Source organism: Levyella massiliensis, from assembly GCF_000308275.2.
Classification (GTDB): domain Bacteria; phylum Bacillota; class Clostridia; order Tissierellales; family Peptoniphilaceae; genus Murdochiella; species Murdochiella massiliensis_A.
In genome coordinates this window covers 61,918-119,588 of sequence record NZ_HG529491.1, presented here as the reverse complement: position 1 = coordinate 119,588, position 57,671 = coordinate 61,918, and the positions used below count along the sequence as shown (strand labels likewise).

The 57,671-nt window shown below is 51.4% G+C and carries 48 protein-coding genes and 1 tRNA gene (1 of these 49 running past the window's edge); 41 read left to right on the top strand and 8 right to left on the bottom strand.

All coding sequences use genetic code 11. The annotated features are described in order from the left end of the window. From rho to mnmA, 5 genes are all read left to right on the top strand, one after another. Positions 1-1,245, top strand: partial view of a transcription termination factor Rho gene (gene rho / locus BN98_RS05570; RefSeq protein WP_019190474.1) — the 3' portion only. Its footprint begins 492 nt before the window's first position; 1,245 of the gene's 1,737 nt are visible here — the last part of the coding sequence; its start codon lies off the left edge, out of view; it ends in the stop codon at positions 1,243-1,245. After that, positions 1,242-1,664, top strand: a complete 423-nt coding sequence (locus BN98_RS05565; RefSeq protein ID WP_019190473.1) for an FMN-binding protein — start codon at positions 1,242-1,244, stop codon at positions 1,662-1,664. Before rho ends, BN98_RS05565 begins: the two co-directional genes overlap by 4 nt. A 94-nt stretch (positions 1,665-1,758) precedes the next feature. Continuing rightward, the gene (locus tag BN98_RS05560) at positions 1,759-2,409 is read left to right on the top strand and encodes a 50S ribosomal protein L25 (protein ID WP_019190472.1); all 651 of its coding nucleotides are present in this window, start codon (positions 1,759-1,761) and stop codon (positions 2,407-2,409) included. A gap of 115 nt (positions 2,410-2,524) precedes the next feature. Beyond that, entirely contained in the window at positions 2,525-3,706 is a 1,182-nt protein-coding gene (locus BN98_RS05555) for a cysteine desulfurase family protein (protein WP_019190471.1), read from the top strand. 2 nt (positions 3,707-3,708) lie between these two features. Beyond that, positions 3,709-4,809, top strand: a complete 1,101-nt coding sequence (gene mnmA, locus BN98_RS05550) for a tRNA 2-thiouridine(34) synthase MnmA (RefSeq protein ID WP_019190470.1) — start codon at positions 3,709-3,711, stop codon at positions 4,807-4,809. 132 nt (positions 4,810-4,941) lie between these two features. Here mnmA and BN98_RS05545 read toward each other — a convergent pair whose 3' ends face one another. The 4 genes from BN98_RS05545 to BN98_RS05530 form a co-directional block, all read right to left on the bottom strand. Next, complete coding sequence (locus BN98_RS05545; RefSeq protein WP_019190469.1) at positions 4,942-6,150, bottom strand: FprA family A-type flavoprotein; 1,209 nt, start codon at positions 6,148-6,150, stop codon at positions 4,942-4,944. A 71-nt stretch (positions 6,151-6,221) separates the two neighbouring features. After that, on the bottom strand, positions 6,222-8,141 hold the full coding sequence (locus BN98_RS08200; RefSeq protein ID WP_019190468.1) for an acyl-CoA dehydrogenase family protein: 1,920 nt from the start codon (positions 8,139-8,141) through the stop codon (positions 6,222-6,224). A gap of 381 nt (positions 8,142-8,522) precedes the next feature. Next, positions 8,523-8,610, bottom strand: a tRNA-Ser gene (locus BN98_RS05535). Between the two features lie 136 nt (positions 8,611-8,746). Next, positions 8,747-9,520, bottom strand: a complete 774-nt coding sequence (locus BN98_RS05530) for a DUF1287 domain-containing protein (RefSeq protein ID WP_019190467.1) — start codon at positions 9,518-9,520, stop codon at positions 8,747-8,749. A gap of 269 nt (positions 9,521-9,789) precedes the next feature. Between BN98_RS05530 and BN98_RS05525 the strand changes: the two genes are divergently transcribed. The 4 genes from BN98_RS05525 (at position 9,790) to BN98_RS05510 (ending at position 13,352) form a co-directional block, all read left to right on the top strand. Then, positions 9,790-10,743, top strand: coding sequence for a hydroxyacid dehydrogenase (locus BN98_RS05525; RefSeq protein ID WP_019190466.1), 954 nt, complete (start codon positions 9,790-9,792; stop codon positions 10,741-10,743). 167 nt (positions 10,744-10,910) lie between these two features. Then, positions 10,911-11,597, top strand: coding sequence for an HAD family hydrolase (locus BN98_RS05520; RefSeq protein ID WP_019190465.1), 687 nt, complete (start codon positions 10,911-10,913; stop codon positions 11,595-11,597). Further along, a complete protein-coding gene (locus BN98_RS05515; protein WP_019190464.1) occupies positions 11,594-11,911 on the top strand; it encodes an Asp23/Gls24 family envelope stress response protein in 318 nt (105 codons plus the stop codon). Before BN98_RS05520 ends, BN98_RS05515 begins: the two co-directional genes overlap by 4 nt. A 13-nt stretch (positions 11,912-11,924) precedes the next feature. Then, a complete protein-coding gene (locus BN98_RS05510; RefSeq protein WP_084765317.1) occupies positions 11,925-13,352 on the top strand; it encodes an MATE family efflux transporter in 1,428 nt (475 codons plus the stop codon). Here BN98_RS05510 and BN98_RS05505 read toward each other — a convergent pair. Further along, on the bottom strand, positions 13,313-14,596 hold the full coding sequence (locus BN98_RS05505) for a DUF3825 domain-containing protein (protein WP_019190462.1): 1,284 nt from the start codon (positions 14,594-14,596) through the stop codon (positions 13,313-13,315). The genes BN98_RS05510 and BN98_RS05505 overlap by 40 nt on opposite strands. Before the next feature lie 162 nt (positions 14,597-14,758). Between BN98_RS05505 and BN98_RS05500 the strand changes: the two genes are divergently transcribed. After that, positions 14,759-15,985, top strand: a complete 1,227-nt coding sequence (locus BN98_RS05500) for a glycerate kinase type-2 family protein (RefSeq protein ID WP_019190461.1) — start codon at positions 14,759-14,761, stop codon at positions 15,983-15,985. A 13-nt stretch (positions 15,986-15,998) separates the two neighbouring features. Then, positions 15,999-17,390 (top strand): GntP family permease, encoded by a 1,392-nt coding sequence (locus tag BN98_RS05495; RefSeq protein WP_019190460.1) that lies wholly within the window; start codon positions 15,999-16,001, stop codon positions 17,388-17,390. A gap of 141 nt (positions 17,391-17,531) precedes the next feature. Here BN98_RS05495 and BN98_RS05490 read toward each other — a convergent pair whose 3' ends face one another. Then, complete coding sequence (locus BN98_RS05490) at positions 17,532-19,724, bottom strand: alpha-amylase family glycosyl hydrolase (RefSeq protein ID WP_019190459.1); 2,193 nt, start codon at positions 19,722-19,724, stop codon at positions 17,532-17,534. A gap of 131 nt (positions 19,725-19,855) precedes the next feature. On the opposite strand from BN98_RS05490, the gene BN98_RS05485 reads away from it, so the two are divergent. The 21 genes from BN98_RS05485 (at position 19,856) to BN98_RS05385 (ending at position 43,548) form a co-directional block, all read left to right on the top strand. Further along, a complete protein-coding gene (locus tag BN98_RS05485) occupies positions 19,856-20,944 on the top strand; it encodes a 6-phosphofructokinase (RefSeq protein WP_019190458.1) in 1,089 nt (362 codons plus the stop codon). Between the two features lie 26 nt (positions 20,945-20,970). Beyond that, on the top strand, positions 20,971-21,705 hold the full coding sequence (locus BN98_RS05480) for an SH3 domain-containing protein (RefSeq protein ID WP_019190457.1): 735 nt from the start codon (positions 20,971-20,973) through the stop codon (positions 21,703-21,705). A 16-nt stretch (positions 21,706-21,721) separates the two neighbouring features. Further along, on the top strand, positions 21,722-23,566 hold the full coding sequence (gene nadE / locus BN98_RS05475; RefSeq protein WP_195891110.1) for an NAD(+) synthase: 1,845 nt from the start codon (positions 21,722-21,724) through the stop codon (positions 23,564-23,566). Further along, positions 23,566-24,207, top strand: a complete 642-nt coding sequence (gene tmk, locus BN98_RS05470; RefSeq protein ID WP_019190455.1) for a dTMP kinase — start codon at positions 23,566-23,568, stop codon at positions 24,205-24,207. Before nadE ends, tmk begins: the two co-directional genes overlap by 1 nt. Continuing rightward, complete coding sequence (locus tag BN98_RS05465; RefSeq protein WP_019190454.1) at positions 24,204-24,530, top strand: cyclic-di-AMP receptor; 327 nt, start codon at positions 24,204-24,206, stop codon at positions 24,528-24,530. Before tmk ends, BN98_RS05465 begins: the two co-directional genes overlap by 4 nt. Next, complete coding sequence (locus BN98_RS07980) at positions 24,527-25,324, top strand: DNA polymerase III subunit delta' (protein ID WP_019190453.1); 798 nt, start codon at positions 24,527-24,529, stop codon at positions 25,322-25,324. Before BN98_RS05465 ends, BN98_RS07980 begins: the two co-directional genes overlap by 4 nt. A 23-nt stretch (positions 25,325-25,347) precedes the next feature. After that, positions 25,348-26,493, top strand: a complete 1,146-nt coding sequence (locus BN98_RS05455) for a PSP1 domain-containing protein (protein WP_019190452.1) — start codon at positions 25,348-25,350, stop codon at positions 26,491-26,493. Between the two features lie 94 nt (positions 26,494-26,587). Then, complete coding sequence (locus BN98_RS05450; protein ID WP_019190451.1) at positions 26,588-26,758, top strand: DUF362 domain-containing protein; 171 nt, start codon at positions 26,588-26,590, stop codon at positions 26,756-26,758. A 57-nt stretch (positions 26,759-26,815) separates the two neighbouring features. Beyond that, complete coding sequence (gene rsmI, locus BN98_RS05445) at positions 26,816-27,667, top strand: 16S rRNA (cytidine(1402)-2'-O)-methyltransferase (protein ID WP_019190450.1); 852 nt, start codon at positions 26,816-26,818, stop codon at positions 27,665-27,667. A gap of 287 nt (positions 27,668-27,954) precedes the next feature. After that, a complete protein-coding gene (locus tag BN98_RS05440) occupies positions 27,955-28,920 on the top strand; it encodes a G5 domain-containing protein (RefSeq protein WP_019190449.1) in 966 nt (321 codons plus the stop codon). 1,536 nt (positions 28,921-30,456) lie between these two features. Beyond that, positions 30,457-31,131, top strand: coding sequence for a TIGR00266 family protein (locus BN98_RS05435; protein WP_019190448.1), 675 nt, complete (start codon positions 30,457-30,459; stop codon positions 31,129-31,131). A gap of 82 nt (positions 31,132-31,213) precedes the next feature. Continuing rightward, positions 31,214-32,614, top strand: coding sequence for a phosphoglucosamine mutase (glmM, locus tag BN98_RS05430; RefSeq protein ID WP_019190447.1), 1,401 nt, complete (start codon positions 31,214-31,216; stop codon positions 32,612-32,614). Next, the gene (locus BN98_RS05425) at positions 32,611-33,918 is read left to right on the top strand and encodes a CCA tRNA nucleotidyltransferase (protein WP_019190446.1); all 1,308 of its coding nucleotides are present in this window, start codon (positions 32,611-32,613) and stop codon (positions 33,916-33,918) included. Before glmM ends, BN98_RS05425 begins: the two co-directional genes overlap by 4 nt. Next, a complete protein-coding gene (locus BN98_RS05420; protein ID WP_019190445.1) occupies positions 33,915-34,742 on the top strand; it encodes a DegV family protein in 828 nt (275 codons plus the stop codon). Before BN98_RS05425 ends, BN98_RS05420 begins: the two co-directional genes overlap by 4 nt. A gap of 84 nt (positions 34,743-34,826) precedes the next feature. Further along, the gene (gene tig, locus BN98_RS05415) at positions 34,827-36,245 is read left to right on the top strand and encodes a trigger factor (protein ID WP_019190444.1); all 1,419 of its coding nucleotides are present in this window, start codon (positions 34,827-34,829) and stop codon (positions 36,243-36,245) included. A 39-nt stretch (positions 36,246-36,284) separates the two neighbouring features. Next, positions 36,285-36,869 (top strand): ATP-dependent Clp endopeptidase proteolytic subunit ClpP, encoded by a 585-nt coding sequence (gene clpP, locus BN98_RS05410; protein WP_019190443.1) that lies wholly within the window; start codon positions 36,285-36,287, stop codon positions 36,867-36,869. An 18-nt stretch (positions 36,870-36,887) separates the two neighbouring features. Then, positions 36,888-38,156, top strand: coding sequence for an ATP-dependent Clp protease ATP-binding subunit ClpX (gene clpX, locus BN98_RS05405; RefSeq protein WP_019190442.1), 1,269 nt, complete (start codon positions 36,888-36,890; stop codon positions 38,154-38,156). A 70-nt stretch (positions 38,157-38,226) separates the two neighbouring features. Next, a complete protein-coding gene (lon, locus tag BN98_RS05400) occupies positions 38,227-40,701 on the top strand; it encodes an endopeptidase La (RefSeq protein ID WP_019190441.1) in 2,475 nt (824 codons plus the stop codon). Further along, complete coding sequence (gene yihA, locus BN98_RS05395; RefSeq protein WP_019190440.1) at positions 40,698-41,309, top strand: ribosome biogenesis GTP-binding protein YihA/YsxC; 612 nt, start codon at positions 40,698-40,700, stop codon at positions 41,307-41,309. The genes lon and yihA overlap by 4 nt, the downstream gene beginning before the upstream one ends. 156 nt (positions 41,310-41,465) lie before the next feature. Then, on the top strand, positions 41,466-42,833 hold the full coding sequence (locus BN98_RS05390; RefSeq protein ID WP_019190439.1) for a glycosyltransferase: 1,368 nt from the start codon (positions 41,466-41,468) through the stop codon (positions 42,831-42,833). Beyond that, positions 42,820-43,548: a TVP38/TMEM64 family protein gene (locus BN98_RS05385; protein WP_019190438.1), complete on the top strand. Its 729-nt coding sequence runs from the start codon at positions 42,820-42,822 to the stop codon at positions 43,546-43,548. Before BN98_RS05390 ends, BN98_RS05385 begins: the two co-directional genes overlap by 14 nt. Before the next feature lie 76 nt (positions 43,549-43,624). Here BN98_RS05385 and rd read toward each other — a convergent pair whose 3' ends face one another. After that, positions 43,625-43,789 (bottom strand): rubredoxin, encoded by a 165-nt coding sequence (rd, locus tag BN98_RS08190; RefSeq protein ID WP_019190437.1) that lies wholly within the window; start codon positions 43,787-43,789, stop codon positions 43,625-43,627. A 187-nt stretch (positions 43,790-43,976) separates the two neighbouring features. Between rd and BN98_RS05380 the strand changes: the two genes are divergently transcribed. The 7 genes from BN98_RS05380 to BN98_RS07975 all read left to right on the top strand — a co-directional run bounded on the left by BN98_RS05380 (position 43,977) and on the right by BN98_RS07975 (position 52,028). Then, positions 43,977-44,375 (top strand): ATP-binding protein, encoded by a 399-nt coding sequence (locus tag BN98_RS05380; RefSeq protein ID WP_019190436.1) that lies wholly within the window; start codon positions 43,977-43,979, stop codon positions 44,373-44,375. A gap of 130 nt (positions 44,376-44,505) precedes the next feature. Then, positions 44,506-46,365: a translational GTPase TypA gene (typA, locus tag BN98_RS05375; protein WP_019190435.1), complete on the top strand. Its 1,860-nt coding sequence runs from the start codon at positions 44,506-44,508 to the stop codon at positions 46,363-46,365. 29 nt (positions 46,366-46,394) lie between these two features. Beyond that, positions 46,395-47,852: a cardiolipin synthase gene (gene cls / locus BN98_RS05370; RefSeq protein ID WP_019190434.1), complete on the top strand. Its 1,458-nt coding sequence runs from the start codon at positions 46,395-46,397 to the stop codon at positions 47,850-47,852. A 10-nt stretch (positions 47,853-47,862) separates the two neighbouring features. Continuing rightward, complete coding sequence (locus BN98_RS05365) at positions 47,863-48,387, top strand: hypothetical protein (protein WP_019190433.1); 525 nt, start codon at positions 47,863-47,865, stop codon at positions 48,385-48,387. 26 nt (positions 48,388-48,413) lie between these two features. Beyond that, complete coding sequence (locus BN98_RS05360; protein WP_019190432.1) at positions 48,414-49,082, top strand: redox-sensing transcriptional repressor Rex; 669 nt, start codon at positions 48,414-48,416, stop codon at positions 49,080-49,082. Positions 49,083-49,131: 49 nt separating this feature from the next. Continuing rightward, positions 49,132-51,078 (top strand): ribosomal protection-like ABC-F family protein, encoded by a 1,947-nt coding sequence (abc-f, locus tag BN98_RS05355; RefSeq protein WP_019190431.1) that lies wholly within the window; start codon positions 49,132-49,134, stop codon positions 51,076-51,078. After that, positions 51,075-52,028 carry a glycerophosphodiester phosphodiesterase gene (locus BN98_RS07975; protein WP_019190430.1) on the top strand — a complete coding sequence of 318 codons (954 nt, stop codon included), beginning with the start codon at positions 51,075-51,077 and terminating at the stop codon, positions 52,026-52,028. The genes abc-f and BN98_RS07975 overlap by 4 nt, the downstream gene beginning before the upstream one ends. Positions 52,029-52,122: 94 nt before the next feature. On the opposite strand, the gene BN98_RS05345 is transcribed toward BN98_RS07975, so the two are convergent. Next, positions 52,123-53,352: a dicarboxylate/amino acid:cation symporter gene (locus BN98_RS05345; protein ID WP_019190429.1), complete on the bottom strand. Its 1,230-nt coding sequence runs from the start codon at positions 53,350-53,352 to the stop codon at positions 52,123-52,125. A gap of 263 nt (positions 53,353-53,615) precedes the next feature. On the opposite strand from BN98_RS05345, the gene BN98_RS08660 reads away from it, so the two are divergent. After that, positions 53,616-54,605: a DnaJ domain-containing protein gene (locus BN98_RS08660; protein WP_019190428.1), complete on the top strand. Its 990-nt coding sequence runs from the start codon at positions 53,616-53,618 to the stop codon at positions 54,603-54,605. A 29-nt stretch (positions 54,606-54,634) separates the two neighbouring features. Further along, complete coding sequence (gene clpB / locus BN98_RS05335; protein WP_019190427.1) at positions 54,635-57,283, top strand: ATP-dependent chaperone ClpB; 2,649 nt, start codon at positions 54,635-54,637, stop codon at positions 57,281-57,283. The last annotated feature ends 388 nt before the right edge of the window (positions 57,284-57,671 follow it).

Here is a 57,671-nt window from a genome sequence, read left to right as displayed (position 1 = left end):
CCTTCGGACAGCGGTGTTTTGGAAGTCATGTCCGACGGCTATGGCTTTTTGCGCGGTGAAAAAGAAGATGGCACGCGTACGGACTATTATGTGCCGGCCATTCAGATCAAACGCTTTAATCTGAAGAGCGGCGATATCGTGGAAGGCATCGTTGGGGATGCACATGATAAAGACAAGTATGCGCCGATCATTTATATCAATGCCATTAACGGCACAAGTCCTACCAGCTATGTGCGACGTATGGAATTTGATGATCTTACCCCGATTTATCCCAATGAACGCTTGCGCTTGGAGACGGTGCCGGAAGGTATTTCCAATCGCATCGTGGATCTCGTAGCGCCGGTGGGACGCGGACAACGCGGCCTTATTGTTTCTCCTCCGAAAGCCGGTAAGACCACCTTGCTGAAATCCATCGCACAGGCCATAGAGCTGACGTATCCGGAAGTGTATTTATTTATTCTGCTCATCGATGAACGGCCGGAGGAAGTGACGGATTTCGAAAACAGCGTCAATCGCATGCGTAAGAACGATGACTCCATTCGTACGGAAGTCGTTGCCTCTACCTTTGATAAGCAGGCGCAGAATCACACGCGCACGGCGGAAGAATTGCTGGAACGTGCTAAGCGATTGGTGGAAAGCGGGCAGGATGTTATGATTTTGCTGGATTCACTCACCCGCTTATCGCGTGCGTATAACATTACCACGTCGCCATCGGGACGTACGCTTTCCGGCGGTCTGGATCCGGTGGCGCTGTACCCGCCAAAGAGATTTTTCGGCGCGGCACGTAACATCCGCGATGCCGGCAGCCTGACCATCCTGGCCACCTGCTTGAAAGATACCGGATCACGCATGGATGATATGATCTATGAGGAATTCAAGGGGACGGGAAATATGGAAGTGCATTTATCCCGCAATCTGTCCGAAATGCGAATTTTCCCCGCCATCGATATTTTCTCGTCGGGTACGCGTCGCGATGATTTGCTCTTGACGAAAGAAGAACAAAACGCGATGCTGGAAGTGCGCAAACAGGGACGCAATGCTGACGAAACGGCAGTGATGGAACAGTTTGTGCGGCTGATGAAAAACACGGAAAACAATCAGGAATTTTGTCGCGTCATTTTAGGCAACTCTGCTGCTGCCGGCGAGGCAAGGCGCCGAGTCTCTCCTGCAACCCGTCGCTTCGCACAACGAGAAGCCATTTCTTTATCACGAGCGAAGACACCCACAGAAAGGAGCGAAGAATGAAAAGAGTCGGGCAATTCTTCTGCTTAGCCGCAGCGCTGATCGTGCTGATGGCGGGATGCGGACAGGGGAAAAAGCTGAAAGCCGGCACGTATGAAGGTAGCGGCCAGGGAAATGCAAAGGGGACGCCCATTCGCCTTTCTGTTACCATCGATGAAAGCGGAAAAATTTATGAGATGAAAATCCTAGAACACCAGGAAACACCGCAGATTGGCGGAAAAGCATTGGACAAATTGGTGGAGCAGGCGACCACTAAAAATACCGCAGAAGTAGATACTATTTCCGGTGCCACGCGTACCAGTGAAGGCTTCCGCGACGCTTTGCGCGCTGCTTTGGCAAAGGCTGCCGGAGAAGAAAGCTCTGCCACAAATGAGAAAGCAACGTCTTCCGCATCGGCAGAAGCCGCATCAAAGGTACAATAGAGAGCCAAAGGAGGGCTTCTTGCGGCAGAAATGTTGAAAAATCCCTCTTTTCGCATTATAATGACGCTATATGTGTTTTATTTAAGGAGGAAGTATGGCGGAGTATACATTAAACGCGCAAGTGCGTGAAGTGTCGGGTAAAAACCGAGTGGATAAATTACGTGCAGAGGGCCTGATTCCGGCCGTGATCTACCAAAAAGGGGCAGAGAACGACATGGTACAGGTCAAAGATTTGGAGTTCGCTCATGTTTATAACAAGGCCGGTACCTCGAGTCTGGTCGAGTTGAATATGGGCAATGAAAAAAAGACCGTATTGATTAAGGAAGTGCAGAGACATCCGTTCCGCGATGAAGTGCTGCACATTGACTTCCAGGGCGTTCGCATGGACGAAGCGATTCGTCTGCTGGTTCCGGTCGTATTGGTGAACCGTGATGAGATTCGTGTACAGCCGTCTGTATTACTGCAGATGCTCGACGAAGTCGAAATCGAGTGCTTGCCGGGCGATATTCCGGCACAGGCCGAAGTTGACGTACAGAATATGCAAATCGGTGATGTGATCACCGTTGCCGACCTGGATGTGGCTAAAAACGACAAAGTTACCGTTCTCATCAATGAAGAAGAACCGGTGGCTTCTTTGAGCGAACCGCAGGAAGAAGTGATCTCGGAAGAGACGGAAGAAGAGACGAGTGCAGCCGATGTACCTGTTGTTGGCGAAAAAGAGAAAGAAGAAGCCGAAGAAGAGTAATCGCAACAGAGATATTGGTATCGATATCGGACGGGGGTAGGCAACTACCTCCGTTTTTTGGTTTCGAGTGTATCATTTTACTGCGGAGGCTTTGATCGCGTAGAAGGGAGGGAAAATGGACGGTTTTAAGGAGCCTAGGCCATCGATCTACATGGACTATGCCGCTACATCTCCCATGCCGCAGGAGGTATGGGAAGCCATGCAACCGTATTGGGAAGAGCGCTTTGCCAATCCCGCGAGCGTCCACCCGATGGGTAGTGCTGTCAATTGGGAAGTGATGCAGGCGCGTGAAAGCTTGGCGTTCCTGCTCAATTGCCAGCCCCGAGAGCTCATTATTACCTCAGGCGCCAGCGAAGCCGATAATCAAGCGGTTTGGACAGGGTGGCATTACGGGTATGCACGAAAAGAAACGAACGGCATGCCGCATATCATTGCTACGGAAATGGAGCATGAGGCGGTGCGTGAACCCCTGCTTTTCTTGCAACGCGAACACCTGGCGGAGGTCACCTTCCTGCATCCGGGGCCATCGGGGCTGATTCAGCCGAACGCTTTGCGCGAAGCCATTCGACCGCAGACCTGTTTTGTATCCATCATGGCGGTGAACAATGAAGTAGGCACCATCCAGCCCATTGCCGAACTCGTCGCGTGCGTGCGTAGCTGTGAAGGGAAAGACCGTATCCTATTTCATACCGATGCCGTACAAGCGGCACCCCATTTGCCCATGGATTGCCAAGAGTGGGGCGTGGACATGCTTTCGTTATCTGCCCACAAATTTGGCGGTCCGAAGGGCATCGGTCTTCTTTTCGCAAAACAAGGTGTTCCGGTGGAACCCCTGATTCGCGGCGGTGCACAGGAACGCGGCTTGCGTGCCGGCACCACGCCTGTGCCGGGGATTATCGGTATGACAAAGGCGTTGGAATGGACGCGCATTCACCTAAAAGAGGAAGAAAAAGCCTTGCATGCGTTGGGCCATGCGCTGACAGAAGGCTTGCGTAGGATAAAAGGCGTGCATCTGACCGTAGAAGAAGCGGACCGCTTGCCGGGGATCGTCCACATTACCGTGGAGGGGCAGTCGCATGAAGTATTGCTGGCCCAATTGGGGCGGCGCGGCCTGTCGCTCTCTGCCGGTTCCGCTTGTCAGGCGGGTGCCGTTACGGATAGCTATGTGCTTGCGGCACTAGATGTGCCGGAAGCGCGGCGTCGCGGTGCACTGCGCTTCTCCCTCGGATGGAAAAACACGAAAGAAGACATTGCGTTTGCGGTGCAGGCGCTTCAAGATGTGATCGAGAAAGGATAGGCATGAAAAAGCGCGTATTGGTAGCAATGAGCGGTGGCGTGGATTCCAGCGTTGCTGCGGTATTGCTGCAGGAACAAGGCTATGAGTGTGTCGGCGTCACCATGCGTCTTTACGAAAATGCTATGGTGGCCAATCCCCGTCACACCTGTTGCAGTTTGGACGACGTGGAAGATGCACGCCATGTGGCGTATTCGTTGGGCATGGAATACTATGTCTTCGATTTTTCACCGGAGTTTGACGAAAAAGTCATCCAGAAATTTGTGCAGTATTACGAGAAAGGCTGGACGCCGAACCCCTGTATCGATTGCAATCACTATCTTAAATTCGATCATTTATTAAAACGTGCCGACGAGCTGGATTGCGATTACATTGCAACAGGACATTATGCGCGTGTCGCCCAGGAAGGAGAACGATTCGTTCTGAAACGCGGCTTGGACGCTCATAAGGATCAAACCTACGCGCTCTATTCCTTCGGACAGGATGTGTTGTCCCGTACTTTGCTTCCTGTGGGCGAGTATGAAAAAACAAAGGTACGGGAGATTGCCGAAGCGCATCATCTCATCAATGCCCGAAAACACGATTCCCAGGATATTTGTTTTGTGCCGGATGGCGATTATGTGGCGTTTCTGGAACGCTATACGGGGAAACACTATGCCCCCGGCGATTTAGTGGATGCCGAAGGTAACGTACGCGGCAGACATCGCGGGGCGGTGGGCTACACTATCGGACAACGACGCGGCTTGGGCATTGCGGCAAAAGAGCCCCTCTATGTCTATGATAAAGATATGACGAAAAACCTGGTCAAAGTGGGCGGTCAAGAACAACTCATGGCAGATGGCCTTTTGGCGGCGGATTGGAATTGGATTTCTTCCGTGTCCGAAACACCCGTTCGCGCAACGGTAAAGATTCGCTATAATGCGAAAGATCAGCCAGCCACGCTCTTTCCCCTTCCCGCTGCGGATGGCGAGGGGGAGAACACCTTGCGCGTTGTTTTTGATGTTCCTCAACGCGCGATAGCACCCGGACAGGCTGCCGTGGCGTATCAGGGGGAGAACGTATTGGGTGGCGGGACCATTGTTCAAGTCTTACGGCACACGAAATAAGCAATGCGCCAAGTCAGATATGTAATGAGATAGCGGCGGCACCTGTTTAGAGAGCATAAAAAGAGACCGTACCGAACAATGTTCGGTACGGTCTTTTTGTTTTTATAGTTCTGTTTAACGGATGACGTTCGCTTATTCCGCTTGCTTCTCAATGGAGGCAACCACAGCGTCAGCCAAAGCAGCCACTTCTTTGTCCGTAGTGTCATCCGGTGAGGACATGAACGAAACTTCGGCATCCAGATAGAAGATGTTGAACATCTGATCCAAGATCTTCTTCATTTCGGCACCGGAGGTCGGAGCCCATGTACCGTTTTCGATGATGCCGACGGTACGATTCTGCATGTTCAACGCGACCATGTCGTTCAGGAAGTTCTTCATCGGCGGATAGACGCCCAGGTTGTAGGTCGGGGATGCCAGGATGATGTGGCCGACACGGAATGCTTCCGAAATCAGGTAGGACATATGCGTATTGGATACATCCCAAACGGTTACGTCCGTGACACCGCGCTGGACGATTTCCGAGGCCAATTTCAGAGCCACCTGTTCGGTGTTGCCATACATCGATCCGTAGACGATCATGACACCGTTATCTTCCGGCGTGTAGCTGGACCATTTGTCGTATTTGTCCAGGATGTAGCCGAGGTTCTTTCTCCAAATCACACCGTGCAACGGGCAGAGAATCTTGATCGGCAGCGTAGCGGCAACCTTCAAAACAGCTTGTACGTAGGCACCGTATTTACCAACGATGTTGGTCAGATAGCGGCGTCCGGGTTCGAGCCAATCGCGATCCCAGTCGACTTCGTCATCAAACAGATGTCCGTCAAGAGCCTTGAAGGAACCAAAAGCGTCAGCACTGAAGAGGACGCCGTTTGTAGTATCCAAGGTTGCCATCGGTTCCGGCCAGTGCACCATCGGCATCTGGACAAACGCAAAGTTGTGTTTGCCGGAGCTGAAGGTATCGCCAGTGCCTACCGTGATACGTTTTTCGCAATGATAGTTGAACTGTGTCATGAAGTAGAAGCCTTTTTCCGTCGAAATAACGGTGGCTTCCGGGTGACGCAGAATGACTTCCTGGAATGTCGACGCATGGTCCGGCTCCCAGTGATTGATGATGATGTAGTCCAACGGACGTCCATTCAGGACATGGTCCAGGTTGTCCAAGAAATACGGTGCAAATTCGAAATCAACCGTATCAAACAACACTGTTTTTTCATCCAACAGGACATAGGAGTTGTAACTTACGCCTTCCGGAATCGGATGAATTCTCTCAAAAATATCGGTACGGTGATCGTTCACACCGATCCAATACAAATCTTTTACGACTTCACGAACATTTGCCATGCAAATCCTCCTTCACCTTTCTCTATGTGCTTTTCTCTTCTGTGCGGGTTTAACACGCGGTTTTTCTCTTGTTACTGTTCAATCGAAATGAAGCCGCTCTTCGGGTCACCGCACTTCGGGCACAGATAGGTGTCCGGAAGCTGATCAAACGGCGTTCCCGGTGCGATGCCACTTTCCAGATCGCCCTTTGCCGGATCATATTCATTGCCGCAGCCGTTGCAGACGTGGATACCGGATTTTGTACGCGGTTCCTGCGGGACGTTGCGTTTTTTCTTCTCAAAGTCTTGTGCCGGATGACGTTCCTGACCCTGATCCAGAGCCTTTGTCAAGAGCGGCATGATTTCCATTACATCGCCGACGATGCCATAGTCCGCATTCGCAAAGATCGGAGCAGCTTCATCTGTATTCACCGCAACGATGGTGGCAGCTTCTTTGATGCCGCGCAGATGCTGGCCAGCACCGGAAATACCCATGGCAAAGTAGAGGTTGCCCTTGAATTTCTGACCGGACATACCAACATAGCGTTCGATCGGCAGATAGCCCAGCGTTTCTGCTACCGGACGGGAGCTGGAAATAGCTGCGCCGACGGCCTTGGCCAATTCTTCGGCTACCTTCATATTCTCCTTCGGTCCGATACCTTGGCCGACAGAGACCAGACGTTCCACTTCGTCCACCGGAGCGAAAGTGTCCACCGTCGTATCAAATGCGTAGCCATCTTTCTTCAAGGCTTCGACCAACTGTTTCACCTGTTCTTCCGGCGTTCCCTCGAACATAATGTTCTTACGCGGTCCGGTGATAGCGCCCGGCTTGCCCGTATCGGCAATGGCCGCTGCTTTTCTCTTGCGTCCGACACGACCGATGATCTGACCGGCAATAACGACGCGCATGATTTCATTCGTGCCTTCGTAGATCTGTGTGATCTTCGCATCACGGAACATACGTTCTACATCAATGCCCTTAATGAAGCCGTTGCCGCCATGCAGCTGCAACGCTTCCGTAGTTACCCACATGGCTGTATCCGAAGCGAACATCTTGGCCATGGCCGCTTCCTTTGTATACTTGCCATGATTCGTCTTGAGTTCCGCTGCCTGATAGATCAGGTGACGAGAAGCCTCAATACGTGTAGCCATATCCGCAATCTTAAAGCTTACGCCCTGGTTTGCCGCAATCGGCTGTCCGAACTGGATACGTTCACGTGTGTAATTGACGGTTGCTTCAAAAGCGCCCTGCGCAATACCCAGCGCCTGGGAAGCAATACCAATACGGCCACCATCCAACGTTGCCATAGCAATCTTAAAGCCTTCGCCTTCTTTGCCCAGCAAGTTTTCCTTCGGAACGATGACGTTCTTGAATTTCAATTCCGACGTCAGCGATGAACGAATGCCCAATTTATCGTACTGTGTCGGGAAAGAGAATCCTTCATAGTCTTTTTCAACGATGAAAGCACTGATGCCGTGCGTTCCTTTTTCCGGGCTGGTGACTGCGAAAATAACATACGTATCGGCACGCTGACCGTTGGTAATAAAGATCTTTCCGCCGTTTAATACGTAATGATCGCCTTCCAGTACGGCGGTTGTTTCCGTGCCGCTGGCATCCGAACCGGCGTGCTCTTCCGTTAAACCGAAAGCACCGATTTTTTCACCCTTTGCTAGGGGAACTAAGTATTTTTGTTTCTGTTCTTCCGTACCGAAAGCCCAGATTGGCCAGGATCCCAAGGAAGTATGTGCCGAGCAAATAACGCCGACGCCGCCGTCCACACGCGACAGCTCTTCCACGGTTATGGCATAGCTTGTAGCATCTAAGCCTTGGCCACCATATTTCTTCTCATACGGAATGCCTAACAATCCCATCTCACCCATGTGCTTTACAATCTCTTCAGGAAATTCCTCACCCTGATCCAGACGGAAAGCAATCGGCTTAACTTCTTTTTCCGCAAAATCACGAACGATCTTACGGAGCGCTTCGTGTTCCTGTGTCAGCTGATATCCCATACTTCCTCCTTTATAACCTTTCCTCCATCAATGCAAAACGTTTTCACGTTCGACACACGCCCTTTTCTTTACGTGCATCGGTTGCACTTCTCCCACATTTTAATGCAACGGCGAGCACCTTGCAACTAATTACTATGAAAATCCTCGGAATTAAAACGTCTGAAAATGAACGCTCACAGCACTCCATTTGGACACAAAGCCGCAATGAACGGCTGTTTTCTGCCCATTTCATTCTTCGTTCCGACAAGGCTTACTCGACCAATGTCCCTATACCCATTCCTAGCAGGAAATCGTATCAGTTTTCACGGACTTTGAGAGATGAAAGCTAAGGCCCAAAAAGGCAATAAAAAAAGAAGGCTTGAAAGCCTTCTTTGATTTAGACGGAGAAGGTGGGATTCGAACCCACGTGTCCCGAAAGAGACAAACTGATTTCGAGTCAGCCCCGTTATGACCACTTCGATACTTCTCCATGCGTTGTACCCGACTATTCTACATGAAAGCATGAAAAGACGCAAGGGCACTTGAAAAGGCGGCCTTACCGTTTTGTCAGTCGAGAAAGCACATTTCTCTTTAAATATGAGAAAGGTTAAATAGCAGTGCTTTTTTTACTCCGTCATCCGATAATGCCCGATGATGTCGTTGCGCTTTTCGAGTAGGTCTTCTTCATAGTTGGCCTGATCGGAGGAAGCGTGGTGCAGGAGATAAGGGATGCCGCGGGCGTTGCGGCGATCGGACACGATGCCGATATGGCCTTCAAAGATGACGATATCGCCGCCCTGCCAATCGTCAAGCTGATGAAGATCCAGTGTTTTAGAGATGGCGTGACGCGCCAAAAAAGCATGCTGATTTTGAACGCGGCGAAAGTCGATGGACGACCCAGGCGTTGCAAAGGGGTAGGACGATGGCGATGAACGAATATCTTCGCGCATCAGGGAAAGAAGATCATAACCGGCGTCGCGGAGGGCGAAAGCGATCACATCGGTACAGATGCCGCACGCATCATCGGGATATCCGGTCGGATAGTTGCGGCTTTGATAGCGGGGATTTGTGGAGAGATAGCGCAGGGCACCCTGCAGAATGTCCGTTTGATCATCGATACCATCGCGGTCGCGATCGCAGGAACTGTGAAAGGGCTGAATGGATTTTGCATAGCGATCGGGCAGGCGATGAAAAGTGCGCTGTGCGGGACGGAAGGAGGGGCTTTCGGCATGTGCCAGCAGCTGTATGGCAAACGTCCCCGCAAGAAGAACGATAAAGAGGAGAGGAAAGAGAAGTTTTCTGGGGGCAGGCCCGGGATCTTCCGAACTGTGATGCGCTCGTTCGGCATGACGCTGCGGCGTGGAACGGATAATGGGGGAGGGTTTTGCGATGCGTTTCATAGGCGCCTTCTTTCGCTTCTTTCGCTGGAACGATCCTACTTCATTATAACGCATAATTCACTAAAATAATTGTTTATTTATTAATATTGAGTTGAGATATTTGGGAGAACGGAAGGGGGGACTTTTCAATGGGATAACGTTTGACAATACAAGGGGTACATGGTACCTTTAAAGTGCTGTGAAGCGTCCAATCGAAGGGGCGTTTTTTTACGCAAAATTCATTTTTGCTGGAAGGGCAAGAGCAGGAAGCTTTCAGAAAGGGGAGCAAAATGACGAAAGTTTTGGTAACGGAAAAAGTCCATCCGGACGGAATAAAGAAGTTGGAAGATGCCGGCTATGAGGTAGTATGGAGCAAAATTAAGAGCTTGACGGATTCGGAAACCCTGGTCGAAGAATTCAAAGACATTGATGCTGCGCTGATTCGCATTGCCGAGATTCCGGAAGAAGCTATCAAAGCTGCCAAAAATTTGAAGATTATCTCCAATCATGGTGTCGGTTATGACAACTATCCGCTGGCTTTACTGAAGGAAAAGGGAATCACCCTGACCACTACGCCGGGCGCTAACGGCCAAGCAGTTGCCGAATTTACCGTCGGTCTGATGATGACCATTTCGCTGCAGATTGCGCAATCCTCGCGTCGCTATAAAGCAGAGAGCTGGGCGGCTCGTTCCAATACGCCGATGGGCTACTCCATTCAGGGAAAGACCTTGGGTATTTTGGGCTATGGACGCATCGGTCGCGCCATTGCTGATATCTGCATAAACGGATTTGGCATGAAAGTGGTTGTCTATGATCCGTATGTCAAACGCGATGATGCACGCGTCACCTATGTGGACGATGTCGATGATGTTTTGAAGGTTGCGGATTATGTCACCCTGCACTTGATGCTGACAGATGAAACGCGTCATATGATCAGTGATCATCAGTTTGATGTGATGAAGAAATCGGCTATTTTGCTTAACTGCGCACGTGGTCCGATCGTTGATGAAGAAGCATTGATTCGTGCTTTGGACGAAGACAAGATCTTTGGTGCCGGCTTGGATGTGACGGAAACGGAACCCTGCGATCCGAACAGCCCGCTGTTCAAACATGAGCGCGTTGTGTTGACCCCGCACTTTGCGGTGAAGACGAATGAATGTGAATCGGCGGTCTGCACGATGGCAGCCGAGAACATCATCAACTTCTTCAACGGCAAAGAGCTGAAGGGACAGATTAAGCTGTAAAAATCCGTTTGCTATTGCGGTTGTCGGGAAAAAGACGGCTATCGCGTGTGGCGACAATAAGAAGTAAAAGGACTTGGCTTCGGTCAAGTCCTTTTTTTGTGTGGAAATGCTATGATATACTGAGAGAAAGTTTCGATGGCATTGCCATCGAAAAGGCAGGAGGGCGCATGAAGGCAATCTTATTTGATATGGACGGTACGCTGCTGGATTCACAACGGGCGTGGTATGACGCAGAGGTCAGTTATCTGGAAGACCAGGGCGTGGATGCACGCGATGTGGATTACGAATTGCTGCTGACGTCCGGTTCACAAGGCGTCGTGGAATATTTGAACGATCACCTGCAGCTGGAGTTGGATGCGGCACAGATGCGTAGCAATGCCCTGGAACGCATGGAGCAATTTTATGCAACTACGGTAGAGCCGAAAGAAGGCGTGCGGGAAATGCTCCAAGTATTGCAACAGCTGGGTATTCCGATGGCGGTGGGTTCTGCCACGCCGGGGGAATTGTGTGAGTTGGCATTGGATACGACGCGTTTACGACCGTATTTTGACTTTGTGCTCAGCTCTTCCGACAACAATATCGATAAAAGCAATGCGAAGTTTTTTGCGATCGCAGCGGAACGTTTTGGCGTGTCACCCGACGAAATGGTGCTCTTTGATGATGCGCTACTGGCATTACGTGCCGCCGGCGAATTGGGGTGCCATACGGTCGGCATTGCCGATGACGGCTATCCGCAGGATGAAGATGCCCTGCGCATGACGGCCGATGAATTTTATTATTCCTTTGCGGATTTACGCACAAAAGAATGGGCTGATGAACTTGGCCTGAACCATGCTTTGGAGGACGAACAATGAAACAATTTGAAGGCGGACGTTGCCTCGTAGCCAACCGCGTAATTGATCAGATGATAGCCATTCGTGCCGCTGAAGTGGACGGCGTGCTGGAAGTACGCGGCTTTGATGCATCCACCGGTGCTTTGCGCCACGGGTATGACAAGTCCATCATCACGGAAACGGAAAATGGCGACTTGTCTACTGAATTGTCCATTATTGTGGACAAAAACAGCATCATTATCGACGTGGTCAAAGAGGTGCAGGAAGCGATACGGCTGGAAGTGGAAGCCATTTTAGGTCTTAACTGCAAACGCGTGGATGTTCATGTCATCTGACGAGTAACAAACGATGCAAACGAAGAGAAAACCACTAAATTTATTGAAGGGGCCGATTTTGCCGCTGCTCTTGCGGTTTGCGGCTCCTTTTGTGATGACATCGCTGTTTACGACGCTCTATACGCTGACCGATCTGTTTTGGGTCGGGCAGGTGGCTACCGAGGACGCCGTAGCCGGCATTGGCATGATTAGCTTTGTCACCTGGATGGGTGATGCCATTGCTACGGGCGTTCGTACCGGCTTGGGCGTCGTGACGGCGCAAGGATACGGTGCCGGTAAAAAAGAAGAGGAATTAGCGCATATTTTATCCACGGGCTTTCAGGTAGCACTTTGCGCGGCAGCGGCGTTTTCGTTTATTGCCCAGCTTTTTTTGCCGCTTTTTGTGCGCTTTTATGCCTTGGGACCGACCATTTCGTCCATTGCGATGCGTTACGGACGCATTGTGTTTATCGGTATGGCCTTTAAAATGATGCACTTTTCCTATTCACAGGCGTTTCAGAGCTTTGGCGATTCAGTCAGTGCCTTTCGCATTAATTTTTTGGGCCTGTTGTTAAACGTCGTGCTGGATCCGTTACTCATTGCCGGCGTTGGGCCGTTTCCTGCGTGGGGAGTGGATGGCGCGGCATGGGCCACAACGCTTTCTCAAGTGGCGGTGTTTTTCCTGTTCCGTCGTGCGGCGCATCGCTTAGGGCAGAAAAACACCTTCGCCCAGAATCCGACGTCTCTCTTGGATCGCATGCGCTGGCTTGCGCCCATGAAAAAGGATGTGGCGCAGCGTGTGGTGCATATCGGGGTGCCGGTGACGCTTTTGATCGGCACGTTTTGTATCATCAATTTATTGTTAAGTCGTATGTTGGCCGGCATTGGTGCGGCCGCTGTGGCGGTTACCACGCTGGGCTCCCAAATGGAAAGCCTGAACTGGATGACGGCCGACGGCTTCGGGGCAGCCTTAACGTCTATGGCGGCGCAAAACATCGGTGCGATAGAGAAGGGCGGAGAGGCACAAAAAAAGCGCGTTAGCGATATTATGCGCACGGGCATTCTATTTATGACGGCGATCGGAACCGTCATCATGCTCCTTTTCATCGGCTTCGGCCGTCCGCTCTTTTCCTTATTTGTGCCGGGCCAGGAAGAGGCCATCGCCATGGGCGGCGCGTATCTCTTCATCTTTGCCTGGTCCGAGCCGTTTATTGCCTTTGAAACGTCATCCACGGCTTGCTTTAATGCATTTGGAAAAAGCCTTCCACCGGCGGTCAACTCAGTCGTTTTCAATCTCCTGCGCATCCCGTTGGGCTTTTTGTTCATGCAGCGTTGGGGCGCATATGGGATTTGGTTTGTCATGAGTATGACCAGCCTGGCAAAAGGCCTTGTCATCGGTTATTTGTTATTCCGCTTGCACCGTCAATACTCTTCTTCGTCATCGCTGTCACTGTCGTCATAAGAGAGCGTAGCGATGCTGTCGGTATTGAGCCAGTCGCTGTCGGGGCGGGACACTAAGCGGGAATTGCTGTAGGCAAGATAGAGAGGCAGAATGGTTTCACCCTGGTACGAGCCTGAAAGATGGCGTACCACCACGAGCGCCAGATCCACGAGTTTTTCATCCACGAGTGCGAGGGGCAATAACAAAGAGCCTCTATTCGTCCGCGGGTTATACATGGGAATGGCGGTTTTATAATTCCATTGCACGCGCTTCAAGGCCAGATTCACCGCGTCTTCGAAGCGATTTTTTAAGCGATTGAATACGCGTTGGTTGGATTCGATGCGATGCCCGAGTTTCTCAAAGAACGCCTTCTGCTTAAACGGAGGTGCTTTATAGGCTTCCTGCAGTGTCATACCGTCTATTTCCATCATGTCGCGCGACAGATTATCCTCCAAGAAGGCCAAGGGTAAGCGACGCGTGCGTTCCACAATGATGTGCGTGTAGTCACAGGAGAGATCTCCGGTGGCACTGTCGTAGAGCATATTTTCGACTTTATTTTCGAAATAATCGGCACGCATCGGCAGAGGATTGAAGACGCGTACCAGCGTTTTACCGATGTCTTCACCGGCAATCACAAAACCTAAAAGATACCAATATTGGGATTCGTAGCGCGTATTTTGTTTGAACAACGCATAGATATCGTCATATTTACGATCCACCAGACCTGTATTAAAGGCAGCGTAGGTATCTTGTGGCGATGTAGACGGCGGAGAGATCAATACTTTATTTTCCCATACCAATCGCTGGAAAGTGTAATTCAAATAATTTTTTAACAGCGGTACCGGATCGCCTTTCGGAGCCGTATTGCCGTAATACCATTTTTCAGGCAAGGCCAGGTTTGCCAGTTCTTCAAATTTTTTATAGTGGATAAAAGCCCAATCCGTCAGGCGCATTTTGGGCATGGGATAACGCTTATCATCGGTGGCCTGTACTTCATGAGCCACATAACTTTTTAACCGGACGAAACGCAGCGTCAGGCCATCTTCGTCGCGCTCTTTACACTCAAAGAAGTCGGGATAGTTTTCAAACAATTCGAATAATTCTGTCGGCGACTTTCCCTGTAGTTCGCCCTCCTCCGGCAGAAATGGCATTAAGCGTTCCGGTAGAATCCAGCGTCCTGCCTCCGGTTGCGCTTTTTTCAGGAGTTGTGCCAGGGAATCCGCCGCACCATAATCCGGTGCATCGTTGAAATATGAGTAATCCAAGCCAATTCGTCCTTTCTTTTCATCATGTTTAATTTTTATAAATATTATAACGTTTTATAGAAATTTCCAAATCTATTCTAACATTTACGCATTATCTAGGGGAGCTTTTTGGCGGATTTTGGTATAATAAAAACGGTAGATATCGTTTTCAAAGGGGGCTTTATGTTATGGGATAACGCACTGAAAATTATGCAGCAAACGATTCACGCCGTGCTGCCGGATAAGGCGGTGGCGCGTGCCCTGCAAACAAAATCTTTCGGGAAAGGAAGGTTGCGCTTACTGGCTGTCGGAAAAGCAGCTTCCTGTATGGCGGAAGAAGCTGTGGAACAGTTGGGCGATCGTCTGGAGCGCGGATTGGTCATCACTAAGTACGGGCATGCGGGAAAGCCCCTGCCGCGTATCAGCTATCGTGAAGCCGGCCATCCGGTACCCGACGAAAATTCGTTTCGCGCTACTCGCGAGGCTATGGCATTGGTGCAGGATCTGGAGGAAGGGGACACGTTGCTTTTGCTTCTTTCCGGCGGCGGATCAGCTCTCTTCGAACAACCGATGGTGACTGGGGAAGAACTGCAGAACATCACGCGTCAAATGCTGGCTTCGGGGGCGGATATACGGGAGATGAATACCGTGCGTAAACACCTGTCGCTCGTGAAAGGCGGCCGATTCGCAGCGCTCTGTGCCCCGGCCAATGTGTTTAGTATTGTTCTCAGCGATATCATTGGCGATCCGTTGGACATGATTGCCTCCGGGCCAACCGTTCCCGATTCTTCCACAAGTGCTGAAGCGCTGGCGCTGGTGGAAAAATACGGATGGTCTTTTTCCGCAGAAGCGTTGGAGGCTTTGGGTCATGAAACGCCGAAGCATCTGAGCAATGTGGAGACGGTGATCACAGGTAGCGTCAGTGAACTTTGTCGCGCTGCGGCAAAGGCATGTGAGGATTTGGGCTATTCGGCTGAGATTCTTACGGACGTGATGGATTGCCAGGCGGCAGAAGCCGGTTCTTTTTTGGGCTCCATTGCTATAACACGTCACAAACAAGGGCAGCGTCAGGCCATTATCGCCGGCGGGGAAACCGTGGTGCAGCTCAAGGGGAAGGGCCTCGGCGGTCGAAATCAAGAACTGGCCTTGGCGGCGGCGGAAAAAATAGCAGGTCTTCCCGGTGTTGCTTTGTTCAGCTTTGGCAGCGATGGTACCGACGGTCCTACTGATGCCGCTGGCGGCTTTGTGGACGGCAGCACAAAAGCGCGTTTGCAGGAACAGGGAATTAAGATTTATGACGTCCTACAAAATAACGATGCCTACCATGCGTTGGAAAAAGTGGGCGGTTTGTTGAAAACCGGTCCTACAGGGACGAACGTCAATGACGTTTCGGTCATTTTAATGGAATAAGAAGGAGACAATTATGTCAGGAGTATCTTTATTAATCGCTTTTGTCATTGCGATCGCCGTCATGATCTTCATGATCAGCAAACTTAAAATTCATCCTTTCCTGGCTATTTTGGCGGTTTCATTTGTCTTAGGTATTATCGGAGGGATCCCTCTTAATGATGTCAAGGCGGATGGCGAGGTTGTTAAGAAAGGCATAGCAACCGTCATAGGTGCAGGCTTTGCCGGAACGTTTACCAGCATCGGTATTGTTATCATTTTTGGTACCATCGTAGGCTCTTTACTGGAGCGTACTGGTGCAGCCATTAAATTGGCCGATATGGTGGTCAAAGTAGTCGGCCCCAAACATCCGGTATTAGCAATTCAGCTCATGGGCTGGGTTGTATCCATTCCGGTCTTTTGTGATTCCGGCTTTGTCATTTTGAACCCGATTCGAAAAGCGATGGTCAAGCTCACCGGTGCCTCTTCGGTGGCCATGACGGTCGGCTTGTCCTCTGGCCTTTATGCATCACACGTTTTTATTCCGCCGACACCCGGTCCGATTGCCGCTGCGAACACACTTGGCGTAGGCAATGAATTGCTTTTAGTGATGGGGCTTGGTGTTTTAGCCTCCATTCCCGCTCTCATAGGCGCCTATTTTTACGCAAACTATATCGGTAAAAAAGTGACCGCCGAAGATGACGTCAATTCGGATGAAATTGTTAAAACCTACGAAGAAATTGTTGCTTCCTATGGCACAATGCCCGGCGGCTTCGCCTCTTTAGCGCCCATTATTGTACCGGTACTCCTGATGGCAATGTCGAACATTGCTGCTATCTTAAAATGGACCGGTGCTCCGAACATGATCTTCCGCTTCCTGGGTACCCCGATTATTGCCCTTGCCGTTGGTATGCTTTTCGGTATTGGACTTCTGGTACAGCGTAAAAAAGGCAGCGAACTCTACAGCATTATCGATGATTGCTTAAAAACCTCCGGTCCAATTCTGTTTGTAACGGCCGCCGGTGGTGTCTTAGGCACCGTCATTGCGAACACCAATCTCGTGACCTTCATTGCAGACAATGCCACGGTATTTGAGAAAATCGGTATTTTCTTCCCGTTCCTGCTGGCGGCAATTCTTAAGACGGCCCAGGGCTCGTCCACCGTTGCTATTACCACCTCTGCAGGCATTGTCGCACCGCTCCTGTCGGTCCTTGGCTTCTCCGGCTCCGTCGGTTCCGCCCTGGTCGTTATGGCAATCGGTGCAGGTGCTATGACCGTTTCACACGCCAACGACTCTTACTTCTGGGTGGTGACCAACTTTGGTGCACTGACCCCGCAAGACGGTTATAAGACACAGACCACCGTTACCCTGATAGAAGGTCTCTGCGGTATCTTAGGCGTCTGGCTGATGAGTTTGGTATTGCTGTAATGGATAGTCGCAAAAGACTAGATGCCGTCCGTCAGGGCTGAACGAAAAGGCCATCCCTGCTAAACGAAAACAAAAATAGCGAAGTTTCGACGCAAGCGTGTTGAAACTTCGCTATTTTTCTTTAAGGAAGGGGGCGTTAACTCAGCCCTTTTTCTTTTCTTTCAGGGCTTCCCGGGCCATTTGTTCCGCACGCACCATTTGGTCCACGGCGGCCTGCTCTTCTTCGGCAGTGGGAACGTCGGTATCTTCGACGTTAAGGTCGAGGGCGCGCGTTTCCTTGTCAGAGAGTTTCTTCAGAACAAGACAGGTACGACTCGGCACGTAGAGCGTCAGCCCTTCATCCCAGTCGATATCGTCCATCGGCTCGGTGCGGTAGACGATGTCTTCGACAATCCGATCGAAACCACCATATTCCGGGCGATCGCTGTTGAAAATGACACGGTAAGCGCCTTTTTCATTGGTCGGGAAGCGCAGGCTCTCGTACGAGTTTTCCGGATGGAAGTTGTAGACGAAGAGCAGATTATTTTTGCGATAGACGATGATCTTGCGATCCTCATAGATGCGAATGTACTGCATCCCTTGCGCGCCTGCCAGCTTCTCCTGTTTGGCAATATCCAGCATGTCGCGGTCAAAGCGTGCGAGATAGCTGTATTTCAAGTCTTCGTCGAGCATCAGATGCCATTGGCGACGGGCGTAGTGGAAACTCCAGTCATTTTCTTGGCGCGGGAAATCAATCCATTCCGGATGGCCGAATTCATTGCCCATGAAGTTGAGATAGCCGTCCTGGCCTGTAGTAAGGGTGATGAAACGGATCATCTTATGCAGCGCGATGGCGCGATCGATGATGTAATTGTCATCGGATTTGCGCATATGCCAGTAGGCCTGCTCGTCCGCCAACCAGAAAAAGAGGGTCTTATCACCGACCAGCGCCTGGTCGTGCCCTTCGGCATAAGCAATTTTTTTCTCTTTCGGACGGCGCGTGGTCAGTTCGAAATAAATTTTATGCATGGACCAATCGTGATCGTCGGTTTGCATGAGCTTGATCCAAAGATCCGGAATGCCCAACGCCAAACGATAATCAAAGCCGATGCCACATTCCTCCGGCGGCAGGCAGAGACCGGGCATGCCGCTCATATCCTCGGCAATGAGTACCGCCTCGGGTTTTAATTCGTGAACGAGAGAGGTGGCCAGCGTCAGATAGGAGACCGCGTCGATATTGGTATTCATGGAGAAATACTTTGCATAGCTGTCAAAATTGGTGCCAAGGCCATGGTCGTTGAAAAGCATGGAAGTGATGCCGTCAAAGCGGAAACCGTCCAGATGGAATTCCTCCAGCCAATACTTCAGATTGGAGAGCAGGAAATGCATGACGGCAGGTTTACCGTAATCAAAGCACATAGAATCCCAAGCCGTGTGATAGCCGGCATCGCCGGGGAGGAAAAATTGCTCCTGCGTTCCGTCAAATTGATTGATGCCTTCTTCGGTGTTCTTTACGGCGTGTGAATGCACCAGATCCATATAGACCGAAAGGCCCATCTGATGCGCGGAGTCCACAAGGTATTTGAAGTCATCGGGTGTACCAAACCAGCTGGAGACCGCAAAGAAATTGGAGACATGGTAGCCGAAGCTGGCGTAATAGGGGTGTTGCATGATGGCCATCAGCTGCACCGCATTATAACCGGCTTCCTTGATTTTCGGCAGGGTATATTCCACGAATTGACGGAACGAACTGATCACGCCCTCTTCTTGTGCGATGCCCACATGAGCCTCGTAGATCAGCGGGGCGGCCTTGACCGGGCGAAAATCGGCGTCATGCCATTCATACGGCGTTTCCGGATCCCAAATGACACCCATCCAATCGATGGAACCATCTGCATGGACCTCTTGGACCACACGATGGCAGTACAGAGGGATTTTGAAATGATCGCCGTAATCGTATTGCACCATGACTTTGATGCGTTGGCCATGTTTTAAAGCATCATGTCCTTCGAGATAAATTTCCCAATCGCCGTGTTCATTGCGATGGAGGGGGTGGGTGTAGCGTTGCCAATTGTTGAAATCGCCCACTAAAAAAAGCAGATGTGCGGAGGGCGCCCATTCGCGGTACACCCAGCCGGTTTCCGTCCGATGGAAACCATAGTAGTGATGTCCGTTGGCAAAATCGGACAACGTTCCCTCTTTACCTAACAGTAAACGACGCTTCGTTTCCAGATTATCCATACGAAGCTTCAGGTCGTTTCGATAGTTGCTCAGCCAAGGATCAATGTCTAGAATCGCTTCAATGGCGGCTTCTCGTCGCTCTTCAAAGCGCTTGTGACTCAAATCGTTTGCCATAACGTCTCCTTCCGCACCATCCGACAGATATCTGCCTTCAGTATAACACGACCGCTACGCGGTTACGGTCGAATTTCAATAGGGGCTATGATAAAATAGCAACGAATCAGGACTGACAGACGGAGGGAACAATGAGAAAAAGAATCGGTATTTTAACCAGCGGCGGAGATTGTCAAAGTCTCAATGCCACGATGCGAGGATTTGCCAAGGCAATGTATCGCCAAGAGCCGGATACGTGCATTTACGGCTTCGTGAATGGCTATTGGGGCTTAATGTATAACGAATATATTGAAATGACACCGGATCAGTTTTCCGGTTTATTGACGCGCGGTGGCACCATTTTGGGGACAAGCCGTCAAAGCTTTAAGTATATGTCCGAGCCGGATGAAAACGGAATGGATAAAGTCGAACTGATGAAAGGCACCTACAACCGTTTGAAACTGGATGCCCTCGTTGTGTTGGGCGGCAACGGTTCGATTAAATCCGCACAGTTGCTGGCGGAAAATGGCTTGAATGTAGTGGCTCTGCCCAAGACCATCGATAACGATCTCTATGGCACGGACCTCACCTTCGGTTTCCATTCCGCGCTGGACGTGGCTACTTACGCCATTGATTGCGTACATACCACGGCAGCATCACACAGCCGCGTTTTTATTGTAGAAATCATGGGACACAAAGTGGGCTGGCTCACCCTTTACGCCGGTATTGCCGGCGGAGCGGATATAATTTTATTACCGGAGATTCCCTATTCTGTCGATGCCATTTGCCGTGGAATTGCCCGTCGCCGCAGTCAGGATCATAAATTTACCATTATTGCTGTGGCAGAAGGCGCCAAGTCGGTAGAAGAAGCGGCCATGAGTAAGAAAGATTATAAAAAGGCCTTGTCGGAACGTGACACCAACTCCGCGGCTTATCATCTGGCACAAGAAATTGAAAAATCCATCCAAGCCGAGGTGCGCGTCACCGTGCCGGGGCATATGCAACGCGGCGGATCGCCGACGCCGTATGACCGTCTCATTGCGACACGTTGCGGCGCCGCTGGCGCAAAGGCCGTAAAAGATGGGAAGTTTGGCGTGTTGGTGGTGTTCAAAAATGGAGCAACCACAACCATTCCTTTGGAGGAAACGGCTGGTCGCCTGAAGACCGTGCCGGCAGATCATCCTCTGATTCAGGAAGCTCGTGCTGTGGGCATCAGCTTCGGCTCGGAAGATGATGATTAAACGTGATAGAGAAAAGGAGGGATCGTATGCCGGATAAGAAGCATACGTCCTCGGTTGGCAAAGACGAAACAAGACGAATGGCTGTGCGTCGTGCCACCCCGGAGAATGCAAGTCAAACAAAGAATAACCATGTTGCCGTGGATGCGTGGATTCGCAAAACAGAAGCGGAAGACCAGCGGCGGCATCGCAAGGTTCAGGTGCAGCATCGTAACGGAGGAAGTGCCGGTGCGCCATCGCCCAAAAGAGGAAGCGGTCAGCAGGGTGTCATACCGAGTGGCGGTTTTTCCCGTGTGATGGTCACAGCGGCCACCGTCGTGTTTTTATTGGTATTGATTTGGTTCATGGCGACGATTTTCATCGGCGCCATGGGAAAGCCGAAAGAAAAAAGCACAGCGGAATCTTCCGCTTCGGAAGTGGCGCGAGCATCGGAGTCCGCTGCCGATTCGGGGCCCGCTAAAAAAGCACAGGAGAGCTCCTCGGACAGTGTGCCGAAACCTTTAGTGGAAGGGGATGCGGATTACCGGGATCCGGATTCTTGGGTTGGTAAGACATTTTTAGTCGAGGACGATGCCAATGTACGCAGCGACGGCGGGACGCAAAATTCCGTGATCTTTAACGTGGATCCCGGCGAAAAAATCGTGGTAAAAAAGGCCAAGATGGTAGATGACGCCGTTTGGGTACAGGGTCCCATCACGAAAAAAGACGGCACCACGAAAGAGGGCTGGATTTACGCCTATGCCCTCAGCAATAAGCAGAACTGAGAATGGGAAAGGGGCAATGATGCGAGGATGGGTGCGCACTGCCACAGCGGTTCCGCCGCTTCACGCCGGCGATCCGCAGGCGAATGCGAAGGAAATTATACAAGTATTAGAGGAAGCGGAGACGAAAGAAGCGGATGTGGTGGTGTTCCCGGCGTTTGCTTTGACGGGAGCCACGCTTGGGGATTTATATGATGCGCCGACGTTGCTGTTGGCAGCGGAGGAGGCCCTGGAAGAAATTGGGGAAGCCACCAAGAAAAAACACCCTGCCCTCGTTTTAAGCTTGCCGCGTCGCGCCAATGGGGCGGTTTATGAAGCGATCGTAATCGTGCAGAACGGGATGGTGTTCGAGACCTCTGATTTTACCCTCGTGAATCGCTATGACGGATCGCTGTTGTGCCGCTGTACGGTGGCGGAGGCAGAAGACCTGGAATCGGGTACGCCCTGGGATATCTGGCAGGAAAACGGCGTGGATCTGGTATTGATCCCGGCGGCTTTACCGGCCGGCATGGGAAAAGCTTCGGCGCTGACAAAACAGGTGAAGGCGCTCTCGGCACGCGGCTTTGGTATTGCGTTAGCCTCGGCGGGAGAAAATGAAACAGGCTTGGATGCCCTCTACGGCGGAGATCGGCTACTTACGGAAAGCGGAATGCTGCTTGCTAAAGGTGGCACGCTGGGTAGCCATACGCTTCTTGCGGATGGCATACCGGCAGAGGCAGAAGGTCTCTTTACCCTCTATGCCGATATGGATTTGGACCGCCTGGAAGGCACGCGTCACCAAGCGTTGGAAGCACGAGGCGTGGAAGTCGAGGAAGAAGAGGACGTTGAGACGTTACCCATGACACCGCGGCGTGAAGCGGCGTGGTGCGCCGTGGATGCGGCACCCATGGTGGCCAAAACGGACGAAGCGTGTGAAGAGGTGTTGCAGATACAGGCGCGCGCCTTAGCGCGTCGTATGCGGCATGTGCATACGAATCAGGTATGGATCGGCCTTTCCGGCGGGTTGGACTCTACCTTGGCAATGTTGGTATCGCTACGGACCTTCGCCTTGGAAAATTGGGACATAAAGGGCATTCATTTGGTCAGCATGCCGGCATTCGGCACGGGCAAGCGTACGCGCAGCAATGCTTCTGCCCTGGGGGAAAGCAGCGGCTGTGATTTTCGGGAGATTTCACTGACGGAAGTGCTGACACAGCATTTTCAAGATATCGGTTTGCCGAAGGGAGACCATTCGGTGGCGTTTGAAAATGCGCAGGCACGCGAACGCACTCAGATTTTGATGGATTTGGCTAATCTGCACGGCGGGCTGCATGTGGGGACCGGTGATTTCTCGGAAAGTGCGCTGGGCTGGTCCACCTATAACGGGGATCACATGTCCATGTTTAATGTGAACGGCGCCATAGCTAAAACTATGGCACAGGCGCTTGTCCGTTATGAAGCAAAGCGTTTGCCGACCCTGCGGCCGATTCTGGAAGATATCTTGCGCACACCGATATCGCCGGAACTTTTACCTGGCCGGGAAGGGGAAATTGCGCAGAAAACGGAAGATCTGATCGGCCCATACGAGATCCACGATTTCTATCTATATTATTTCCTGCGGTATCGCTATGAACCGGAAAAGCTGTTGACGCTGGGAGAAAAAGCGTTCGCGGGACGATACGATCGAAAAACCTTGCTATGGGTTATGCATCGTCTCTTTGAGCGCTTCTTTGCCAGCCAATTCAAGCGATCGGTGATGACGGACGGTGTGGATATTGGCATTCTTTCCCTTTCGCCGCGCGGAGGCTGGGAGATGCCATCGGATGTACGTGCCAACGCATGGCTTAGGGAAGTCGAGCAGTTAGCGGAAGAGGGAGAAGCGTAATGCGGGGACTCTTTATTGCCTTAGAAGGATCGGATGGCTCCGGCAAAACGACGGTATTAAACGGCATTCGCAACCATTTTGACAAAGCGGGCATAGAGGTGCTCTATACGCGCGAACCGGGCGGTCCGCCCATTGCGGAGAAGATTCGCACCTTGCTGCTGGACCCTATGAACGGTGAAATGACCGCCATGACGGAGGCCTTGCTCTATGCGGCTTCTCGTGCCCAACATGTCGAAGAGGTAGTGCTTCCGGCACTGGAAAAGGGCGCCATCGTTCTGACCGATCGCTTTGTATTAAGTTCATTGGCCTATCAGGGCGCAGCACGTGGCCTCGGTCTACCCGCCGTGGCAGAAATCAATCGCTATGCAACGGGCGGACTAATGCCGGATTTGACGCTTTTCTTGGATGTAGATCCGGTGACCGTGTTACGGCGTAAGGCCGAAACGGCAAAAAAAGATCGATTGGAAGAAGCAGGTGACGCTTTTTTTCAAAAAGTTTATAATGGATATCAACAAGCCATCCCTATGATGCCGCATGTTGTACGAATTGACGCCTCGAAGCCTGCGGAAGCCGTCATCGAAGCGACTTGGCAGGCGATTGAAAAAAGCCACGCACGGTGGCAAAAAGGAGCCACGCGATGAAACTATTAGTATGTATCGTTCAAGACAGCGACGCAGCGCCCTTAACGGAGGACCTCGTTGAGAATCAGTTCCGCGTTACTCGTCTGCCGTCCACCGGCGGATTTTTGAAAAGCGGCAATACCACGCTGCTCTTGGGCGTAGAAGAAGTTCAGGTGCATGATGCGTTGGATATCATTCGCCGCAATTGCTCTCGCCGCAAGACCATTGCGCCCATGATGAGCCCGCAGATTGATCCGAGCTCGTATTCCTCAATTCCCATTGAGATTGAAGTTGGCGGTGCTACGGTATTCCAGCTGGACATCGATCAGATGTATCGTTTATGAGTAGCACGGCAAAACTATCGGAACTGTCGCACGCCTATCTCATCGAAGGCGAGCGAGACATAGCGCTTCGAGAAGCGCGCCGCTTGGCGCGCGGGATTCTGATGCCTCAAGACGAGGCCACTCCCCTCGAAGCGTTGCGTGATTTTAGGGAAGTTCCGGATGAGAAGGTTCCCATCGCTATGGTACGGGAGCTGACGGCCGGTATGTACCAGAGACCGCTTGAGAGCGCGTATCGTGTACTTCTTTTGAATTATGCGGATCTTCTGCGTGAAGAGGCACAAAATGCCCTGTTAAAATCGTTGGAAGAGCCGCCTTCTTACATTGTTTGGATTTTAGTCGCGGAAAATTACCATAAACTGTTGCCCACGATTCGTTCGCGCTGCCGTTTGATACATTTGTCGCGTGCCCGACAGGACAAGATTTCTCTTTCCCCGGAGGAAGAGGAGGCGTTGTTTCAACTGTTGCGCAAGAGCTTTGCGGGCGAAGGGGCGGTTGTTTTTGATCGTCGGGAGACGTTGAGTCCCTGGGTGGATAAAAAAACAGAGACGCTATCCGCTATCACAGAGATTCTGCAAAATATGCTACAATATAAAAGTATACAAAGTTTTGTATCCGCAGACCCACGACGACGGGCGCATTGCAAAGCGCTGTGTCAGGAAGTCTCGTTTTCACAGATTTGTCTGGCCATCGAGCAGACAGAACAATTGCGGGGGCTGTTGGATGTGAATATCAACATGCCCATGGCATGGGAGCACTTTTTTTTGCATCTCGGAAGCAATTCCGTGAATTCATAGATGTTGCATAGAAGGGAAAACGAATGACGGAAGTAATTGGCGTTCGTTTTCAACGCACCGGTACCATCACCTATGTGGATCCGAATGGTGAAAAAGTCGCGAAAGATGAGGGAGTCATCGTTGCTACCGATCGTGGTGTTGAATACGGAACGATTCGTATAGAGAATATTGAGTTACCCGGAGAGTTATTGCCGCCGATTTCGGCAACGCTTTTGCGCCGAGCGGATGCGGCTGATCGGGAGACTGTTGAGGAAAATAAGCGTTTAGCCAAGGACGCATTGGCGCTTTGCGCGATAAAAATCGAAGAGCATCAACTGGACATGAAGCTGGTGGATGCAGAATATACGTTTGATCGTGATAAGTTAATTTTTTATTTTACGGCGGAGGATCGTGTGGATTTCCGCTCTTTGGTGCGCGATTTGGCGCAAAGTTTTCATACGCGCATTGAGCTCAGACAAATCGGTGTGCGTGACCAAGCCAAGATGATTGGCGGTTTGGGACAGTGTGGTCAGCCCGTTTGTTGTCGTCGTTATTTGAGCGATTTTATTCCGGTTTCCATTAAAATGGCAAAAACGCAGGGGCTTTCCTTGAATCCGACAAAGATTTCGGGAGTTTGCGGTCGTCTGATGTGCTGTCTGAATTATGAGCAGGACCATTACCTGAGCAATACGAAACGCGTACCGGCCAAAGGGACGCTGGTGTTGACGCAGGAAGGGCAAGGCTATGTCGTGGATCGCGATGTGTTGCAAACGCGCGTACGGGTGCATGTGTACAAATCGGACGGTTCGGAAGATGAAAAATACTATTATGTCAGCGATATCGAAGTGCTGGTACGTCGCAAAAAAGGTCAGCCGCGTCCCGAACTGCGCGATGAAGAGGAGCTGCAGGAGCATGAGTTTGTGACGGAAGGCGAGAAGGCCGAGCATCGCAAGGAGATGGCAGCATGTCCTGCTTGTCACTGCAAACCGTCCAAAGAAAATGCGGCGGTGGTCATGACTTCGGAGGAAGTTTCCATCACCGAAGTAATGGTTTCTGACGACCATCATGTGGAAACGATGACGGTGCAGGAGATGAAAATTCTGCGCGGAGAGACGAACGAGACGAAGGAGCCTTATGCGCAAAAGGGGCGCGTAAAAGCGCGGTCGCGTCGGCGCGGACGACATCGTTGATTTCTTGACATACTTTTCAGGAACGATTATGCTGTTCCTAACAGCATCGCTGTTAATGTGGAGTGAGAATTTAATACTTATAGGAGGTAGTATCATGGCACATGTAATTCATGATAACTGTATCGCGTGTGGGACGTGCATCAGTGAGTGCCCGGTAAATGCTATCAGCGAGGGAGACATCTACGTCATCGATCCTGATGCTTGCATCGATTGCGGTGCTTGCGCAGGTGTTTGCCCGACCGGCGCCATTGAACCGGAAGCCTAAGGAAGGAAGGGAGTGCACTGCACTCCTTTTTTTTGTTGCTCCAATGAAGGAGGGATTATGCAGGAGACACAAAATGAAAAACAGGGACAGCTGATTCTGGTGCCTACGCCCATCGGGAATCGTAGCGATATTACGCTTCGCGCTCTTGAGGTGTTACGCGCGGCAGACGTGATTGCCTGCGAAGACACACGTCACTCCGCTCCTCTCTTGGACGGCTACGATATCCATCGCCCTCTGATTTCTTATCATATGCATAACGAACAGGAACGCTCCGAAGAACTGCTGGATCGCGTGGAACAAGGCGAACGTGTTGCTGTCATTTCGGATGCCGGTATGCCTGGCGTTTCGGACCCGGGCGGCGTTCTTGTGCAAAAGGCCATTGCGCGGGGCCTTTCTTATACCGTATTGCCGGGCGCCTCAGCGGTAACCGTTGCCGCGGTCGCCGCAGGCCTTGGCGATGGGAGCTTTGCTTTTCTGGGCTTTTTGCCGCGTTCCGGCAAAGAACGCGAACAGGCGTTGACGTTCCTGGATACCTTGCCCATCACCGCTCTTTGTTATGAGTCGCCATTTCGCATCCGAAAAACAATACTCGAGATGGGGGCACGTTGGCCGGATCGACATTTTGCCCTTCTGCGGGAATGGAGCAAGCAATACGAAGAAGCTCTGCACTTTACCGGACACGAAGCGGAATCTCTCTCGTTTGTAGAAAAAGGCGAATTCGTCCTGGCCATCGGCCCCGCCATCGCCACGGATACGACTTGGAGCGATGCTGCCGTTTGTGAAGCGTTGGAGCGTCTGGAAAGCAACGGCCTTTCGCCCAAGGCAGCCATGAAACAGGTCATGGCGGAATCCGGCCGCAGTCGCAATGCTATTTATCGCCTGCGCGAGGAGAGCCGCCGCAGCAACTGATTCTGCTAGTGTAGCCAAGGGAGCCGGCCTGCGAGAGAGCTCCCTTTTCAAGCACCAACCCCCTAAAAATATTACATATCTGTAATAATTTGTTTCAGTTTTTCCTAAAACCTAGGCTCGAATTTGCAAAATTACCATCGCCTCCATATAATAGTTGAGCAAATCGTAACAAAAGTATTACAATAGTGACAGTTTCGTTACAGGCACATCGGACTTCGACTCCCGATAAGGACTGACCATCCTGCCTGACGGATTGCACACCTTGCTAAGCAAGGAGGGGAGGCTATATGAAGAAACATTCGAGCAGGAGGGGACGTGCGCTTATTTTAGCGGGCGTTCTGATGATGAGCGCTGTAGCGGGCGGTTTTGTTTACGCGCAGCGTCCGAAAGTAGTTCATGTTACATATAATAATGAACAGAGAGAATTAGTAACCAGCAAGGAAACACTCGGTGATGCGTTAAAAGATGCGCGTTATGCGGATCTGGCAGATGCCAAGATCAGTATGGATCTGAATCATGCCGTCAAAGATGGGATGAACCTAGAGATCCTGACAAAAAAGAAAATTACCTTTTATAACGGTGGCAAAGCCGTGACGCGTGAAACGTATGCGTCCACCGTGGGCAGTTTTCTCACGGAAAACAACATCGATCCGGATCAGGATGACGTGATTCAGCCGGCGCGTACCGAAGACTTGCATAAGGGCGATACCGTTCGCGTGGATTATTACGAAACCCAAATGGTAACGGAGAACACGCCGTTAGATTTTAAAACGCTTACGAAAAACACAGACGATCTCAACATCGGCAAATCCAAAGTCCAACAAAAGGGCGAAAAAGGCAATCGCCAAACGGTGACCAAAACCATCCTGAAAAACGGACAAGTGGCTGAGAAACAAGTGGTATCGGATCAGGTGACGAAACAGCCGGTGGAAGAAATCATCCTAAAAGGCACACATGATTCGTCTCCACGAAGCCCCCAACTATACACCTTAAGCCAGTTCCGCTTCCAAGGCGTGGTGTACTACGGCGGATACAAATATACCTTCTATTCCCAGAGCGTCTTGCCCGGTGGCGGTCTCTATATTCCGGGACGTCATATTAACGCCGGTGGCTATGTTGTGGATGGCGATGGCTATATCGTGTTAGCCGGCAGTGCTGCGAAGGGAACAGTATTCCCGACACCATTTGGCCATTACGGCAAAATTTATGACCGCGGCACCTCAGGTAATCACCTGGACGTTTACGTTCGCTAAACTAGTAAAAAGATTATGAAGGCGACGTTTCAACAGTTATGTTGAAACGTCGCCTTTTTCTTTTGGCCGTCGGGGAAAAACTCTTATTGCACAGGCTTGTTTTGAACGGCGTGATGCGGCGGTGAGAGGTGGTTGGGGGAGGTGGCGGGACAACTGGGTCGGGCGATGCGGCAGGTTGAAGTGGTGGCGCGACTGGGCCAGGCGACGCGACGGGCCGAGCTATGTGGTGGGGCGAGCTATGTGGCGGGGCGACGGAAGATGGAACGGCTAGCAGAATGCCTGCAAAACGGTCATCCGTACCGTGGGTTTTGGCAAAAACGCGATTACCAACGGTAGAAAAAGGGGCGGCACAGTGCTTGGCATACCGTGGGTTTTGACGAAATCGCAATTACCAACGGTAGGAAATAGGGCGGTACAGCGCTACGCATACCGTGGATTTTGGCAAAAACGCGATTACCAACGGTAGAAAATGGGGCGGAACGGCGCTACGCATACCGTGGGTTTTGGCAAAAACGCAATTACCAACGGTAGGAAATAGGGTGATGTTGTGCTTTGCGTACCGTGGGTTTTTGGCAAAATCGCAATTACCCACGGTAGAAAATGGGGCGGAACGGCGCTACGCATACCGTGGGTTTTGGCAAAAACGCGATTACCAACGGTAGGAAATAGGGCGATGTTGTGCTTTGCGTACCGTGGGTTTTGGCAAAAACGCGATTACCAACGGTAGGAAATGGGGCGGTACAGCGCTACGCATACCGTGGGTTTTGGCAAAAACGCGACTACCAACGGTAGAAAAAGGGGCGGTACGGCGCTACGCATACCGTGGGTTTTGGTAAAAACGCGATTACCAACGGTAGGAAATGGAGTGATGTTGCGCTGAGCGTACCGTGGGTTTTGACGAAATCGCAATTACCCACGGTAGAAAAAGGGGCGGCACAGTGCTTGGCATACCGTGGGTTTTGGCAAAATCGCGATTACCAACGGTAGAAAAAGGGTGATGTTGTGCTTGGCATACCGTGGGTTTTGGCAAAATCGCAATTACCAACGGTAGAAAAAGGGGCGGCACGGTACCTATCCGAATGGAGCTCGTCTGCACCCGCCGTTCCCCCTGCACCCGCCGTTCCCCTGCACGCGCCGTTTCTCCTGCACCCGCTGTACCCCTGCGCCCGCCGTTCACCCTCGCCATACACTTGGCTTCCATAACTTTTGCCACCTGAATCTGGTATTATTAGGCCGAGGATTGTAATACTGTTGCGGTTACGAAATAACGCGTAATATCAGGCCTTTCAGAGTTTAGGCAATCACGCAATCGCGGACGACGTGCTGGCAGGATAATGGCAGGTTCTCAGAAATCCGGCAACCCGGGCCATCATAAACCCTCAGAAATCCGGCAACCCGGGCCATCATAAACCCTCAGAAATCCGGCAACCCCGGAAATTACAGATCCTCGGAAATCTGGCAGCATAGGACATCGCAAATACATAACAACCCCAACACAAGCACACAGAAAACCGGAGAAAATACAAAGGAGGCATTATGCAGTACGAACTCAAGGGCGGGAGCTTTCCCGTGGTGATCTGTCAATTACAAAACGGCGAAGCCATGAAAACCGAAGCGGGCTCTATGGTCTGGATGAGCGATACGATGGAAATGTCGACCAATGCGGGCGGCGGCTTAGGCGGCATGTTTTCACGTGCGTTTTCGGGTGAGAATATGTTTCAAAACATCTATCGCGCCCATGGCGATGGTATGATTGCTTTCGGCTCCAGCTTCCCAGGGAAAATTTTAGCCTTGCAAGTTACACCGGCTCAAAACTTTATTTTGCAGAAGAAGGCATTCTTGGCCTCGGAGATGGGCGTGGAACTGGCAATGTATGTGAATCGCAAACTGGGCGCAGGCTTTTTTGGCGGCGAAGGTTTTATCATGCAGAAGGTCAGCGGAAACGGCATTGTCTTCGTGGAGGTTGATGGCGAATTCATGGAATATGAATTACTAGCCGGACAGCGGATGATCGTCGACACTGGGTATTTGCTTGGTATGGAGGCATCGGTAAATATGGATATCCAAGAAGTGCCGGGACTGAAAAATAAACTGTTGGGTGGCGAAGGCCTCTTTAACACCGTACTGACCGGTCCGGGCAAAATTTGGTTGCAGACGATGCCGATTAGCGGCTTAGCAAAGGCCCTGTTGCCGTTTTTCCCGAGAAACTAAAGCAAAACGGGGCCCGAAAGGGTCGGTTTCTTGACACGCTCCGTTAGGAATCGGTATCATGAGGCGATAAGGGGGATTTGCCATGAAATACTTTGGTACGGATGGATTTCGCGGAGAAGCGAATCGATCCTTGACGGCCGCACATGCTTTTAAGATCGGCCGTTATTTAGGCGCGCATTTTGTGCAATTGCAGAAGGACTTGCGTGCTTCTTGCGGCGGCGGTCGCAATCTGCCCGAATGGGCCGAGGAAAAACGTCCGCGCATTGTCATCGGTAAGGATACGCGCCGTTCAGGCTATATGCTGGAAAATGCATTGGCAGCGGGCATTACGACAAGCGGTGCGGATGTCAGCCTGATGCACGTGACCACTACACCCTCTGTTTCGTATGCGGTACGGGTGGATAATTTTTGCTGCGGCATTATGATCTCCGCCAGCCATAACCCGTTCTACGATAATGGCATTAAGGTCATTAACAGCGCAGGCGGTAAGATGGAAGAAGCCCTACTTCAGGAAGTGGAAGACTACATGGATGCGGAAGAGGAGACGCTACCGCTTGCCGAACGCGGCGATATCGGCATGGTCGAAGACTATTCGCGTGGTCGAAATCGCTATATCGGCTATTTGATTCAGACGGTGCGTCGGTCGTTTAAGCGTATGCGCGTCGGCTTGGACTGTGCCAACGGCGCTTCCTTCACGATTGCGAAAAACGTCTTTGATGCGTTGGGAGCGGAGACGCATCTTATTCACGACAATCCGAACGGCCTGAACATTAACTTGGACTGTGGTTCCACCCATATCGAAAGCCTGATCGAGCTGGTCAAGAAACAGAAACTGGATTGCGGCTTTGCTTTTGATGGCGATGCAGATCGCTGCATTGCTGTGGACAATCGCGGCCACGTGGTCAATGGCGACGCAATTCTTTACATTTGCGGCAACGATATGAAGGCACATAATGCGCTGCCTAACGATATGGTTGTGACCACCATTATGAGTAATTTTGGCCTGTATAAGGCATTTGAACGGGCCGGCATTGCCTATGTTAAGACACCGGTTGGCGACAAGAATGTCGCGGCGGAAATGTTTGAGCATGGTTACGCCTTAGGCGGCGAACAGTCCGGCCATATCATCTTTTCCAAATACGCTACAACCGGCGATGGCGTGCTGACAGCGTTACGGCTGGCAGAAATCATCGTCGAAAACAAAACCGATCTGGCATCGTTGCATCAAGACCTTTTCGATTATCCGCAGGTGTTGCGCAACATCCTTGTTGATGATAAAGAAGGCGCTTTGGCCAATCCGCGTGTGCAGCGCGCTATTGAAGAAGCCAATCGCGTTCTTGGCAATGAAGGCCGCACGGTGGTGCGTGCTTCCGGCACGGAACCGCTGATTCGCGTGATGGTCGAGCACTTAAAGGATGATCTGTGTCAGCAAATGGCGGATCATATTGTGCAAGCCTTCCGCGAAGAGGGCTATACCGAATGATTTTTCCAGACGAAGCACTGGAAGTGCTGCGTCGTTTGGAGGAAGCAGGCTATGAAGCCTGGTTTGTCGGCGGCGCCGTAAGGGACCGCGTTCTGGGACGCGAAGCGGCAGATGTGGACATCACGACCAGCGCCACACCATCGGAGATTGAGGCGGTTTTTGCCGGAGAGCGGACGCTCGATGTGGGCAAATCCTTCGGCACCATTCGCGTCGTGATGCCGCAGGCGGTATATGAAGTGACGACCTATCGGGCAGAAAGAAACTATATCGATGGTCGACACCCTGAGACGGTGGAATATTCCCGTCATATCGAAGACGACCTCAAACGCAGGGACTTTACGATGAACGCAATGGCTTGGCATCCCGAACGGGGTCTCTTGGACCTTTATGGCGGACGCCAGGATCTTGCGGCAGGTCTCTTGCGCGCCGTGGGCGTGGCAGCGGAGCGCATGGAAGAGGACGGTTTGCGCATGCTTCGTGCGGTGCGCTTTGCCTCCCGCTTTGCTATGAAACTTGAGCCATCGCTACGAAAAGCCATTATTGATCAACATACGCAAATCGAGCGCATATCGGTTGAGCGATGCTATGAAGAATTAGAGCGCATGCTTACGGAAGGCCATCCCGATCGCGCCGTGGATTTATTGGCGGAAACGGGGTTGTGGGAGGCGTTGTTCCCGGAACTTCCCGCAGCAAATGTTTCTCGCCCACTTTTGTGTGCGGTAACAGCTGATGCCGCCTCGCGTTGGGCGGCTGTCGGCAGTGGAAATCAAACCTTGCGCACCCGGGAAGTCGAGGAGAATACCTCGGCAGAACGGGAAGACGGGGCTAAGGAACGAGCCAAGCGAATGACGGAGATTTTGCATCGCTTCAAAGCGTCCACGAAGCGCTCTTCGGATGTGCGGTTATTACTCGAAGCACGTGCGGAAGCGCTGCCGCAGACCCTACCGGAAGCACGAAAATGGCAGGGCGAGCATCCCAAGGACACACGGCGTATTCTGCAATTTTTGGCGGAAATAAGTCCCGTGCTGTATCCGGAAGGCGCGTGGCGAACGAAAACCCTGGAGCGCATTACCCACACCAGCGCATTAATCGATATAATAGAAGAATCGCATCTGCCTGTAAGCGTCAAGGATCTGGTCATACGCGGCGAGGATTTATTAGCGCTCGGTATGAAACCAGGAAAACGCGTCGGGACGATGCTTCTGTATTTACTGGATCAGGTCATCGAGGAAAAACTGGAGAATACGACATCGCGTCTTTGCGAAGCGGCGCGTCGTAAGTTGGAAGAGGGAGAGAACGGATGAAGCCGATCATAGTTGCTGATTCAAGTTGCGATTTAAACGACGTGCTGGCCAAGGAAATAGCCATTCAGCGTGTGCCTTTCGCATTAACCAGTAATGGGCATCACTACGTGGATGACGAAACCATGGACATCAAAGCCTTCTTGGCAGACATTGATGCTTCCGAGGAAGTCACGCAGAGTGCGGCAATGTCTCCGCAGCATTTTATCAACGCCGTGGGGGATGCCGAAGAAGCCTTCCTGATCACGATTACGGGACGACTGAGCAGCACCTATAACAATGCCTGCATGGCAGCACGAGAGATGCGGGAAGCCGGCAAAAAGGTTCACGTCTTTGATTCACAAGCGGCTTCTGCCGGAGAAACGTCGTACATGTTCCGCATTCATCAAGCCATTGAAGCGGGCATGACGTTTGAAGAGATTGCTGCCAAAGAAGCAGAAATTGCACAAACCAACTACACATACTTCATTTTAAATAATTACAGTACGTTGACGAAATCCGGGCGTCTTCCGCGCATTGCCGGCAATATTCTGACGAGTCTCTCTATTTGCCCGGTTTGCCGCGGCGTGAATGGAGAAATCGGCTTAAAGTCTATTGCACGCGGCATGGATAAGGGCGTGAAGCGATTGGCGCAGCACATTGCTGCCGAAGCGGTCGACTTTTCCCAACGCACCCTCTTTATTACGCATATTGATGATCCGGAAAGAGCGGAGCAGGTGAAGGAAGAAATCTTGAAGCTCTCACCGTTTCCTCGTGTTGAAATTATGGCAGGCACCGGACTTAATGCCTGCTATGCCAACCGAGGTGGGATTATCATCGGATTTTAACCAATTGCGCTTGGCACATATGGTATAATCATAAAATCGTGTTAAAAATGAAACAATAAGTTTTTCTAAAAGGAGTTTTAAAGCATGGCAAAACTGCAATCACATGAAGACAATCGCGCGGTCTATACGTTTGAGATCGCATGGGATCTTTTCGACAAAGAAGTGAACAAGGTCTACAACAAGAACAAGAATCGCTTCCAGATTCACGGCTTCCGTAAAGGCAAAGCCACCCGTAAAATCATTGAAATGAGCTACGGTGAAGGCGTCTTCTACGAAGATGCTCTCAACAATCTTCTGCCCGAATACATCGAAAACGCCTCCAAAGAATTGGAATTGGAGCCCATCGGTCGCCCGGACGTGGATGTGAAGAAGCTGGAAAAGAAAGAAACGATTGAGATCGAAGTTTCTACAGATACCAAACCGCATCCGACCTTGGCAGACTACCAGGGCATGGAAGTTGAACGTCATCCGGTGACCGTTGAGGAAGCGGAAGTCGATCAGGTGATTTCCTCAGAACAGCAGAAAAACGCCGTCATTCGTCCGGTAGAACGTGCTGCAAAAGAGGGTGATACGGTACAGATTGATTATGCCGGCAGCGTGGATGGTGTTGCTTTTGAAGGCGGCACCGCAGAAAAGCAGCAGTTGGAATTGGGCTCCGGCTCGTTTATTCCCGGCTTTGAAGAACAGATTGTCGGTCATAAAGCGGGCGAGAGCTTTGACGTGAACGTCACGTTCCCGGAGAAATATCATGCCGAAGATTTGGCCGGCAAAGATGCCGTGTTTGCGGTTGTGCTGCATGAAGTGCAGGAGAAGGATATTCCGGAAGCCGACGATGATTTTGCGCAGGATGTCTCCGAATATGACACCATGAAAGAATATCGTGACGCCATCCGCAAGGATCTGCAGGAAAAAGCAGAAGAGCGCGACCTCAATCGTCGTCAGAACGATACCTTGGCAAAATTGGCCGAGATCTCCGATGTCAAAGTACCGCAGTCCATGATTGACGATCAGGTTGAGGTGGAAATCCGCAACATGGCCAACCAGCTGCAGCAGATGGGTCTTTCCTTTGATCAGTACCTGCAATACAGTGGCCAGAGCATTGATATGATGCGCGCCAACTATACGCCGATGGCACGCGCCCGTGTTGCCGGCGATCTGGTACTTGGCAGCCTCGTCGAAGAGCAGAAATTCGAAGCGACGGAGGAAGAAATTGCCGACGAGATGAAAGAGATTGCCCAAACATATGGCGCACAGGATCCGGAAGATTTCATTCGCCGCATGAAAGAGATGAACCAGGAAGAATTGGTGGCGGATGATATCCGTAAAAAGAAAGCGCTCGACTATTTGCTTGAGCAGGTAAAATGGGTGGACGCGCCGGAAGAGACGACAGAAGACACCGATGAGACAAAAAAGGACGATAAAAGCGTAGAGAAAGAGTCAAAGTCGGGGTACGATAAGAAGGCAGACAAAAAGTCTGCAGGAGACAAAACGGAAGAAAAGTAAGCGGGCCACAGCGTTGGCTCGAAAGGAAGAGAGGGAAATATGCCTTTAGTCCCAACTGTGATTGAAACGACCGGACGCGGAGAGCGTGCGTATGATTTATTTTCACGCCTCCTGGAAGAACGTATCATTTTTGTGACCGGACCGATTGAAACACAAATGGCCAATCTGATTGTCGGACAGCTACTGTTCTTGGAGCATAAAGCGCCAAACAAGGATATTCAGTTGTACATTAACTCGCCCGGTGGTGAGGTAACGGCCGGCATGGCTATTTTTGATACCATGAACTACATCAAAAGTGATGTCTCCACCATCTGCGTGGGGATGGCAGCCAGCATGGGAGCCGTACTTTTGGCAGCCGGCACGAAGGGCAAGCGCTATGCACTGCCCAACTCGGATGTTATGATTCATCAGCCATCCGGTGGTGCGCAGGGTATGGCCTCCGACATTGAAATTACCGCAAAGAAAATTCTCGAGACGAAAATGCGCCTGAATCAGATTTTGGCCGACGCTACCGGTCAACCCCTGGAGATCATTGAGAGGGATACGGACCGCGATCGCTGGCTGAACGCCGAAGAGGCAAAACAGTACGGCCTCGTGGACCAAGTCATTACCTCCATGAAGTAAAAAGAACAAGGAGAAGAAATGGCTGATTTTCACGAAGATCCGGTTCGTTGCTCATTTTGCGGCAAAACATCGGATGAGGTGGAACAGATTGTGGCCGGTCCCGGCGCTTTCATTTGTAATGAATGCATTGCTCTTTGCGACGAGATGATGCGGGAACGGAGTCAGGAAGCGGCCAAACAAGCCTCGCAACAACGCAAATTGCCCACGCCTGATGAAATCAAGCGGGCGCTGGACGATTATGTCATTGAACAAGAAGAAGCAAAAAAGGTGCTGTCGGTGGCGGTTTACAACCACTACAAACGCATCTATCGCGGTGAAGAAACCACCGTGGAAATTCAAAAGTCCAATATTTGTCTGATCGGCCCCACGGGCTCGGGCAAAACGTTGCTGGCGCAAACGCTGGCAAAGACGCTGCAAGTGCCCTTTGCCATTGCGGATGCGACAACGCTCACTGAGGCCGGCTATGTGGGTGAGGATGTCGAAAACATCATTCTGAAACTTCTGCAAGCCGCCGATTATGATGTGGAATTGGCACAACGCGGCATCATTTATATCGATGAGATTGATAAGATTGCGCGCAAATCCGAAAATCCGTCCATTACCCGTGACGTTTCCGGTGAAGGAGTGCAACAGGCTCTGTTGAAGCTCATCGAAGGAACTGTAGCCAATGTGCCGCCACAAGGCGGACGCAAGCACCCCAATCAGGAATTCATTCATGTGGATACCTCAAACATTCTGTTTATTGTTGGCGGTGCCTTTGCCGGGATCGAACAGGTCATTAAAGACCGTCGGGAGAAAAATCCCATCGGATTTAATCAGGCCGTAGCGGATCACTCGGAAGAAACCATATCGGAGACTTTGCAGGAAGTGATTCCCGAGGATCTGATGAAATTCGGACTGATTCCCGAACTCATCGGTCGCGTTCCCGTTCTAGTGGCATTGAATGAGCTGTCTGTGGAAACGCTGGAACGTATTTTGACCGAGCCAAAAAATGCTCTGGTCAAACAGTATCGTGAGCTGTTCCGCATGGATGACACAGAATTGACCATCACGCCCGAAGCCATTCATGCGATTGCAGAAAAGAGCTTTGCGCGAAAGATGGGCGCGCGCGGATTACGCTCGATCATGGAGTCTGTTCTTATGGATGCCATGTATCAGGTCCCTAGCGACACCACTGTTCGTCAAGTGGTTGTGGATGAGGACAACATCCGAAAGGAAACGCCTTTGCGGATGGTGAAAGAAACAGAAATGCCGGGACAGCAAAAAATGTCCTTGCACGAAAAGTAAAACACGGGGCACCGTGAAGCTTACGGCGGCCGACAGCCGGGAAACCGGCTGTTTTTTATTAGGAGGAGCAATGTTACCCAAGTATTATGAACTAAAAAAGACGGTCTTACCCATTCTCTTGGTGCGCGGCTCCGTTGTGTTTCCCAACCAGGTGATTCACTTCGATTTGGAAAGCGAAGAGGCGGAAAGCGTCCTGGAATGGGCGACACGCAATCATTCGCCGGTAGTGGTCGTTCCCATGACGGATCCTACCATTGAAGAGCCCTCATTGGGCGATTTTTCCGAATTCGGTACGGTGTCCAGCATTCGCCAATCATTCCGCTTGCCCGGCGGCTCCAGCAAAGTCATCGTGGAAGGTATCGCGCGGGCTAAAATTGCGCATATCATTCGCACGGATCCTTATGTCGAAGGCGAAATTTTAACCTACACCTATCTGCCGGATGAAGTCGAGGTAGACGAAAAACTGCAAAATGTGATGCGCCTGACCGCCACCGCTGCCGTGGATTATCTCAAGGAATCCATGCAGGTGCCGGAAATGTTCCTGTATCCGCTTCTGGACGCCAAAGATCCCGGCCTTTTAAGCGATGAGCTGGCCTCTCATCTGGACTTGCGCCATGATGAAGAATTGGCTCTCTTACAAGAGCTGAACTTACAGGAGCGCTTGTATCAATTGCGCGCGGATATCGCTCTGTTGACCCAATTGTCGCGTCTGGATAAAGAAATCAGCGAAAAGGCGCAGGAGCGTCTACAGCAGTCACAAAAAGAATTTGTGCTTCGCGAGCAAATGAACATTCTGCGTGAGGAACTCGGTGAAACCGGCGGGGATCCCGATAATGCCGTCGAAGAATATCGCGAAATCTTCGCGCATCTGCCTCTTTCTGAAGAAGCGCGTGCGGCAGTCGATAAAGAGCTGGAGCGATTGGGGTATTTATCGCCAATGTCCCCGGATTTAAATGTATCCCGTGCCTATTTGGATACCCTGGCAGCCCTTCCATGGGGAGAATATACGCAGGATCGCAAAGATCTGGCCGAGAGTCGTGACATTTTGGATCATGACCACTACGGCTTGAAGGATGTCAAAGAGCGTATCTTGGAATTCATTGCCGTGCGTCAGCTGCGCCAAGATTCCAAGGGCTCCATTCTCTGCTTTGTCGGGCCCCCGGGCGTTGGAAAGACTTCCATTGCGCGCAGCATTGCGGCATCCATCGGGCGTAAATTTGTGTCCATGCGTTTGGGCGGCGTCTCGGATGAATCGGAAATTCGCGGGCATCGCAAGACCTATGTGGGTTCCATGCCGGGACGAATTATTTACCACATGACCAAGGCAAAAAGCATGAACCCCGTATTCCTTTTGGATGAGGTGGATAAAATCGGCAGCGATTTTCGTGGCGACCCCGCCAGTGCCTTACTCGAGGTCTTAGATCCGGAGCAAAACAGCTCCTTCCAGGATCGCTTTCTGGAAATCTCCTTTGATCTGTCACAGGTTATGTTCATCACGACGGCCAATACGACGGAAACCATTCCGCGTCCTTTGCTGGATCGTATGGAAGTGATTCGTATCGAAGGCTACACTGACCAGGAAAAGCTGGTCATTGCCCAGAAACATCTGCTCCCGAAAGCACGCAAGGAAAGCGGCTTGCTGGCGAAACAGATGGTCCTGCCGAAGACGGTTTTGGAGGACATTTTACACTTCTACACGCGAGAAGCCGGCGTACGTGAGTTGGAACGACAAATTGAAAAAATTAGCCGGCGAGCGGCCAAACGTATCGTCGAAGGGGCAGAGTCGGTGCACGTGGGAAAGAAAAACCTGAAGGATTTCTTGGGCGTCCCTAAATTTAATGATGAGCCGCTGGCAAAGACGCCGCAGATCGGCGTGGTGAACGGCCTCGCCTGGACGGAAGTCGGCGGAGAGATTCTCAAAGTCGAAGCTAACCTCATGAGTGGTCACGGCGGCGTATTAACAACCGGCTCCATCGGTGACGTAATGCGCGAATCCGCGCAGCTTTCGCTTTCCTTTGTACGCGCCAATGCCAAACGCTACGGCATTGATCCGGGCTTTTACAATTACTTTGATACGCATATTCATATGCCCGAGGGCGCCGTGCCGAAGGACGGTCCCTCTGCCGGCATTACGATCTTAACGGCGTTAGTTTCGGCGCTTACTAAGCGTCCCGTCCGCAATGATATAGCCATGACGGGCGAAATGACGTTAACTGGGCAAGTACTGGCCATCGGTGGTCTCAAAGAAAAGATTCTGGCGGCTCGTCGCTATCAAATACACACTATCTTTTTGCCGAAAGAAAACCATCGCGACCTGATGGAAATCGAAGAGATCGTTCGGGAAGGCATGCAATTTGTGGAAGTTTCCCATGTGGACGAAGTGTTGCAGGCAGCACTCCTTGAGCCGGTGGAAATGAAGAAGCCTGTCGTCTTCCGTTCGCGGGAGAAGACGAGCCATCTGGGCTTTCATATTTCCTCTACCTCGGGGGACATGTCGACACAAAGCGATGGCCCTTCGGCTGAAAACAACGGGAGCCTTTTATGAAAATCATTACGTCTGCCTTAGAGGCCATGGCAGCGCTGCCATCGCAATATCCGACGGAAGAATTACCGGAGATTGCCTTTGCCGGACGCTCCAACGTCGGCAAATCCACCCTCATCAATTCGCTCTGCCAACGCAAAAAGTTGGCCTATACCTCCGCTACCCCGGGAAAAACGCGCACGGTCAATTTTTATCGCATTGAAGCCGAATGGGAGGAAGCACGCCATGCCTTTCGCCTGGTGGATCTGCCGGGCTACGGCTATGCGAAAGCATCCCGCAAAGCCCAGGAAGAATGGGCCGCCGGCATTAATACGTATCTCGAAAGCCGATCCATGCTTCGGGAGGTCATCCTGCTCTGTGATTTGCGTCATGCACCAACAGCGTTGGACAAGCAGATGTACACCTGGATTCGCTCGAACGGCTATGCCGGTCATGTGATTGCCACGAAGGCGGATAAAGTTCCCGTCACGAAAATTCGCGCCCAACAAAAAGTGTTGGCACAGACACTTGGCACCGATGTCGCACACATTCATCCTTATGCTGGCAATGTGGCCACAAAGAGTTTCGGGACAGAAGAACTTCGCCTGTTGCTGTTGCCCTTTGTTTCGTAGGTAAGGCGAAAGCGATTGAGCGGCACGCAGCGGACTTGTCGGCGTAGCTTGCCGGCGCCAGCCTTGCCACGTTTGCCAAGGATTTTATAAGATCTTTAAAATTTGCCCATAATGCTTGAAACGCCTTTGCTATACTGAATAGGGAAGGGAGGAGACATGAAGGTATTACTCACCAGTGATTTAAATCCGGAGTCCGTGAATGGCGTGATTGTCTCCGTACTGCTGTTGAAACGAGAGTTGGAACGGCACGGCTGTGACGTCAAGCTGTTGACGCTGTCGTCCACGTTCCGTACCTATCAGCAGGATGACGTGTATTATGTGGGTTCTATTCCACTTGACGCAGTGTATCCCGACTTGCGTGCTTCGCTGGACACGCACAACGGCCTCATTGATGCATTGATCGATTGGAAGCCGGATATTATCCACTCCCAATGCGAATTTTTCACCTATTCTTTCGTACAGCGCATTGCGCGCAAGTGTCGCTGTCCCATTGTGCACACCTATCACACGCAATACGAGTACTACACCAAATACGTATTGCCGGGCCATTGGGATTCACTCTTGGCCCGAGGCATGGCCCTGCGTCTGCAAACCGCTGATGTAGTGATTGCGCCGACGGACAAGACGCGACAGTATCTTCTTAAAGAAAACATCTGTTCGAATGTGCGCGTGATTCCGACCGGCATTGATCTGGAAGCCTTCTCCCATCCGGGCACACCGGAGGAACAGCAGAAAATTCGGGATGCTCTCGGCGTGCCGCCCACCTGGCGCCTCTATGGCAATGTCGGGCGTGTTGCGCATGAAAAGAATCTGGACGAAATATTGCGCATTCATAAAAAAGTGCGGGAAATCCGCTCGGATGTGGGTCTTCTCCTTGTCGGCGATGGCGCGGCCATGAAAGAGCTGAAAAAAGAAATCGCCGCCTTGCAGTTGCAAGACAGCGTGTTTTTGACCGGCATGGTGCCAAAGGACTCGGTCGGGACGTATTATCGATTGCTCGATTTCTTCGTTTCCGCTTCCGTATCGGAAACACAGGGTCTCACCTACATCGAAGCGCTCTCCAATGCCCGTCCCGTCATTGCCCGTCGCGATGCCGCCATCACCCAAGTGGTGCTGCCCGACATCAATGGCATGCAATATGACACGCCGGACGAATGCGTCCAAACCATCTTGCGCCTCTTGGATGACGACGCCCTCTACGACCGCTGGCAAGAAGGTGCCATCACCACCAGCAAGCAATTTGGCAAAGAGATTTTTGGCGATCGTGTCCTCGCCTTGTATCAAGAAGTCTTAAACCGGGGCACTTTACCCGTTGGCACACAGAAATGGCTCAGCTCTCGCGTTTCTCAACGTCTGCGAGAGCAGCAGGAAGCCAGTGACTACGGCCAATTGCTGGTCGAAATTCGTCGCTTTTTACAGCGACAGGCCTATGAAAAAGCAACGGAAAAGGCTGAGAAAGCAGCACCGGAAACCGGTGGCGATGCTACCGTCCGAACGCCTGGGAGGATTGATGAAAGACGATAAGACACCCACAAACGAGTTAAATACGCCTACGACGGAAACGCAGCACCAGCACTCCTTGAAAGAATGGCGAAAAGAACATGAGCTCAGTCCGGAGAAAGCCGCCAAATTGCGCCGCTTTGTGACCATTGCTACGATCGTCGGCATGGGGCTGTGCTTAGGCCTCGGCCTTTATGGTTGGCACATGGGGATTTTTACCGATGCCAACGCCATGCAGGCATTCATTGCCAAGTCGGGCATTTGGGGCATGTTTTTCTTCTTTTTATTGCAGATTTTGCAATGTATTATTCCCATTATTCCCGGCAATGTCACCTCACTGGTTGGCATCTATTTCTTTGGTCCTTTACCCGGCTTTTTGCTGAATTACTTCGGCATATACGTCGGCGAAACCATATTGTTTTTACTGGCGCGTTTTTTCGGCCCCAATTTTGTCCACGCCATGGTCAAGCCCGAAACCTATCAGAAATACAGTAAATGGATTGATGAAAATGATGCCAAAATCAAAAAGTTCTTCATCTGGACCATGGTACTGCCCGGTATGCCCGACGACATCATCTGTCTGGTCATGGGCCTTACCAATATGTCCTTTAAGACTTTCGCCTTCCATTTGGCTTGGACCAAATTCCCAGCGCTTTTCATCTACACCTTCTTCCTGGAGTACGTCTTTAAGAAGGGCGGCACCGTCTTGGAATGGTTTAAAGCACACTTTATGAATTGAGAAGTAGAAGGAATCGGAAATAGAACCAAGAAAGGCGGCCGCGATGGCCGCCTTTCTTCTTTAGCTTTTAAAACAATTATTCTTCGACGGGCTCAAATTCGTCTTTGCCTACGCCGCAAACCGGGCATACCCAATCATCGGGCAGATCTTCAAAAGCCGTACCCGGCTTAATACCACTGTCCGGATCGCCTACAGCGGGATCATAGATGTGTCCACAAGCAGTGCATTCATATTTTTTCATACTCTTCCTCCATATTTTTTGATACACGTTATGCTTTAACGTTCGTTTTCTTTATACCTTATTTGATGTTTTTCAAACAGGGGATAATTCCACGAAGAATTCCTTGCCTTCGTTAAAAACAGCCGTGTTTTGGGTAAGAGAATAACAGGTTGAGGATGATGTGAAGCTGCATGGAAAGGAGGATTTCGTGACCTATACTTATTCCGGTGCTGTTCCCAGCGAAATCGCTTCGATATGTGGTTTGGTGCGGGAACAGGTAGAAGAGATGCGCAGGCGCTGTGCCTTGGATGGGGACCAGCTGATGGATCTGCGATTGATATTGAGTGAGCTGATGATTAACGGCTGTGAACACGGCAATCTGAACGATCATTGTAAATGCGTACATTTGCGTTTGCGCGTGACGGAAAATCAAATTCAAATCGCTGTAAGGGATGAAGGAGAAGGCTTTGTGCCGAATCTGGAACCAAAGGATGAACGCCATCACATGGACTGCGGTGGGCGAGGTTTAAGAATTGTGTCGCAGCTGGTGGATCAGATGGATGTGCAGAAGAACGAAGTGCGCTGTACGCTGTATCGGGTGCACTAATGTCCGCCGAAAGCATAGCAAACGAAGCAGCATAGCAGAATGGAAAGAAATCAGGGGAAACCCCTGATTTTTTTATGGTAACGGGGTCTCTGTGTTAAAATAATAGCGATTGTGATCAAAGGAGAGTTACATGCAAGATAGAGAAGCAATACGAAACGTGGCGATTGTGGCCCACGTCGATCATGGTAAGACGACGCTGGTAGATGCGCTGTTGCGCACCAGCGGGACGATACGTAAAAATCAGGAAGTTGTGGAGCGCGTGATGGACTCCAATGATTTGGAGCGGGAACGCGGCATCACCATTCTGTCGAAAAATACCGCCGTACACTTTGACAAAACGAAGATCAATATTATTGATACGCCGGGACATGCGGACTTCGGCGGAGAAGTCGAACGTGTACTGAAGATGTGCGATGGCGTTATCCTGGTGGTGGATGCCTTTGAAGGACCGATGCCGCAGACCAAGTTTGTGCTGCGTAAGGCGATCGATTTATCGCTGCCTGCTATTATTTGCATCAATAAGGCGGATCGACCGGATGCACGCGTGGATGAGGTACGAGAAGAAATTTATGATCTGTTCTTATCCATAGATGCCCCGCTGGAGTATCTGGACAGTCCCGTGATTTATGCCTCAGCTAAGAATGGCTGGGCCGTGGATGATAAGACGTGGCGCGCGGCAGAAGAAGAGGGCAAGGAAGCCGTCGGAGAGGATATGCGCCCGCTGTTGCAGTGCGTCGTGGACACGATTCCCGCCCCGAGTGGCGATATTGATGCGCCCTTCAAGCTGTTGATTTCGACGGCAGACTATAATGATTATGTCGGCCGTATCGGTATCGGCAAGGTGGAACAGGGACAAGTTCATGTCAATGACGAAGCCGTCATTGCTAACTACAATGCGCCGGACAAGCATTTGAAGATTCGTGTGACGAATATTTTTGAATTTGACGGGCTGAAGCGCGTACCGGTGACGGAATCGGGCGTTGGCTCGATTGTGGCCGTGTCCGGTGTAGAAGGCATTGAAGTCGGTGATACATTGTGTGCGCCGGATGACGTGCAGGCGCTGCCTTTTGTGAAGATTTCAGAGCCAACGCTACAGATGACATTCTCCGTGAATGATTCTCCCTTTGCGGGGCGTAGCGGTCAGTTTGTCACATCGCGCCATATCCGTGCGCGTCTGGAAAAAGAATTGCATACCGACGTGAGCTTGCGCGTGAGCGATGGCGATTCGACGGATTCCTTCCGTGTGAGCGGCCGTGGCGAGTTGCATCTGTCGGTATTGATTGAAAAGATGCGCCGTGAAGGCTATGAATTCATGGTGTCTAAGCCGGAAGTACTGTATCGCCAGGATGAACAGGGACATCGCCTGGAACCGATTGAGGAAGCCACGGTGGATGTCGACCAGGAATATGCCGGCGCGGTGATTCAGGCGCTTGGTCAGCGCAAAGGCGAATTGCAGGAGATGAAAACATCGCCGTCGGGCTATACCCGTCTGGTATTCCGTATTCCCGCCAGAGGCCTCATCGGCTATCGCCAGAGCCTCATGACGGATACGCGCGGCACAGGGGTGCTGAACAACGAGTTTGCAGGCTATGAGCCGTATAAGGGCGAAATTCCGACGCGCTCCGTGGGGTCCCTTGTGGTGTTTGAAACCGGCACGACAACAACCTACGGCCTCTTTGCCGCGCAGCAGCGCGGATCGCTGTTTTTGGGTGCCGGTGAAGAAGTCTATGAAGGCGAAATTATCGGATCGAATCCGAAGGGCGAAGATCTGGATGTCAATGTATGCAAAAAGAAGGCGTTAACCAATATTCGTTCGGCAGCCGCCGACGATGCGCTGAAATTGACGCCGCCGAATCGCCTGAGCCTCGAGCAAATGATGGAATTTATTGAAGCGGACGAGCTGATTGAAGTGACGCCGGCCGCGTATCGTATGCGTAAGGCCATTTTGAGTGGTCAAGCACGCTATAAACAAGCCAAATATAAGAAATAACGCGTGCAAAAGAGAAGTGGAAGGGTGCCATGGATCTGTTATACCTATTCAATCTGTTGGCGCAAAATGCGTGGTGGATTAATATCTTGCTGGCCATAACGATTGTGTATTCCAATCGTCGCCGACCGGCTCGCTCCACCATGCTCTGGATCATGATGATTGTTATGTTCCCCATCGTGGGCTTCATTCCGTATCTGCTTCTGGGACGTGATACACGTCGTCGTCGCCTTTTCCGAGCCAAAGAATCACTGGACGTGGATGTGTTGCATCATGCGCTGATCAAGTGGGATGAGGTTACGACACAGGTACCGGTGGAGGAAGAAGGACGCTTTCAGGACTATCTGGAGCTGATTCGTCTCAATGTGCGCACGGGACTGACGAGCTTATCCGGCGATAATGACGTCGAGACTTTTTTCGATGGCGCCTCGAAATTTCAGAAATTACTGGAAGATATTGATGCTGCGCAGGAAGAGATCAATTTTCAATATTATATTTTGAAATCGGATGTGCTTGGCACGACGGTGATTCAGGCACTGATCCGTGCCGCACGCCGCGGCGTTGTCGTGCGCGTTTTGACCGATGGCGTCGGCGGACGCGCTCTTTCGACCGGCATGAAACGCGTGATGCGCCAAGAAGGCATTCAGGTGGGCATTTTTTATCCCTCTTTTTTGCGCTATATCAATCTGCGTTTGAATTACCGTAACCACCGCAAAATTGTTACCATCGATGAACGCATTGCCTATATCGGCGGCTTCAACGTTGGTGATGAATACATAGGACGCAATTATCGCTTCGGCTTTTGGCGCGATACGCATTTGCGTATTGTCGGCTCTGCGGTTGCGGATCTCAAAGTGCGCTTTCTGCAAGACTGGAATTTCGTAACCGGCGGCGATGAAATGGAAGAGCGCGAGGTGATTGCGCATCCCAGTGAAAATGGCGATGCCTTCTGCCAGCTGGTTTTCAGCGGCCCCGATTCGCCACAAGCGAATATTAAGCTGTCCATGCTGAAGATGATTGCTTCGGCAGACGACGTGATTTATATGCAGACCCCGTATTTCATTCCCGATCAGTCCTTCTATGACGCTTTAGTCGTGGCACTGCAGCAGGGAGTGGAGGTAAACATCATGATTCCGAATCGTCCCGACCATCCGATCGTCTTCCCGGCCACTATGTCCTTTGCCGGGGATCTCATTCGCGCCGGGGCGCGCGTGTATCGCTACGAAAGAGGGTTCATGCACAGTAAAGTGATGATTATCGATGATTACGTGTCCATGGTGGGCTCCTGCAATATCGATGAACGCTCCTTTTCGTTAAACTTTGAGGCATCGGAACTGGTCTATTCGCCGCGCATTAATGCACGTCTGAAACGGGCGTTTCACGAAGATATGCAGGATAGCACGCTGTTGACACGGGAAGTGTACAACAAGCGCTCCTGGCTCCTGAAGTTGAAGGAGCCCATCTGCCGTCTGTTTGCACCCTTACTATAAGGAGGAAATCATGAAGAATGCGCATGAACCGACGCGATTGGGAAAATTGCTGACGGTATTACTGACCGTCAGTCTGGTTCTCTTTGCCATCAGCTATGCATTGCTTTTTGTCATTCAAAATGTGGCCGCCTCTTGGACCATGGTCGTATTGGCGGTGCAGGTACCACTCAATGCGGTGATTTGGCTGGGACTGTTTTTTCATGTCGTGGGCATTTTCCTGCGTCGCCCGGCCAGCGCCGGCGATATCTGGATTGGCCTGGCGGAAGGGTTGCTTTTGTGCTGCTTGACGCCGGAGGTCTTTAGCACTTGGCAAGCCTTTACGGAAGATCCCGGTTTACTGTTTTCGATGTTACGCCAGCCGTTATATTTTCGCTTTTGGACACTGGCGCGCATGATCAGCGTGTTGACGCTGCTCGTAAAATATGTGGGGCCGCGCTGGTTGCAGCAGGCTCCGAAAGCGCCGCTCACCTTGGAAGAGGTTGCGGGGCAGGCTTTCAATATTCCGTCGGAAAACGGAGAGGATCCGTCTCACTGACGCATTGGGACGGGTAGGAGGAGAGTATGGAAAAAGCGATTTCGGGAGCGGTCATCCGACGATTGCCGAAGTATTTGCGCTATCTGATTGCTCTGCATGAACAGGGCGTGGAGCGCATTTCATCGCAGAAGTTGAGTGATATCACCGGTTTTACCGCTTCGCAGATTCGGCAGGATCTGAACCACTTTGGAGGCTTTGGGCAGCAGGGGTACGGCTACAACGTGGAATCCCTGCGAGAACAGATTACGCGCATCATCGGCCTGCATCAGGAACATCATGTGGCCATCGCGGGTGCCGGCCACTTGGGCGTTGCGCTGGCCAACTCGGATTTGTTCAAAGAAAACCACCTGCATCTGGAGGCCCTTTTTGATGTGAATGAAGCAATGATCGGCAAGACCATTGCCGGCGCGCCGGTGTTGTCCGTGGATGCGATGGAAAAGACCATCGCCGAAAAACAGATTGACATCTTGACCATCACTACACCGCGTCGCGTGGCGCAGTCCGTAGCGGATCGCGCCGTTGAAGCCGGGGTGAGCGGCATCTGGAACTATGCACAGACGGATCTGCATCTTCCGCACGGGGTAGTGCTGGAGAATGTTTACTTAAACGAGAGTTTGTATAGCCTGATTTATTACATGGGTAACTGGAAAGATTACAAGGGATTTGAAACGGGCAGCGGCGCGGTGTTGCAGTAGCGCCAAACGCTCGATGAAGAAGTCCGACGGCCTTAGAAATGAGCACCACATGGCAGAAATGACCATTCAACAATTGTATAAGAGCTATGGCGTGCATTCGATTTTGGAGGACGTGTCCTTTTTGGTAGAAAAAGGCGAGAAGATCGGTATCATCGGGGTGAATGGCTCGGGAAAAACGACGCTTATGCGCCTGCTTGTGCATGAACTGGAGCCGGATCGTGGCGCCATTTTCCATCGCGACGATTTGCGCATCGGCTATTTGGAACAAAATGTCCATATCGAAAGCAACGATACCCTCTACGACGAGTGCAAGAAAGGGTATGCCCGCGCCTTCGCGCTGGAGAAGAAATTGCGTGCCCTGGAGCAGGAGATGGGTGAACTCGCCGATAAACCGAAGGAACTCGAAGCGGTAATGGAGCGGCATCGCCTGTTGACAGATCGCTTCGTGGACGAAGGCGGTCTTTCTTATGACTCGGAAATTCGCGGCATATTAAAGGGCATGGGCTTTTCCGAGGAGCAATTTGACACACCGGTGAACGTACTCTCCGGTGGCGAAAAATCGCGCCTGGAATTGGCAACGATGCTCTGCGGCCGTCCCGATATTCTCTTTTTGGATGAGCCCACGAACCACTTGGATATGGAAGTCACCGCCTATCTCGAACAGATGCTGGCCTCCTTCCGCGGGGCAGTGCTGCTCATTTCCCATGATCGCTACTTTTTAAATCAGGTGTGTCAACGCATTTTGCTGGTGGAGCATCGCAAAGTCTTTTCGTATGCCTGCGGCTATCAGGAATATACACGTCGCCGCGAAAAGGACCTGGAAGTGCAGCGTCATGCCTATGAAAATCAGCAGGAAGAAATTGCGCGACAAAAAGAAATCATTGATCGCCTGGGCCATCTGGGCGGTTCGAAACGCAAGCGCGGCATTGCCCAATCCCGTTCGCGCCAGAAACTCTTAGATAAAATGGTGTTATTGGAGAAACCGCCGGAAGATGTGCAGCATATGCGTCTGCGCCTTACCCCGAAATATCCGAGCGGGGAAGATGTCTTGGCCGTGGATGGCTTAGGCAAAGCCTTTGGAGAGCGCATCCTTTTTCAGGATGTCAGTTTCAACATTTATCGGGGCCAGCGCATTGGCCTCATTGGTGAGAACGGCGTCGGGAAGACGACACTGTTTCGCATTCTCCTGCAGCAGGAGCAAGCCGATCAAGGCACGGTTTCCTTCGGCTCCTCGGTGAAGATTGCCTTCTTCGACCAGGAGCAGCGCACCTTATCCCCGGACAAAACCATTCTGGATGAACTGTGGGATGCCTATCCACAGATGGATCACTATACGGTACGCGCCCATCTTGCCCGTTTCCAATTCATCGGCGAAGAGATTTTCCGTCTGGTGGGGGAACTGTCCGGTGGTGAAAAAGCCCGTCTTGCTTTGTTGAAGCTTATGCTTTCCTCAGCCAACGTCCTCTTATTGGATGAGCCGACCAATCACTTGGATATCGAAAGCCGCGAAATCTTGGAGCAGGCATTGCTGGATTACGATGGCACCGTCTTTGTCATCAGCCATGATCGCTATTTTCTAAACCACGTTTGTACGCATATTTTCCGCCTGCATCCGACGGGCATGGAAATGCATCTGGGTAACTATGATGCTTATCTGCAGCATAAGAGCGATGGTGCCGTTTTGCCGCAGGAAACACAGGGAACAAAGACAAAGACGCAAGAGAAAAAGGAAAAGAAACAGGCGCAGCAAGCAAAAAAGCAGCTGCGTCAGATGCGCGCGCGCATCAATGCGATCACGCGGGAAACGGAAGAGCTGACGGCGACGCAAGAGGCGTTGCAGCAGAAAGCCTATGATCCTTCGCTCTATGAGGATTACGAAGAAGCACAGCGTGTCCACGATGAGCTCACGCAAATTCAAAAGAAATTAGAAGCCCTTGGCGACGAGTGGCTGGAACTGGAAACGGCGTTGGAAGAAGAGGAAGGGGAAGAGGTATGAAAATCTATTCCTATCGCGGGGATCACGAGCATTTACCGGAAAACACCATGATGGCTTTTCGCCAGGCGCTCCTAAACGGCGCGGAGGGCATTGCACTGGACGTTCTGATGACGCGCGATCATCAGCCCATCGTCTTCCGCGATGAAGCCTTAGGCATTGCCACTGATGCCATCGGTCTGGTACGCCATCATGATCTGAGCGAAATCCAAGAAGCAGAGTTTAACGAGCCCTACACGAAATTGGATCAGCATATTCCATCGCTGAAGGAATACTTAACTTGGGCGGAGCCATTGCCACACACCACCATTTTGATGGTGAAAAACGCTAAATTCCCCTATTCCAATTTTGAAGAAGACCTCATGAATTGCCTGGCCGACGTCGAAGGCAAAGAGCGCTTGCTCTTGGCCTGTTCCCGTCTCTCCAGCCTGCGTCTTTTGCATACACGCTACCCGGACATCGCCCTTGGTTTGATTCCCGATACCCTTGACGAAGAAATCATTGCCAAGCTTGAAGAATTGGAGATTCACTACGTTCTTCCCACCCTCACGCAAACCACGCGTCAATTCGTCGAACTTTGCAATGCACATGATCTGCAGATTATGACCCAGGACGTCTCCACTCCGGAGCAAATGCAACGCCTCCAAGAGCTCGGTGTCAAGAGCATCCTTGTTACCGATATGGCCACCGCGCGGGCGGCCCTTGACGTCAAGACAATGCCCTACTCCGCCGAGGCACTGAAATTTGCCACGGAAACGGAAGCGCGGCAAGAGAAGAGCCACCAACCCATGCAGTCCCTGGCCCAAAAAGCCAAAAATCTCACCAATGTCGGTAGAAGCCGCAAAGGCAAAGGCAATTTCTTAGCCGTCGCACTTTGCATGGTTCTAAGTGTTGCCGTAGCTACATTCTTGGCCGGCCTCTTCATGAATCTGATGAAGGGCGTGCTGAAATAAATCGCTTATGCGATGCAATTTGATACAGTGAAGGCGGCCCAAAAGGCCGCCTTCACTGTTATTGTATGACTGTCGGCCGCAGGTTGATGCGGCATTAGTTTGCTTTCTTCGCCTTTTTCGCTTTGGCAGCGCGATCCCACTGGGACACCGCAAGGGCGGCGGTGGCATCGCCGGTGATGTTCAGGGTCGTACGGCCCATGTCGAAGAGACGGTCAATACCGGCAATCAGGGCAATGCCTTCGACAGGGAGGTTAACACTGGTGAGGACCATCGCCAGCATGATCATGCCGGCACCAGAAACGCCTGCCGTGCCAATGGAGGCAAGAACGGCGGTAAGGACGACGGAAATCAGCTGAGGGATGGTCAAATTGACACCATAGCAGGCGGCGATGAAGAGACAGTTGACGCCCATGTAGATGGCCGTGCCGTCCATGTTGATCGTTGCGCCAAGGGGCAGAACAAAGGAAGAAACGCTGGGATCAGCGCCCAGGTCGTTGGAGCATTGAATGGTAAGGGGCAGAGTCGCATTGGAGCTGGAAGTCGTGAAAGCTGTGGTCATGGCGGGCATCATGCCACGCAAAAATTTCATGAGGCTTATCTTGGCAAAGAGGTGGACACTCAAACCATAGACGATCACGATGTGGGTGAAGTAACCCAGATAGGCGACGCCTAGAACGATGCCCAATGAGGAGACGATGGTAGCCCCATTGATCGCAATGACGTTGGTCATTAAGCAGAATACGCCGATGGGCGTGAGGCGGATGATGATTTCCATCATTTTCATAACCACGGTGTAGATGCTCTTCACACCTTTGCCAACGCGTTTGCCGTCCTCACCGGAAAGAAGAATACCCACACCAATGAGAAGCGCCATCAAAATCAGCGGCAACATATCCGCTTTTAGCAGCGGCTCCAAAATATTTTTCGGGAACATCGCCACGATGACTTCCATGAAATTGGCACTTTTGGCTTCATATTTCAATCCCGCCGTCTGTAAGAGCGGGAAAAATCCTTTAAAGAGCGTGGCAAAAACAATACCAATGACCACCGCAACGGCGGTGGTTGCCATGTAATAGACGAAAGTTTTCCAACCAATAGAGCCCACACGACGAATATCGCCTAAGGAGATGGTTCCATCGATGATGGAGAAAAGGACGATGGGCACCACCATGAATTTCAAGAGATTAATGTAGATGGTACCAATGGGCTGAATATAGGCTTTTGTAAAATCCCCCTTTCCCTGCAACAGAATGCCGACAAGAATGCCGAGCGCTAGGGCGATAAAGATCTGTATCGCCAGACTGAAACGTTGTTTTTTCTCCATAATGAATCCTTTCTTGTACACCCGTCAGGAATGGCGAGAGTGATGAACGCCGCTCATCCCACAGCGGCGCTACTCTTTGCTAAATCATATAAAGAAATGCAAAAACTTACAAGAATGAGAAAAAATTAGCAAGCGCAGAATCTTTTGAAAAGGCTTGTTATTCGCCAATAAGCGGAGTATAATAACGGTAAGTCAAAGATGGTCAAAAAAATAAGCGAAGAATTCTCTTCGCTGTCCATAGATTGACCGGAAAGGAGGATGCTTTGCAATATCAAGACTATTACAAGACGCTTGGCGTCGATAAAGGGGCATCCGCAGCAGAGATTAAAAAAGCGTATCGCAAGTTGGCGAAAAAATATCATCCGGATCTGCATCCGAATGACACCGCGGCGCAGGAAAAATTCAAAGAAATTAACGAAGCATACGAAGTCCTCGGTGATGCCGATAAGCGTAAAAAATACGATCAGTTTGGCACCAATATGAATTTCCAAGGGGGTCAAAACTTTGACCCGCGAGATTTCGGATTCGGAAACTTCGGTAATGGTCAAGGGACCTATACCTATCAAACGAACGGCAGTGGCGACTTCTCCGACTTCTTCAATTTGATTTTCGGCGGTGGGGCACGACAGGGAGGCCATGCCGGCGGGAATTTCAGCGGCTTTGGCGATCTGGGAGATTTGCTCCACGGTCGTTCGGGCGCCACGTATCGGACCAGTTACGGTCCGGCGGGTTACGGCGCCGCTACGAACGGTGCTGCCGCAAGGCGTGCACAGGATCGCTATGAAACCACGATGGATTTGCCGCTCCGGGAAGCCTATCAAGGCGGTGAAAAGACCCTGCAGTTTCAAATCGGTGGGCAAACGAAAAATATCGCGGTGCGCTGGCCGGCAGGCATTCAGGATGGCAACCGCATTCGCGTAAAGGGTGAAAAGTTTGGCCTCGACGGTAACCTGATGGTCAAGATTCGCTTGCTTTCCCCCGATACCATCGAAGGCGTGGATATCGTAAAAACCGTAACCCTGCTTCCCTGGGAAGCCTATTTTGGCACGAAGAAAACCGTTGATACGTTGGACGGTCGCATTCAGGTGAACATTCCTGCCCGCATGGCAACAGGTAAACGCATGCGTGTGCCGGGGAAGGGGTATCGCAATCGCCAAGGAACGCGCGGCGACTTGTATTTGGAGATGGCCATTCAGAATCCTGCCGTGCTTACGCCGGAACAGGAAGCCATCTATAAAAAATTACAGCAATAACAGACTCCGAATCCGCAGAAAGGAGAGTCATGATGGAAGATAAATATACAAAAAGAGCATTACAGGCAATTCAGGACGCACAAAATGCGGCCATTAAAAACGGAAATCCGGAATTGACGGATCTCCACTTACACGATGCCTTGATCCGTGAAACGGACGGCATGGTGGCGCAGGTGCTGACGCATCTGGGCGTACAGATCGCGGCCTACCGCACGGCGGTGCGACGGGCCATGGAAAATTTACCGCAGCAACAGGGCGCTTCGCAGGTCTATCCAAACGCGATTTTTCAGCGCATCCTGCTGAATGCAAAGGATGAAGCCACGAAGATGGGCGACGAATACGTTTCGACGGAGCACTTGTATTTGGCTTTGCTGTCGGAACGCCATATTCCGTCCGAAGAGATTTTGAAACAGTATCATATTACGCGTGATGCGTTCGAACAAGCGTTAAAAGCCGTACGCGGCTCTCGCAAGGTGACAACGGACAATCCGGAAGAAACGGAAGATGTCTTGAAGAAATACGGAACGGATCTGACCGCGAAGGCGCGGGAAGGTAAGGGGGATCCCATTATCGGTCGTGATGAAGAGATTCGCGATATGACGCGCATCCTCTCCCGTCGCACGAAGAATAATCCGGTGCTTATCGGTGAACCGGGCGTGGGGAAAACGGCCGTTGTAGAAGGACTCGCCCAGCGCATTATCAATGGCGATGTGCCGGATGGCTTGAAGGACACGACGATTTTTGCCCTGGATATGGGCCAGCTCTTAGCCGGCGCCAAGTATCGCGGTGAATTTGAAGAGCGTTTAAAGGCCGTGCTGGAAAAGATTAAGGCATCGGATGGCAATATCATCCTTTTTGTGGATGAATTGCACTTGATTGTCGGTGCGGGACGTACGGATGGCGCTATGGATGCGTCAAACCTCATGAAGCCGGCACTTTCCCGCGGCGAAATCCGCATGATCGGCGCGACGACGCTTAACGAATATCGCCAATATATTGAAAAAGACGGCGCGCTGGAACGTCGTTTCCAGAAAGTCATGGTGGGCGAACCGTCAGTGGAAGATACGGTTTCCATTTTGCGTGGCATTAAATCCAAATACGAACTGCATCACGGTCTGCGCATCTCGGACGGTGCGGTTGTTGCCGCAGCAAAACTCTCGGATCGCTACATTACGGACCGCTACCTGCCGGATAAGGCCATCGACCTCATGGATGAGGCAGCCGCCATGGTGCGCACGGCCCTTGACTCCATGCCGGAAGAATTGGATGAAAAACGTCGTCGGATATTACAGCTCGAGATTGAAAAAGTCGCCCTGCAAAAGGAAACCGACGAGGCATCCAAGAAACGCCTGGCGGAGTTGGAAGCCGACATGGCCAATTTGAAAGAAGCCTACAACGAGGGCTTTATTCAGTGGCAAAATGCGAAGGCAGCCCTCGAAGGCCAGACGAAAATTAAGGAAGAAATTGATCATACCCGTCATGCCATTGAGGAGGCAGAGCGCAATTTCGATTATGAAAAAGCCTCGACGCTGCGTTACGGCAAGCTGGCGGAATTGCAGAAGAAGTATGAAGAGAGTGAAAATGCTCTCGAAAAGGATAACGATGCGGTAAAAGAAGAGGTCACGGAAGAGGAAGTGGCGGAAGTGGTCTCCAAGTGGACGCACATTCCGGTAACCAAGCTGGTGGAAAGCGAGCGACAGAAGATTCTCCGTTTGCCGGAAATTTTGCATCGCCGCGTCATCGGTCAGGAACAGGCCATCACGGCAGTCTCGGAAGCGCTCTTGCGCGCCCGTGCCGGCCTCTCCGATGCCACGAAACCGCTCGGCAGCTTTATCTTCCTCGGCCCTACAGGCGTCGGCAAAACCGAGCTTGCTAAGGCTTTAACGGAAGCGATGTTTGATGACGAGCGCAATATGGTGCGCATTGATATGTCGGAATACATGGAAAAATACTCCGTGTCCCGTCTCATCGGTGCCGCGCCGGGATACGTCGGCTATGAAGAAGGCGGTCAGCTGACGGAAGCCGTGCGTCGTAAGCCCTATTCCGTGGTCCTCTTTGACGAAATCGAAAAGGCCCACCCCGATGTCTTTAACATCCTGTTGCAGGTGCTCGACGACGGGCGTCTGACCGATAACCAAGGTCGTACGGTGAACTTCCGCAACACCATCATCATTATGACCTCGAACCTTGGCGCCGACACCATTTTGCATGGCTTAGATGCGCAAGGCAACCTTACCGATGCAGCACAAAAGACGGTGGACGAAGCCCTGCATCGCGCCTTCCGTCCCGAGTTCCTGAACCGTATTGATGACATTATCACTTTTAAGGGCCTCACGAAGGACGAAATTGGTCGCATCATCGACCTCAACCTGGCAAAGATTTCCGCTCATCTGGCGGAACGCGACATCACCATTGAAGCGGATGCTACTGCCCACGATTTCATCCTCTCCCATGCTTTCTCGCCGCAGTTCGGCGCACGTCCGATCGAACGCTATCTGCAGAAGCATCTCCAGACCATTCTCGGTCGTATGCTGATCGAAGGAAGCATTGCCGATCACGATCACGTGACCGTCACGGCAGACGCCAACGATCTCAAAGTACAGGTCGAACCGCGTCCTGCCACCGAGAAAGCGTCGGAAGATTTTCATAGCGATGACACCTACGAGGTGGTGGAATAGTCTAGGCGCCTGCGGCTCCCGAACGGAGTCGTCCTGCAGCCGGCGGTTTAATAAGAAGTAGCGCCACTTTCGCGGCGCAGATAGATAGAATTGGAGGGCGGCCACCGGCCGCCTTCCTTTTTTATATGCCGCTGTCAGTCGACGCGATTACGGGTCAAAACCGCAAAATGGCAAAATGCCCCGTAAAGTTAGGGTGCAGATTACGGGCCAAAATCGAGAAATGGCAAAATGCCCCGTAAAGTTAGGGTGCAGATTACGGGTCAAAATCGAAGAATGACATGTCCCCCAAAAAGTAGAGCCTTAACGAACAAAAAGATACAATGAAGAAAGGCTTAAGGAGGATGACATGACACGGCGGAGATATACGAAATCTTTTCGAAAACGCGTA

What these genes read in the sequence shown, in the direction of transcription:
- BN98_RS05565 (WP_019190473.1), top strand. Translation starts at nt 1,242, where the DNA reads ATGAAAAGAGTCGGGCAATTCTTCTGCTTAGCCGCAGCGCTGATCGTG.
- BN98_RS05560 (WP_019190472.1), top strand. Translation starts at nt 1,759, where the DNA reads ATGGCGGAGTATACATTAAACGCGCAAGTGCGTGAAGTGTCGGGTAAA.
- BN98_RS05555 (WP_019190471.1), top strand. Translation starts at nt 2,525, where the DNA reads ATGGACGGTTTTAAGGAGCCTAGGCCATCGATCTACATGGACTATGCC.
- mnmA (WP_019190470.1), top strand. Translation starts at nt 3,709, where the DNA reads ATGAAAAAGCGCGTATTGGTAGCAATGAGCGGTGGCGTGGATTCCAGC.
- BN98_RS05545 (WP_019190469.1), bottom strand. Translation starts at nt 6,150, where the DNA reads ATGGCAAATGTTCGTGAAGTCGTAAAAGATTTGTATTGGATCGGTGTG.
- BN98_RS08200 (WP_019190468.1), bottom strand. Translation starts at nt 8,141, where the DNA reads ATGGGATATCAGCTGACACAGGAACACGAAGCGCTCCGTAAGATCGTT.
- BN98_RS05530 (WP_019190467.1), bottom strand. Translation starts at nt 9,520, where the DNA reads ATGAAACGCATCGCAAAACCCTCCCCCATTATCCGTTCCACGCCGCAG.
- BN98_RS05525 (WP_019190466.1), top strand. Translation starts at nt 9,790, where the DNA reads ATGACGAAAGTTTTGGTAACGGAAAAAGTCCATCCGGACGGAATAAAG.
- BN98_RS05520 (WP_019190465.1), top strand. Translation starts at nt 10,911, where the DNA reads ATGAAGGCAATCTTATTTGATATGGACGGTACGCTGCTGGATTCACAA.
- BN98_RS05515 (WP_019190464.1), top strand. Translation starts at nt 11,594, where the DNA reads ATGAAACAATTTGAAGGCGGACGTTGCCTCGTAGCCAACCGCGTAATT.
- BN98_RS05510 (WP_084765317.1), top strand. Translation starts at nt 11,925, where the DNA reads ATGCAAACGAAGAGAAAACCACTAAATTTATTGAAGGGGCCGATTTTG.
- BN98_RS05500 (WP_019190461.1), top strand. Translation starts at nt 14,759, where the DNA reads ATGTTATGGGATAACGCACTGAAAATTATGCAGCAAACGATTCACGCC.
- BN98_RS05495 (WP_019190460.1), top strand. Translation starts at nt 15,999, where the DNA reads ATGTCAGGAGTATCTTTATTAATCGCTTTTGTCATTGCGATCGCCGTC.
- BN98_RS05490 (WP_019190459.1), bottom strand. Translation starts at nt 19,724, where the DNA reads ATGGCAAACGATTTGAGTCACAAGCGCTTTGAAGAGCGACGAGAAGCC.
- BN98_RS05485 (WP_019190458.1), top strand. Translation starts at nt 19,856, where the DNA reads ATGAGAAAAAGAATCGGTATTTTAACCAGCGGCGGAGATTGTCAAAGT.
- BN98_RS05480 (WP_019190457.1), top strand. Translation starts at nt 20,971, where the DNA reads ATGCCGGATAAGAAGCATACGTCCTCGGTTGGCAAAGACGAAACAAGA.
- nadE (WP_195891110.1), top strand. Translation starts at nt 21,722, where the DNA reads ATGATGCGAGGATGGGTGCGCACTGCCACAGCGGTTCCGCCGCTTCAC.
- tmk (WP_019190455.1), top strand. Translation starts at nt 23,566, where the DNA reads ATGCGGGGACTCTTTATTGCCTTAGAAGGATCGGATGGCTCCGGCAAA.
- BN98_RS05465 (WP_019190454.1), top strand. Translation starts at nt 24,204, where the DNA reads ATGAAACTATTAGTATGTATCGTTCAAGACAGCGACGCAGCGCCCTTA.
- BN98_RS07980 (WP_019190453.1), top strand. Translation starts at nt 24,527, where the DNA reads ATGAGTAGCACGGCAAAACTATCGGAACTGTCGCACGCCTATCTCATC.
- BN98_RS05455 (WP_019190452.1), top strand. Translation starts at nt 25,348, where the DNA reads ATGACGGAAGTAATTGGCGTTCGTTTTCAACGCACCGGTACCATCACC.
- BN98_RS05450 (WP_019190451.1), top strand. Translation starts at nt 26,588, where the DNA reads ATGGCACATGTAATTCATGATAACTGTATCGCGTGTGGGACGTGCATC.
- rsmI (WP_019190450.1), top strand. Translation starts at nt 26,816, where the DNA reads ATGCAGGAGACACAAAATGAAAAACAGGGACAGCTGATTCTGGTGCCT.
- BN98_RS05440 (WP_019190449.1), top strand. Translation starts at nt 27,955, where the DNA reads ATGAAGAAACATTCGAGCAGGAGGGGACGTGCGCTTATTTTAGCGGGC.
- BN98_RS05435 (WP_019190448.1), top strand. Translation starts at nt 30,457, where the DNA reads ATGCAGTACGAACTCAAGGGCGGGAGCTTTCCCGTGGTGATCTGTCAA.
- glmM (WP_019190447.1), top strand. Translation starts at nt 31,214, where the DNA reads ATGAAATACTTTGGTACGGATGGATTTCGCGGAGAAGCGAATCGATCC.
- BN98_RS05425 (WP_019190446.1), top strand. Translation starts at nt 32,611, where the DNA reads ATGATTTTTCCAGACGAAGCACTGGAAGTGCTGCGTCGTTTGGAGGAA.
- BN98_RS05420 (WP_019190445.1), top strand. Translation starts at nt 33,915, where the DNA reads ATGAAGCCGATCATAGTTGCTGATTCAAGTTGCGATTTAAACGACGTG.
- tig (WP_019190444.1), top strand. Translation starts at nt 34,827, where the DNA reads ATGGCAAAACTGCAATCACATGAAGACAATCGCGCGGTCTATACGTTT.
- clpP (WP_019190443.1), top strand. Translation starts at nt 36,285, where the DNA reads ATGCCTTTAGTCCCAACTGTGATTGAAACGACCGGACGCGGAGAGCGT.
- clpX (WP_019190442.1), top strand. Translation starts at nt 36,888, where the DNA reads ATGGCTGATTTTCACGAAGATCCGGTTCGTTGCTCATTTTGCGGCAAA.
- lon (WP_019190441.1), top strand. Translation starts at nt 38,227, where the DNA reads ATGTTACCCAAGTATTATGAACTAAAAAAGACGGTCTTACCCATTCTC.
- yihA (WP_019190440.1), top strand. Translation starts at nt 40,698, where the DNA reads ATGAAAATCATTACGTCTGCCTTAGAGGCCATGGCAGCGCTGCCATCG.
- BN98_RS05390 (WP_019190439.1), top strand. Translation starts at nt 41,466, where the DNA reads ATGAAGGTATTACTCACCAGTGATTTAAATCCGGAGTCCGTGAATGGC.
- BN98_RS05385 (WP_019190438.1), top strand. Translation starts at nt 42,820, where the DNA reads ATGAAAGACGATAAGACACCCACAAACGAGTTAAATACGCCTACGACG.
- rd (WP_019190437.1), bottom strand. Translation starts at nt 43,789, where the DNA reads ATGAAAAAATATGAATGCACTGCTTGTGGACACATCTATGATCCCGCT.
- typA (WP_019190435.1), top strand. Translation starts at nt 44,506, where the DNA reads ATGCAAGATAGAGAAGCAATACGAAACGTGGCGATTGTGGCCCACGTC.
- cls (WP_019190434.1), top strand. Translation starts at nt 46,395, where the DNA reads ATGGATCTGTTATACCTATTCAATCTGTTGGCGCAAAATGCGTGGTGG.
- BN98_RS05365 (WP_019190433.1), top strand. Translation starts at nt 47,863, where the DNA reads ATGAAGAATGCGCATGAACCGACGCGATTGGGAAAATTGCTGACGGTA.
- BN98_RS05360 (WP_019190432.1), top strand. Translation starts at nt 48,414, where the DNA reads ATGGAAAAAGCGATTTCGGGAGCGGTCATCCGACGATTGCCGAAGTAT.
- abc-f (WP_019190431.1), top strand. Translation starts at nt 49,132, where the DNA reads ATGGCAGAAATGACCATTCAACAATTGTATAAGAGCTATGGCGTGCAT.
- BN98_RS07975 (WP_019190430.1), top strand. Translation starts at nt 51,075, where the DNA reads ATGAAAATCTATTCCTATCGCGGGGATCACGAGCATTTACCGGAAAAC.
- BN98_RS05345 (WP_019190429.1), bottom strand. Translation starts at nt 53,352, where the DNA reads ATGGAGAAAAAACAACGTTTCAGTCTGGCGATACAGATCTTTATCGCC.
- clpB (WP_019190427.1), top strand. Translation starts at nt 54,635, where the DNA reads ATGATGGAAGATAAATATACAAAAAGAGCATTACAGGCAATTCAGGAC.